Origin of the sequence: Aeromonas sp. QDB25 (assembly GCF_027707725.1) — a bacterium.
Lineage (GTDB): Bacteria > Pseudomonadota > Gammaproteobacteria > Enterobacterales > Aeromonadaceae > Aeromonas > Aeromonas caviae.
On record NZ_JAPCIZ010000028.1, the window covers coordinates 1 to 54,783 of the forward strand.

At 62.2% G+C, this 54,783-nt stretch carries 46 protein-coding genes, 3 tRNA genes and 1 other RNA gene; 30 read left to right on the forward strand and 20 right to left on the reverse strand.

The features are described 5' to 3' along the window. Positions 1-108, forward strand: a 108-nt coding sequence (locus PG883_RS11580; protein WP_160838777.1) for a transposase, incomplete at its 5' end; no start/stop codon positions are given. Between the two features lie 47 nt (positions 109-155). On the opposite strand, the gene htpG is transcribed toward PG883_RS11580, so the two are convergent. Next, positions 156-2,069 (reverse strand): molecular chaperone HtpG, encoded by a 1,914-nt coding sequence (htpG, locus tag PG883_RS11585; protein ID WP_052815088.1) that lies wholly within the window; start codon positions 2,067-2,069, stop codon positions 156-158. Positions 2,070-2,777: 708 nt separating this feature from the next. Next, a complete protein-coding gene (recR, locus tag PG883_RS11590) occupies positions 2,778-3,380 on the reverse strand; it encodes a recombination mediator RecR (protein WP_202007128.1) in 603 nt (200 codons plus the stop codon). Positions 3,381-4,125: 745 nt separating this feature from the next. Between recR and hypF the strand changes: the two genes are divergently transcribed. The 5 genes from hypF (at position 4,126) to hypA (ending at position 9,318) form a co-directional block, all read left to right on the forward strand. Continuing rightward, entirely contained in the window at positions 4,126-6,537 is a 2,412-nt protein-coding gene (hypF, locus tag PG883_RS11595; RefSeq protein ID WP_202007130.1) for a carbamoyltransferase HypF, read from the forward strand. Between the two features lie 5 nt (positions 6,538-6,542). Next, entirely contained in the window at positions 6,543-6,794 is a 252-nt protein-coding gene (locus PG883_RS11600) for a HypC/HybG/HupF family hydrogenase formation chaperone (RefSeq protein ID WP_202007132.1), read from the forward strand. After that, a complete protein-coding gene (gene hypD, locus PG883_RS11605; protein WP_236758334.1) occupies positions 6,788-7,906 on the forward strand; it encodes a hydrogenase formation protein HypD in 1,119 nt (372 codons plus the stop codon). The genes PG883_RS11600 and hypD overlap by 7 nt, the downstream gene beginning before the upstream one ends. Beyond that, a complete protein-coding gene (gene hypE / locus PG883_RS11610; protein WP_202007136.1) occupies positions 7,903-8,907 on the forward strand; it encodes a hydrogenase expression/formation protein HypE in 1,005 nt (334 codons plus the stop codon). Before hypD ends, hypE begins: the two co-directional genes overlap by 4 nt. Positions 8,908-8,976: 69 nt before the next feature. Continuing rightward, complete coding sequence (hypA, locus tag PG883_RS11615; RefSeq protein WP_202007138.1) at positions 8,977-9,318, forward strand: hydrogenase maturation nickel metallochaperone HypA; 342 nt, start codon at positions 8,977-8,979, stop codon at positions 9,316-9,318. Here the strand turns inward: hypA and PG883_RS11620 are convergent. Continuing rightward, positions 9,296-9,640 (reverse strand): hypothetical protein, encoded by a 345-nt coding sequence (locus tag PG883_RS11620; protein WP_257707169.1) that lies wholly within the window; start codon positions 9,638-9,640, stop codon positions 9,296-9,298. The genes hypA and PG883_RS11620 overlap by 23 nt on opposite strands. Here PG883_RS11620 and hypB point away from each other — a divergent pair. After that, positions 9,533-10,327 carry a hydrogenase nickel incorporation protein HypB gene (gene hypB / locus PG883_RS11625; RefSeq protein WP_257707170.1) on the forward strand — a complete coding sequence of 265 codons (795 nt, stop codon included), beginning with the start codon at positions 9,533-9,535 and terminating at the stop codon, positions 10,325-10,327. The two genes, PG883_RS11620 and hypB, sit on opposite strands and share 108 nt — an antisense overlap. A 391-nt stretch (positions 10,328-10,718) precedes the next feature. Here hypB and PG883_RS11630 read toward each other — a convergent pair whose 3' ends face one another. The 11 genes from PG883_RS11630 to hybO form a co-directional block, all read right to left on the reverse strand. After that, positions 10,719-11,360: an ATP-binding cassette domain-containing protein gene (locus tag PG883_RS11630; RefSeq protein WP_202007140.1), complete on the reverse strand. Its 642-nt coding sequence runs from the start codon at positions 11,358-11,360 to the stop codon at positions 10,719-10,721. Further along, complete coding sequence (locus PG883_RS11635) at positions 11,360-12,148, reverse strand: ATP-binding cassette domain-containing protein (RefSeq protein ID WP_202007143.1); 789 nt, start codon at positions 12,146-12,148, stop codon at positions 11,360-11,362. The genes PG883_RS11630 and PG883_RS11635 overlap by 1 nt, the downstream gene beginning before the upstream one ends. 103 nt (positions 12,149-12,251) lie before the next feature. Beyond that, entirely contained in the window at positions 12,252-13,070 is an 819-nt protein-coding gene (locus PG883_RS11640; RefSeq protein ID WP_202007144.1) for an ABC transporter permease, read from the reverse strand. Continuing rightward, positions 13,060-14,064: an ABC transporter permease gene (locus tag PG883_RS11645; protein ID WP_202007146.1), complete on the reverse strand. Its 1,005-nt coding sequence runs from the start codon at positions 14,062-14,064 to the stop codon at positions 13,060-13,062. The genes PG883_RS11640 and PG883_RS11645 overlap by 11 nt, the downstream gene beginning before the upstream one ends. Continuing rightward, positions 14,049-15,647, reverse strand: coding sequence for an ABC transporter substrate-binding protein (locus PG883_RS11650; RefSeq protein WP_202007148.1), 1,599 nt, complete (start codon positions 15,645-15,647; stop codon positions 14,049-14,051). Before PG883_RS11650 ends, PG883_RS11645 begins: the two co-directional genes overlap by 16 nt. Before the next feature lie 21 nt (positions 15,648-15,668). Then, complete coding sequence (gene hybE, locus PG883_RS11655) at positions 15,669-16,199, reverse strand: hydrogenase-2 assembly chaperone (RefSeq protein ID WP_202007150.1); 531 nt, start codon at positions 16,197-16,199, stop codon at positions 15,669-15,671. After that, positions 16,181-16,711: a HyaD/HybD family hydrogenase maturation endopeptidase gene (locus tag PG883_RS11660; RefSeq protein ID WP_202007152.1), complete on the reverse strand. Its 531-nt coding sequence runs from the start codon at positions 16,709-16,711 to the stop codon at positions 16,181-16,183. The genes hybE and PG883_RS11660 overlap by 19 nt, the downstream gene beginning before the upstream one ends. Next, a complete protein-coding gene (gene hybC / locus PG883_RS11665; RefSeq protein ID WP_202007154.1) occupies positions 16,711-18,414 on the reverse strand; it encodes a hydrogenase 2 large subunit in 1,704 nt (567 codons plus the stop codon). The genes PG883_RS11660 and hybC overlap by 1 nt, the downstream gene beginning before the upstream one ends. Beyond that, positions 18,411-19,598 carry a Ni/Fe-hydrogenase cytochrome b subunit gene (hybB, locus tag PG883_RS11670; protein WP_202007156.1) on the reverse strand — a complete coding sequence of 396 codons (1,188 nt, stop codon included), beginning with the start codon at positions 19,596-19,598 and terminating at the stop codon, positions 18,411-18,413. Before hybB ends, hybC begins: the two co-directional genes overlap by 4 nt. Further along, positions 19,591-20,628, reverse strand: coding sequence for a hydrogenase 2 operon protein HybA (hybA, locus tag PG883_RS11675; RefSeq protein WP_236758370.1), 1,038 nt, complete (start codon positions 20,626-20,628; stop codon positions 19,591-19,593). The genes hybB and hybA overlap by 8 nt, the downstream gene beginning before the upstream one ends. A gap of 2 nt (positions 20,629-20,630) precedes the next feature. After that, entirely contained in the window at positions 20,631-21,764 is a 1,134-nt protein-coding gene (gene hybO, locus PG883_RS11680) for a hydrogenase 2 small subunit (RefSeq protein WP_041212906.1), read from the reverse strand. 1,061 nt (positions 21,765-22,825) lie between these two features. Between hybO and alr the strand changes: the two genes are divergently transcribed. Further along, on the forward strand, positions 22,826-23,938 hold the full coding sequence (gene alr / locus PG883_RS11685) for an alanine racemase (protein WP_270807225.1): 1,113 nt from the start codon (positions 22,826-22,828) through the stop codon (positions 23,936-23,938). A gap of 91 nt (positions 23,939-24,029) precedes the next feature. On the opposite strand, the gene PG883_RS11690 is transcribed toward alr, so the two are convergent. The 3 genes from PG883_RS11690 to dauA all read right to left on the reverse strand — a co-directional run bounded on the left by PG883_RS11690 (position 24,030) and on the right by dauA (position 26,476). Further along, a non-coding RNA gene (locus tag PG883_RS11690) (RtT sRNA) lies at positions 24,030-24,158 on the reverse strand. Between the two features lie 223 nt (positions 24,159-24,381). Beyond that, positions 24,382-24,469, reverse strand: a tRNA-Ser gene (locus PG883_RS11695). 270 nt (positions 24,470-24,739) lie between these two features. Beyond that, the gene (dauA, locus tag PG883_RS11700) at positions 24,740-26,476 is read right to left on the reverse strand and encodes a C4-dicarboxylic acid transporter DauA (RefSeq protein WP_202007160.1); all 1,737 of its coding nucleotides are present in this window, start codon (positions 26,474-26,476) and stop codon (positions 24,740-24,742) included. A 551-nt stretch (positions 26,477-27,027) separates the two neighbouring features. Here dauA and PG883_RS11705 point away from each other — a divergent pair. The 18 genes from PG883_RS11705 to PG883_RS11790 all read left to right on the forward strand — a co-directional run bounded on the left by PG883_RS11705 (position 27,028) and on the right by PG883_RS11790 (position 45,269). Then, positions 27,028-27,103: transfer RNA gene (locus PG883_RS11705), tRNA-Asn, on the forward strand. A 2-nt stretch (positions 27,104-27,105) separates the two neighbouring features. After that, positions 27,106-27,181: transfer RNA gene (locus PG883_RS11710), tRNA-Asn, on the forward strand. 173 nt (positions 27,182-27,354) lie between these two features. Continuing rightward, complete coding sequence (locus PG883_RS11715; RefSeq protein WP_202007181.1) at positions 27,355-28,365, forward strand: AraC family transcriptional regulator; 1,011 nt, start codon at positions 27,355-27,357, stop codon at positions 28,363-28,365. Between the two features lie 178 nt (positions 28,366-28,543). After that, entirely contained in the window at positions 28,544-28,678 is a 135-nt protein-coding gene (locus PG883_RS11720) for a hypothetical protein (protein WP_257707510.1), read from the forward strand. Beyond that, a complete protein-coding gene (locus PG883_RS11725) occupies positions 28,675-29,514 on the forward strand; it encodes an oxidoreductase (RefSeq protein ID WP_202007183.1) in 840 nt (279 codons plus the stop codon). The genes PG883_RS11720 and PG883_RS11725 overlap by 4 nt, the downstream gene beginning before the upstream one ends. A gap of 349 nt (positions 29,515-29,863) precedes the next feature. After that, entirely contained in the window at positions 29,864-31,300 is a 1,437-nt protein-coding gene (locus PG883_RS11730; RefSeq protein ID WP_041212881.1) for a circularly permuted type 2 ATP-grasp protein, read from the forward strand. Beyond that, positions 31,294-32,220, forward strand: coding sequence for an alpha-E domain-containing protein (locus PG883_RS11735; RefSeq protein ID WP_041212880.1), 927 nt, complete (start codon positions 31,294-31,296; stop codon positions 32,218-32,220). Before PG883_RS11730 ends, PG883_RS11735 begins: the two co-directional genes overlap by 7 nt. Beyond that, positions 32,217-33,017 carry a transglutaminase family protein gene (locus PG883_RS11740; RefSeq protein ID WP_010674395.1) on the forward strand — a complete coding sequence of 267 codons (801 nt, stop codon included), beginning with the start codon at positions 32,217-32,219 and terminating at the stop codon, positions 33,015-33,017. Before PG883_RS11735 ends, PG883_RS11740 begins: the two co-directional genes overlap by 4 nt. A 31-nt stretch (positions 33,018-33,048) precedes the next feature. Next, positions 33,049-33,750 carry a peptidase gene (locus PG883_RS11745; RefSeq protein WP_010674394.1) on the forward strand — a complete coding sequence of 234 codons (702 nt, stop codon included), beginning with the start codon at positions 33,049-33,051 and terminating at the stop codon, positions 33,748-33,750. An 82-nt stretch (positions 33,751-33,832) separates the two neighbouring features. Continuing rightward, the gene (locus tag PG883_RS11750; RefSeq protein WP_010674393.1) at positions 33,833-34,318 is read left to right on the forward strand and encodes a YqhA family protein; all 486 of its coding nucleotides are present in this window, start codon (positions 33,833-33,835) and stop codon (positions 34,316-34,318) included. Positions 34,319-34,436: 118 nt separating this feature from the next. After that, positions 34,437-34,886 carry a hypothetical protein gene (locus tag PG883_RS11755; protein WP_041212878.1) on the forward strand — a complete coding sequence of 150 codons (450 nt, stop codon included), beginning with the start codon at positions 34,437-34,439 and terminating at the stop codon, positions 34,884-34,886. Between the two features lie 4 nt (positions 34,887-34,890). Continuing rightward, positions 34,891-37,851, forward strand: coding sequence for a YncE family protein (locus PG883_RS11760; RefSeq protein WP_202007186.1), 2,961 nt, complete (start codon positions 34,891-34,893; stop codon positions 37,849-37,851). Then, the gene (locus tag PG883_RS11765; protein ID WP_139737696.1) at positions 37,851-38,690 is read left to right on the forward strand and encodes an FTR1 family iron permease; all 840 of its coding nucleotides are present in this window, start codon (positions 37,851-37,853) and stop codon (positions 38,688-38,690) included. The genes PG883_RS11760 and PG883_RS11765 overlap by 1 nt, the downstream gene beginning before the upstream one ends. A gap of 75 nt (positions 38,691-38,765) precedes the next feature. Further along, the gene (locus tag PG883_RS11770; RefSeq protein WP_270807226.1) at positions 38,766-40,190 is read left to right on the forward strand and encodes an FAD-dependent oxidoreductase; all 1,425 of its coding nucleotides are present in this window, start codon (positions 38,766-38,768) and stop codon (positions 40,188-40,190) included. A 142-nt stretch (positions 40,191-40,332) separates the two neighbouring features. Then, complete coding sequence (locus PG883_RS11775) at positions 40,333-40,893, forward strand: hypothetical protein (RefSeq protein WP_270807227.1); 561 nt, start codon at positions 40,333-40,335, stop codon at positions 40,891-40,893. A 106-nt stretch (positions 40,894-40,999) separates the two neighbouring features. After that, on the forward strand, positions 41,000-42,262 hold the full coding sequence (locus PG883_RS11780) for a hypothetical protein (protein ID WP_270807232.1): 1,263 nt from the start codon (positions 41,000-41,002) through the stop codon (positions 42,260-42,262). Positions 42,263-42,331: 69 nt separating this feature from the next. Further along, complete coding sequence (locus PG883_RS11785) at positions 42,332-44,020, forward strand: 6-pyruvoyl-tetrahydropterin synthase-related protein (RefSeq protein WP_270807228.1); 1,689 nt, start codon at positions 42,332-42,334, stop codon at positions 44,018-44,020. Between the two features lie 52 nt (positions 44,021-44,072). Then, positions 44,073-45,269, forward strand: coding sequence for a Bcr/CflA family multidrug efflux MFS transporter (locus PG883_RS11790; RefSeq protein WP_010674385.1), 1,197 nt, complete (start codon positions 44,073-44,075; stop codon positions 45,267-45,269). Between the two features lie 59 nt (positions 45,270-45,328). Here the strand turns inward: PG883_RS11790 and PG883_RS11795 are convergent, their stop codons facing one another. From PG883_RS11795 to PG883_RS11805, 3 genes are all read right to left on the reverse strand, one after another. Next, positions 45,329-45,895 (reverse strand): pyridoxamine 5'-phosphate oxidase family protein, encoded by a 567-nt coding sequence (locus PG883_RS11795; protein WP_010674384.1) that lies wholly within the window; start codon positions 45,893-45,895, stop codon positions 45,329-45,331. Positions 45,896-45,928: 33 nt separating this feature from the next. Continuing rightward, on the reverse strand, positions 45,929-47,353 hold the full coding sequence (gene nhaD, locus PG883_RS11800; RefSeq protein WP_270807229.1) for a sodium:proton antiporter NhaD: 1,425 nt from the start codon (positions 47,351-47,353) through the stop codon (positions 45,929-45,931). Between the two features lie 134 nt (positions 47,354-47,487). Next, on the reverse strand, positions 47,488-47,961 hold the full coding sequence (locus PG883_RS11805) for a DUF4357 domain-containing protein (RefSeq protein WP_048207442.1): 474 nt from the start codon (positions 47,959-47,961) through the stop codon (positions 47,488-47,490). A gap of 152 nt (positions 47,962-48,113) precedes the next feature. On the opposite strand from PG883_RS11805, the gene PG883_RS11810 reads away from it, so the two are divergent. The 4 genes from PG883_RS11810 (at position 48,114) to PG883_RS11825 (ending at position 54,646) form a co-directional block, all read left to right on the forward strand. Next, positions 48,114-48,794 (forward strand): ABC transporter ATP-binding protein, encoded by a 681-nt coding sequence (locus tag PG883_RS11810; RefSeq protein WP_010674380.1) that lies wholly within the window; start codon positions 48,114-48,116, stop codon positions 48,792-48,794. A 21-nt stretch (positions 48,795-48,815) separates the two neighbouring features. After that, the gene (locus PG883_RS11815; protein WP_270807230.1) at positions 48,816-51,251 is read left to right on the forward strand and encodes an FtsX-like permease family protein; all 2,436 of its coding nucleotides are present in this window, start codon (positions 48,816-48,818) and stop codon (positions 51,249-51,251) included. A 173-nt stretch (positions 51,252-51,424) separates the two neighbouring features. Then, positions 51,425-52,465, forward strand: coding sequence for a lipocalin-like domain-containing protein (locus PG883_RS11820; protein WP_270807233.1), 1,041 nt, complete (start codon positions 51,425-51,427; stop codon positions 52,463-52,465). Positions 52,466-52,792: 327 nt separating this feature from the next. After that, positions 52,793-54,646 carry a retron Ec67 family RNA-directed DNA polymerase/endonuclease gene (locus PG883_RS11825; RefSeq protein WP_270807231.1) on the forward strand — a complete coding sequence of 618 codons (1,854 nt, stop codon included), beginning with the start codon at positions 52,793-52,795 and terminating at the stop codon, positions 54,644-54,646. The last annotated feature ends 137 nt before the right edge of the window (positions 54,647-54,783 follow it).

Here is a 54,783-nt window from a genome sequence, read left to right on the forward strand (position 1 = left end):
GGGGTGAACAACAAGATCAAAGTGATAAAGCGCATGGCATATGGATTTAGGGACTCAGAATACTTTTTTCTGAAAATCAAGGCGGCCTTCCCCGGAAAGCCGCGATGAACCAAAAAAAAAGCCCACTGTCATGCAGTGGGCCAATCACAATCACATCACGCCTGGAGTAGCAGACGGTTGATACGGGAGACGAAGCTCGCCGGATCATTGAGGCCACCCTGCTCCGCCAGCTGGGCCTGCTCGTGCAGGAGGGAGACCCACTCGCCAAACAGGCTCTCATCCTCGATGGTGCCGAGCTTCTTCACCAGGGCATGGTCGGGGTTGAGCTCCAGGATGTACTTCTGCTCCGGCACCGGCTGACCGGCGGCGCGCATCAGCTTGATCATCTGGGTGCTCATACCGTGGGCGTCGGTGACGATGCAGGACGGCGAGTCGGTCAGACGGTGGGTGACGCGCACCTCTTTCACCGCCTCCCCGAGGCTCTTCTTGACCCGCTCCACCAGACCGGCGTTGGCTTTTTCGGCCTCTTCCTGCGCCTGCTTGGAGGCTTCGTCTTCCAGATCCCCGAGATCCAGTTCGCCACGGGTGACGGAGACCAGCTGCTTGCCGTCGAACTCGGTCAGGTGGCTCATCAGCCACTCGTCCACCCGCTCCCACATCAGCAGCACTTCGACGCCCTTCTTGCGGAAGATCTCGAGGTGCGGGCTGTTCTTGGCAGCGGCATAAGAGTCGGCGGTGATGTAGTAAATCTTCTGCTGACCTTCCTTCATGCGGCCAACGTAATCCTCGAGCGACACGGTCTGGGCTTCGCCCTCACCGGCGGTGCTGGCAAAGCGCAAGAGCTTCGCGATCTCTTCCCGGTTGGCGTAATCCTCGGCCGGGCCCTCTTTGAGCACATTGCCGAACTCGCTCCAGAACTTGGCGTACTTCTCGCCATCCTCTTTCGCCAGCTTGTTGAGCATGGTGAGCACGCGCTTGGAGCAGGCCTTGCGCAGGGAGGCGGTCACCTTGTTGTCCTGCAGGATTTCACGGCTGACGTTGAGCGGCAGATCGTTGGAGTCCAGCACCCCTTTCACGAAGCGCAGGTAGGTCGGCATGAACTGCTCGGCGTCGTCCATGATGAAGACGCGCTGCACATAGAGTTTCAGGCCGTGCTTCTGTTCGCGGTTGTAGAGATCGAACGGCGCGCGGGCCGGGATGTAGAGCAGGCTGGTGTACTCCTGGGCCCCTTCCACCCGGTTGTGACCCCACAGGAGCGGATCTTCGAAGTCGTGGGCGACGTGCTTGTAGAACTCTTGGTACTCCTCGTCCTTGATGTCCTTCGGGTTGCGGGTCCAGAGCGCGGTGGCGCGGTTGACCTGCTCCCACTCCCCCGGGGTGCCGACGATGGTTTCACCATCCTCTTCGCGATCCGGCGTGCCCTCTTTGTACATTTCCACCGGCACACTGATGTGGTCGGAGTATTTGCTCACCACGGAGCGCAGACGCCAGTCGTCCAGGAACTCCTCTTCATCGCTGCGCAGGTGCAGGATGACGTCGGTGCCGCGACCGGCTTTGGTCACGTCAGCCACGGTGAAGGAGCCTTCCCCTTGTGATTCCCACTGCACGCCCTGCTCCGGCGCGGTGCCGGCGGCGCGGGAGACCACGGTCACCTTGTCGGCCACGATGAAGGCGGAGTAGAAGCCCACCCCGAACTGGCCGATCAGCTGGGAATCCTTGCCCTGGTCACCGGAGAGGTGCTTGAAGAACTCGGCGGTGCCGGACTTGGCGATGGTGCCCAGGTGCTCGATCACCTGGTCACGGGTCATGCCGATGCCGTTGTCCGAAATGGTCAGGGTCTTGTTCTCTTTGTCCACCACCAGGCGCACGCGCAACTGGCCGTCGTTTTCGAACAAAGAGGCATCGGAAAGCGCCTTGAAGCGCAGCTTGTCCGCCGCATCGGAGGCGTTGGAAATCAGCTCGCGCAGGAATACTTCTTTGTTGGAGTAGAGGCTGTGAGCCATCAGGCTCAGCAGTTGTTTGACTTCAGTCTGAAAGCCGTGGGTTTCGGCGTGAACACTTTGGGTCATCGACCAGTCCTCAAAACGTCGGGTTGAACAGATTCCCAAGCTAGATGGGGTTGGCCTTTCAAATATCAAGGGGCTTGCGTGCAAACTTGAGAGCAAAATTGCACACAAGCCCCTCGCTTGGCCCACACAGGCAACCCCCTCCCGGCCTCCCCCTTCACAAGGGGGAGGTGCACCGTCGTCCCCTGTCTGGCGAGGAGGGTCAGATTGGGATCAAGCGTGGAGCCAATAGCGGGGTCAGCCTTGCTCTCCCCTGCCTAGGGGAGGGTCGGGGTGGGGTGCGTTGCTCCCTCCCCTACCAAGGGGAGGCATGAGGTGGGATCCGTTGCCCCCTCCTCTGCCAAAGGGAGGCATGGGGCGGGCTCCGCTGCTTTCTTCCCTGCCAAAGGGAGGCATCGGGCGGGCTCCGTTGCTCCCTCCCCTGCCAAGGGGAGGGCCGGGGTGGGGTCCGTTGCTTTCTCCCTTGCCAAAGGGAGGAGTGGGGCAAGATCCATTGCTTCCTCCCCTATCAAGGGGAGGGCCGGGGTGGGGTTCGTTGCTTTCTCCCCTGCCAAAGAGAGGAGTGGGGCAGGATCCATTGCTCCCTCCCCTGCCAAGGGGAGGGCCGGGGTGGGGTTCGTTGCTTTCTCCCCTGCCAAAGGGAGGAGTGAGGCAAGATCCATTGCGCCCTCCCCTGCCAAGGGGAGGGCCGGGGTGGGGTCCGTGGCGTCTTTAGCTCAGACGCTGGCGCCCCATCAGGGAGTGGGAGAGCGTGGTGCCATCCACCAGCTCCAGCTCCCCGCCCACCGGCACGCCGTGGGCGATGCGGCTCACCTCCACCCCGGCGGTGCGGGCCATGTCGGCGATGTACCAGGCGGTGGCATCCCCCTCGATGGTGGGGTTGGTGGCGAGGATCAGCTCCTTGATCTGCTCCTCTTGCAGGCGGCGCTCCAGGATCTCGAGCCCCAGCTCCTCGGGGCCGATGCCGTCAAGGGGCGACAGGTGGCCCATCAGCACGAAGTAACGGCCGGAGAACTGGCCGGTCTGCTCGATGGCGGCCACGTCCGCCGGGCTCTCCACCACGCAGAGCAGGCCGTTCTCCTCGCGCTTGGGATTGGCGCAGATCTCGCAGCGATCGTTCTCGGTGAAGGTGCGGCAGTGGCTGCAATGACCTATTTCGGTGAGCGCCCGGTTGAGCAGGGAGGCCAGACGCAGACCGCCGCTGCGCTCGCGCTCCAGCAGGGTGAACGCCATGCGCTGGGCGGACTTGGGGCCCACGCCCGGCAAGACCTGCAGCGCCTTCATCATCTCATCGAGCAGGGGACTGAATTTCATGGGGATATCCTTTGATGCCGCGAAGAGAGGCGCCGCCCCAGGGGCATCGGCAAGCCGTCTCTCCAACCTCTTTTGTTGGCGCAGGACTATACCAGCCCAGGGCCGCCAATGGCAGATCCCGCCCGCTGGCGTCTCGCCGCCGAGACGCTCCGGGAAACCGGGCTGGCCCCGTTTTTCAGGGCCGGCAGACCCCGCTAGCCCCCGCAAGGGGTAAAACAGCCCCCAAGGTGTTCAATTTCTCTACTCAATTGACCGCAATCGTTAAATAAAACCAAACAAAAAAACTTGCGTGTTGGCCCCGCCATCCTCGATTTGCCCCCTTCAGGGGCCGGTTCAGCGCCCCGGGGGCGCGGCGCCGCCTGCCCTCACACGCCGATCGCTGGCGGAGCAGGCTCACAGGATCGCAAAGAAGCGCCGCATCTGGCACTCAAACAGGGGCGAGATCAAGGTATTGGGGACCAGGGCCCCGGTAAACTTGGCCCCCGTGACAGGGCGAGGGCCTCCTCTGCCTGTCAAGGCTACGCCCCTTCTATCGCGACGCAGCCCGTTGCCCCCGTTCGTTGCACCCGATGGCCCATGCCGTGGCGGCAGGCCAGCAGATGGGAGTTCGATATCGCATGACATCCCCCTGGATGATCGCCGGATGGCCGCCCCTGTCGGCCCTCCCCAACCCCCCTGTCATGAGGGAGGGTTCCCTGCCCCCCGGTTATCAGGGAGGGGCGCTGGCCCCTCTTTGGATGACGCCATGATCACGTCGACACGCCTTCGACTGCGCCGGGAATTTCATATAGACGGTATCGTGCAGGGGGTCGGTTTTCGCCCCTTCGTCTATGGGCTGGCGTTGCGCCACGGCCTCATCGGCTATGTGTTGAACGATGCCAACGGCGTCACCATTGGCGCCGAAGGATCGCCCGAGCAGCTCGCCAGCTTTGCCCGCGAACTGCGGGAACTGGCGCCGCCGCTTAGCCGCATCGATCATTTCAGCGAGCGGGAACTGCCCCTTGCTCATGATCCCGACTTCGATGGCCAATTTCATGGCCAGTTTCGAATTAAAGCGAGCCAGCAGCAGAGCACGGCCACGGTCGCCATCTCGCCGGATCAGGGAATGTGCGAGGCATGTGCCACGGACGTGGCCAATCCCAACGATCGCCATCACCACTACCCCTTTACCAACTGCACCCACTGCGGCCCGCGCTACACCATTATCCGCCGCCTCCCCTACGACAGACCCCATACCGCCATGGCAGACTTTGCCATGTGCCCGCGCTGTGCGGCGGCCTATGAAAACCCGCTGGACAGACGTTACCACGCCCAGCCGGTGAGCTGCCCCGAGTGCGGGCCCCATCTCAGCTGGCGAAATGGCCGTGGCGATGCCTTGTCCGAGCGCGAGGATGCCCTGCAGGCCACCGCTCGTGCCCTGCAAGCAGGCAAGCTTATCGCGGTCAAGGGCATGGGGGGTTATCACCTGATATGTGATGCCCGCAATGAACAGAGTGTTGCCAGATTACGAATGCTCAAGCGGCGCGCGCGCAAGCCGCTGGCGGTGATGATGGGCTCCCTTGCCAAGGCCAAGCTCCATGTCACCGGCTGCGAAGACGAGTGGCAGCTGCTCGCCTCTCAGGCCAGACCCATCACCTTGCTGCGCAAGCGAGAAAGCGATGATCGGCCGTCAGAATCCCAACTGACAACGGCGCCGCTGGCCGAGGGGATCGCCCCCGGCATCCCCTACCTTGGGGTCATGCTCCCCTATACCCCGCTCCATCAGCTGCTGCTGGACGCCTGCGCCATCCCGCTGGTGGCCACCAGCGCCAATGGTCGCGGCAGCCCGATCCTGATCGACTGTGAGGCAGTAGTCAGGAAACTCGGCAGCGAGATCGACGGCATCCTAGATCACAACCGCCCCATCCTGCACCCCTGCGACGACAGTCTGGTGCAGTGGGCCGGTGGGCGACGCCAGACGTTGCGCCTCGCCCGGGGCTATGCCCCCTGCACCCCCAGCCTGCAACAGGCGGTCGAGGTGCCGCTGCTGGCGGTCGGCGCGCAGCAGAAGAACCAGCTGGCGCTCGCCTTCGGCCGCCAACGCATCTACAGCCCCTATATCGGCGATCTGCACAGTTTGCCGATGCAGGGTCACTTCGAGCAGACCCTGGCGACCTTTCGCGAACTTTACGATCTCAAGCCAGAACTGCTGGTCTCGGATCGCCACCCCGGCTACCTCAGCCATCAGTGGGCCAAACGCTATTGCCATGATCAGGGTGCGACCCACCTCGAGGTGCAGCACCATCACGCCCACCTGCTGGCAGTGATGGCCGAGCACAACATCACGGGCCCTGTGCTGGGGGTTGCCTTCGATGGCACCGGCCTTGGTGATGACGGCACCCTCTGGGGCGGCGAGCTGCTGCTGGCCGATGTGAAGGGCTTTACGCGCGTAGCCCACCTCCAACCTTTCAAGCTGATCGGCGGCGAGGCGGCGATTCGCGAGCCGGTGCGCCAGCTGCTGGGGCTACTGTTTGAATCGCACAGCCCTGAGGAGATCAGCGCCCTCGATATTCCGGCGATCAAGCAACTGCCCGCTGGGCAGATCAACAACCTGCACCAGCTCTGGCAGCTGGGTCGAAACGCCCCCTACACCAGCTCCATCGGTCGACTGTTCGATGCGGTGGCGGCGCTCTTGGGGGTGATCAACACCCCGGATTACGAGGGCGAAGCGGGACTCTTGCTGGAGGCAGCCGCCTTGCAGCTGGCACCCGATGAACAGCCCTTACCCCTCGCCTTTGATCTCAGCCAATCAGCGGAGGGGCCACTGCATATCCAGTGGGCAGAGCTCATACATACCCTTGTCAGCGAGCGGCGCCAAGGCACCGCCACCGCCAGCCTGGCCGCCGGTTTTATCCGCGCCATCAGCAATCTGGCCGTTGCCCTTGCCGAGCGCTTCCCCGGCTATCCGGTGGCGCTCGGGGGCGGCGTCTTTCAAAACCGGGTGCTGATGGACCAGCTGGTGCCCGCGCTCGAAGCCGCCGGCCGGCAGGTATTGACCAGCGAAACCCTGCCGCTCAATGACGGTGGCATCGCCGCCGGTCAGCTCTGGTTTGCCATCCACCATATTGCGGCGCACCAGCTTGCCACAGCCGGTTGTGCCACCTTGTCGGAGTCCTGAAATCCATGTGTCTATCCATCCCCTCTCAGGTGGTGCAGCTGCACCCCGAAGATAACTGCGTCACCGTCGACACCCTGGGGGTGCAGCGGCGCGTCAGCTGCATGCTGCTCGAAGAGTCCCTCCAGGTGGGCGATTATGTGCTGCTCCATATCGGCTTTGTGATGAGCAAGATTGACCAGGAGGAGGCGCAGGCCAGCCTCGAGAGCTTCCGCCAGATGGTGGCCCTGATGCCCAAACAAGAGACGCTGCCATGCTGACCTTGAATGACCTCTTTCAGGGCTTTCGTGAGCCCGAGGTGATCCGCGCCCTCGCCGCCCAGATCACCGAACTGGCCAAATTACTCCCCGAACCGCTGCGGGTGATGGAGGTGTGCGGTGGCCATACCCACACCATCATGAAATACGGCCTGCACCAACTGCTGCCGGCCAGCATCGAGTTTGTCCACGGTCCCGGCTGCCCGGTCTGCATCATGCCCAAAGAGCGCATCGATCAGGCCATCGAACTGGCGAGTCAACCGAATGTCATTCTGGTCACCCTGGGGGACATGATCCGGGTGCCGGGCTCCAAAGGCACGCTGGCCCAGCAGCGGGCCAAGGGGAGCGATATCCGCCCGGTCTATGACCCCCTCGACGCCCTGCGCATCGCCAAAGAGAACCCGGAGAAAACTGTGGTCTTCTTCGCCATCGGTTTCGAGACATCCACCCCGATGACGGCCGCCTTGCTGGCTGCAACTGAAGAGCAAGGGGCCCTGAACCTCCTGTTTCATATCAACCATGTGCTGGTGCCCCCCGCCATTCATGCGGTGATGGCCGACGGCGTTGCCAAGGTGAACGCCTTTATCGGCCCCTCTCACGTCAGCGTCATCACCGGCGCCGATATCTACCTGCCTATCGTCGATCGTTATCAGGTGCCTGTGGTGGTGAGTGGCTTCGAACCAGTGGATGTGATGGAGGCGCTTTTGATGATGGTGCGCCAGAAGGTCGAGGGTCGCTACGCGCTGGAGGTGCAGTACAGCCGAGCCGTCACCGCCAGCGGCAATAAAGCCGCCCAGCGGCTGGTCGAGCGCTTTTTCGAAACCCGCGAGCACTTTCGCTGGCGAGGTCTGGGGGATATCAACGCCTCCGCCCTGCGCCTGCGCGATGCGTTTGCTAAGCGCGATGCAGAGCGTCACTTTGCGCTCAATCAGACTCCCATCGATGACCACAAGGCGTGCCAGTGCGCCGATATCCTGCGCGGCTTGGCCAAACCGAACCAGTGCAACGTCTTTGGCCGGGGCTGCACCCCGACCCAGCCCATGGGCAGCTGCATGGTCAGCTCCGAGGGGGCCTGCAATGCTTACTACCGATATATGGGGATCCAGGAACGATGAGAGAAATCCAACTTAGCCACGGTGGCGGCGGAGTGGAGATGAATCAGCTGATCAATCAGCTCTTCTTTCGCCACTTTGGCAACGAGATCCTGCTGCGCGGTGAAGATGCCGCCCTGCTGCCGGTAGAGGGCCCCGTTGCCTTCACCACCGACAGCTTTACCGTCTCGCCGCTCTTCTTCGAGGGGGGCGATATCGGCAAGCTGGCCATCGCCGGTACGGTCAACGATCTCGCCATGATGGGGGCCAAACCCGAGTATCTGAGCTGCAGCTTTATCATCGAGGAGGGCTTCCCCTACGCCGATCTCGCCCGCATCGTCGAGTCGATGGCCGCAGAGCTTGCCAAGAGCGGCGCCCGCATCGTCTGCGGCGACACCAAGGTGGTGCCCAAAGGAGCAGCCGACAAGATCTTTATCAACACCAGCGGGGTCGGTACCTTCCCCCTGCCCGAACAGAGCCGGGGCATCTCGGTTCGCAATCTCAAGGCCGGTGACGCCATTCTGGTGTCGCGGGATATCGGCAGCCACGGCGCCTGCATTCTGATGGCCCGCGACGCCCTGCAACTGGGCTCTGATCTGAAAAGCGACTGCACCACCCTCTGGCCGCAGGTCGAAGCGCTGCTTAAAGCTGGTATTACCCCTCACGCCCTGCGCGACGCCACCCGCGGTGGCCTTGCCGCCGTGCTCAACGAGTGGAGCAGCGCCTCCGGTGTTGCCATCGAGCTGGAGGAGTCCGCCATTCCGGTGTGCGATCCGGTGCGTGGCCTGTGCGAGCTCTACGGTTTCGAGCCCCATGATCTCGCCAACGAGGGGACCATGGTGCTGGCCCTGCCTGCCGAACAGGCGCAGGACGCGCTGGGCATCTTGCGGCAATTCAACTCCGCCGCCAGCCAGATCGGCGTGGTGCAGGCGAGCGATCGCCACAAGGTGATCCTGAGCAACCCCTGGGGCAGCCGCCGCTATCTGGAGCTGCCGCAGGGGGAGCTGCTGCCGCGGATCTGTTGAGCGGCCATGCCGTTCAGCCAATTACAGGGAGGAGTCACTGCTCCTCCCCCTATCGGTTAAGGAGCCACCATGCACGAAATGTCTCTGGCCATGGCTGCCATCGATTTGGCAGCTGAACAGGCCACCCAGCGGGGGTTTACCAAGGTGACCGCCCTCTGGCTCGAAGTCGGCAGCTTCTCCTGCGTCGACCCCGACACCATTGCCTTCTGTTTCGAGGCTGCCGCAAAGGGCACCGTGGCCCAAGGCGCCCAGCTTCACTTTCAGCACCAGGCGGCAGAGGCCTGGTGTTACGACTGCAACCAGACGGTCACCCTCACCGCGCGCGGGCAGGCCTGCCCCGCGTGTGGCGGATACAAATTACGAGTCGCGCAGGGTGATAGCCTGCGCATCACCGACATCGAGGTAAGTTGATATGTGTAGCGTATGCGGATGCGGCCAGGCGCGGATCGCCGGCCATGTGCACGATCATGAGCATCATCACGAACATGAACATCACCATGAACATGGTCATGACGCCCATCACCACCATGACCACGAGCAGAGTGCGCCGCGCACCCTGATCATTCACCACCACTATCACCATCAGGGAGATGTCCATCACCACTACCACGGGGTACGGGCTCCCATAAGCCATGAGGGGCATGATCACCCCCACGACCCTCATCATGAACATGCCCACTCTCATGACCATGACCATGACCATGACCATGACCATCAGCAGGGTGATCTGCACTACGGCAAAGGGGAAGCGGGATTGTCGGTTCCGGGCATGGGGCAGCGCCAGCTGATCGCCATCGAGATGGATGTGCTGGCCAAGAACAACGCGCTGGCGGCCCACAACCGCGAACACTTCGAGGCCGCCAACCAGCTTGTGCTGAATCTGGTGTCGAGCCCGGGATCGGGCAAGACCACCTTGCTGTGCGAAACCCTGTGCCGACTCGAAGGGCAGCGTCCTTGCGCGGTGATCGAGGGGGATCAGCAGACCAGTGCCGATGCGGATCGCATCCGTGCCACCGGCGTGCCTGCCGTGCAGATCAACACCGGCAAGGGCTGCCATCTGGACGCCAAAATGGTTCACGACGCCTGCCACCAGCTGCCCGCCAATCAAGGTGGCATCCTCTTTATCGAGAACGTTGGCAATCTGGTCTGCCCCGCCAGCTTCGATCTCGGCGAGAAGTACAAGGTGGCGATCCTCTCCGTCACCGAGGGGGAAGAGAAGCCGCTGAAATACCCGGACATGTTTGCCGCCGCCCAGCTGATGGTGATCAACAAGATCGATCTGCTGCCCCATGTCAGCTTTGACGTGGCCCGCTGCATCGAGAACGCCAAACGGGTCAACCCCTATATTCAGGTAATCCAGGTCAGCGCCACCACGGGTGAAGGGATGGATGCCTGGCTTAACTGGCTGGCCACGGCCTGAACCAGAACCAGAACCAGAACCAGAACCAGAACCAGAACCAGAACCGGTTAAATACCGTTACCAGTGGCGGATAACAAGAGAGGGAGGCTGATGCCTCCCTCTCTTTATCTACAAACCTTATCAGGCGTTCTCTCTCTATACCGAATGGCCCACGCCTCATACTCGCGTCCCCTCACCCTGACCCTCTCCCCAGGGAGAGGGAACCGGTTTGTGGATGCCGCGACTATACGACGCCCTCAAACCCCTCAGGGGAGCTTCGAGCATAACAACCAGCCATATTTTCAAACCCAGAGGTTCTCCAAACCCTAAACCCCGAGTCTGGCGAAATGGCACCTTCTGCTCCCTTCCCCCCTTGCGGGAGAAGGGCTGGGGATGAGGGGGAAGCCAATCCTCAGGCCACGCTACGGGCCATCGCCTCCTGCTCAGCCGTCCCCTCACCAAAGCGCAGCACCCGATGGCAGATCTGGCGCAGCAGTGCCTGCTGGTGACTGAAGACAAGCATGGCGAGCCCGCGCTGCCCGCATTCAACCATCAACTCCCGCCAGAGCTGGCGCTGAATCTGCGGATCCAGCTGGGCGGTCACCTCGTCGGCAATCAGCAACCGGGTGCGAGGATCGAGGGCGCGCAGCAGCGCGATGCGGGCCAGCTCACCACCGGAGAGCTGGCCGGGTTTACGACCGAGCCATTCAGGCTTGACCATAAAGCGGGCCAGCATGGCCTCATCGGGGCGCCATACATCCCACAGCGCCTGCCCGGTGGTGCGATAGGGATTGAAGGTGGGCTCCGGGTGCTGGGGCACCAGCTGGATGGGGTGATAGCCTTTTACCCGTTCAGGCACAGACTGCCCATCCAGCAGGATCTGCCCGCCTGCCCCAACCGGTTGCCAACCTGCCAATACCCGCCCCAGCGTGGTCTTGCCATAACCGCTCGGGGCGGAGATGCCGAGCCGCTCGCCCGCTTTCACCGTCAGCGATAGCCCCTGCCAGAGGGGGCGTTCCCCCTGGGCAATGGTGAGACTTCGTAGTTCCAACATTATGAAACCTCCGGCACAGAGAAAAGCGCATTGAACTCCGGCAGCGCCTGCCAATGGGCTCTGAGCATCTCGCTCCCCTGCCCCTGGCGCAGATGGCGGCAGCTCAGGGTGTCGCTCACCTGCCCCTGATGGAGCGCGACGATGCGATCGGCAAAACGGGCCGCCAGCGCCAGATCATGGGTGACCCAGAGGATACCGCTGCCCTGATTGGCCAATTCACGCAACTGGCCGAGCAGCAGACAGGCCAGCCCCTCGTCGAGCCAGGCGGTGATCTCGTCTGCCAGAATGTAGCGGGCGCCGCCAAGGGCCGCGGTGCAGGCCAGAATGCGCTTGGCCATGCCGCCGGAGAGCTGGCGCGGGTATCTGTCCAGGGTGGCCGCGGGCAGCTGGTAGCGCTGCAGTTGCTGGCCGAGCCGCTCGCGGGAAGCGTTCTGACCGCAGAGCCGCGCCGCGCGGCCCAGCTGGCGCTCCACCGTCAGCAGCGGATTGAGGGCGCTCACCCCCTGCGGCACATAGCAGAGGGTGTGGCCGCGCAGTCCGGCCCGGCTGGCGTCGCACAGAGGAGTATCATCAAGGGAGATGGTGCCGCGCATGCGCAGATTGTCAGGCAGCAGGGTTAGGGCGCTTTGCAGCAACAGGCTCTTGCCCTCGCCGCTCCCCCCCACCAGCGCCACTATCTCCCCCGGCGCCAGTTGCAGGCTGATATCGGTCAGCAAAGGCTGCCAGCTGCGCCGCCCCAGCCAGGAGTAGTGGGCCGCCTCTATGGTTACCTGGTCAAAACTCAGCATGGTTCACCCCTGTGCCACTGCAGCTGTTGCAGGGCCCGCGAGTCATCTGAGCGAACAGCAGCACCAGCCAGACTGTGCTGACGCCAGATGGCGCTTTCAAAACTCAGCATGTATCTCCCCCAAACCCAAACCAGAGTTGTTGCAGGGCGCGGGTAGCCTGATCAAACAGCAGGACCAACGTCAGCAGCATCAGACCGGGGAAAAGGGCCAACCACCAGCCGCCGCCGGCCAGATAGCGCAGAGCATCGGCCAGCAGCAGGCCAAGGGAAGCCTCGTGGGCCGCCAGGCCAAAGCCGAGGAAGCTCAGCGCCGCGCTGTGCAGCACCGCGTGGGGGAACATCAGCAGGGTGCCGATAAACCACTGGGGCAAGAGCCCCGGCAGCAGGTGGGTACGCCAGCGCCGCAGCGCTCCCATCCCCTGACAGCGCGCCAGCACCACGTAGTCGCTGCAGGCGATGCGCCGCGCCTCGGCGCGGAGAATGAGCGCCAGTTTGGGCCAGTGGGTGAGCGCCACCGCCAGGATCACCCCGCGCATGCCGCCACCCACGGTAAAGCAGATCAGGATCAACAGCAGCATATGGGGCAGCGCCAGCATGGCATCGATCACCAGGCGCACCGCCGCATCGCACCTGGGATGAATAAGCGAGATGCTCGCCGCCACCATGGCCAGCAGGCCGCTGCAAAGGGCCGTGCTGATCCCCAGCTCCAGACTGGTGAGGGTGCCCTGAAAGGCCCGCAGCCAGAGATCCCGCCCCATCTGATCGGTACCGAACCAGTGAGCCGGCGAGGGTGGCTGCTGGCGGGCCAGAAGATCCATCGGCACATCCTGATGAGAGAGGCTCCAGCCATAGCTGGCCAGCAGCAGCAGGCAGATCAGCGCAACGCCCAGACGCAGCAAGGAGGGGAGCGGATTAAACAGCATGCACACCCTCCCAGCCCCGGTTGATGCGGGCCAGCAGCAAACTGGCAACCGTGTTGCCAAAAAAGACCAGCAGGGTGCAGAAGAGCACTATGCCCATCAGCAGGGGGATATCGCCCCTGAGCCCCGCATCGACTGTGGCCTGGCCCAGCCCCGGGTAGGAGAAGACCTTCTCTGCCAAGAGCGATCCGCCAATCAGTTCCCCCAGAGAGGCAAACTGCAGGCAGAGCGCCGGGGTCAGGGCGTGGCGCAGCACGTGAAAGCGCAGCATGGGCCAGCCGCCATCTCCCTGGGCGCGGGCGTAGCGAATAAAATCGCTCGCCAGCACCTCGGCCACCCGCTCCCGGGTATGCAGTGCGATATTGCCAAGCCCCAGCAGGGCCAGGGTTGTGACCGGCAGCAGCAGATGGCGCAAGCGCATCGACCAGTGCGCCTCATCGGCAGCGAGGCCCGGCGTCCAGGCGCAGCAGACCGGCAACAAGGGCCAGTGCACCGCAAACAGCGCCAGCAGCAAGAGGCCGACCCAGAAGGTGGGCAAAGAGGCGAGCAGGTAGGCAAAGCGGCAGATCAGGCGATCGGGCCAGCGGTTGAGATAGCGACCGGCGCAGAGCCCAAGCAGAATGCCGAAAAAACCGGAGAGCAGCCAGGCCCCCGCCAGCAGCAGGAAGGAGGCGGCAAAGCGCTGACCTATCACCTCGCTCACCGGCGCGTTGTAGAGCATGGAGTAACCGAGATCTCCCCGCAGCACCTGGCTAAACCAGTGCCAGTAACGCAACCAGAGCGGCTGATCCAGCCCCCAGCGAGCGGCGATGCGAGCGTACTGCTCGGGCGGCACATGGAGCAGATCGTTGCCGATATAGGCCTTGATGGGATCGATGGGGGAGTAGCTCAGCAGCACAAAGGTGGCAACAGAGACCAGACAGAGCAGCCCTGCCAAACGCAGCAGGGCTTTCAGAGTGGCAGTCATCGTGGTGGACGAACTTAGCGGCACGTCCACCGCCAATCCTGCAGGTTGCCCAGCAAAGACCAGCTACCGTGAATTTCCGGCGCCCCCTTGCCAAGGTCGATGCAACGGTTGGCGAGATAGGTGTGCTGCACGTTGAGCAGCCAGGCCCAGGCCGCATCTCCCTGCACCCCGGCTCCGGTCTTGCCGTCCCACTCCACCTGCTGCCAGAACGGCACGGCCGCCTGCCAATCGGGGGCATCCAGCGCCTGCTTGAGGTGGCCATCCACCACCGGATTCTGGTAATAACCCGGGTTGTAGAACTCCACCCCGGCGGAGCCGCTCTGGTAGTGGTGATAGAGCTCCATGGGATCCAGACTCCCCCACCCCATCAGCACCGGATTGGCGTGCATCTCGCGCTCCACCTGCTCCCAGCTGCCGGACTTGAGGCTCACCTCGAGGCCGATGGGCCCCAGCATGGCCCGCACCGCTTCCGCCAGATCCCGGCGGGTGCTGTCGCCGCTGGTGTACCAGAGGGTAAAGGCGGCGCGCAAGGAGCCCTTGTGACGAACGCCGTCGCTCCCCATCTTCCAGCCTGCCTCGTCGAGCAGGGCGTTGGCGTGGACGACATCCCCATCCTTGAAGGCGGTGGCTTTATTCAGCCAGGGCAAGCCTTCTACCGCGCTGTAAGCCGGGATGGCATGCCCTTCCAGCAGTTGATCGGCCAGCAGCTTGCGGTCGATGGCGTAGTTGATGGCGCGGCGCACCGCCACGTCCGAGGTCACGTCGTTGCCGATGGGATAACCCTTGGCATCCTTGCCGCCCGCAGGCGGAATGGGGAAGACGATGCCGCGGTTCTCCACGCTCGGCCGCACCCACAGCTTGAGGGTGTCGGGTACGGTGGGCGCCAGCGACGGGGCGATGCGCACCAGGTCGAGCTGGCTGCTCCGGGCGGCGGCATAGGCGCTCTCTTCATCGATAAAGACAAACACCAGTCGCTTGAAGTCATTGCTGCCGCCGGCGTAATGGGGGTTGGCCTCCACCACCAGCTGCTGGCCGGGCAGGAAGCTCACCAGCCGGTAAGGGCCGGCACCGACCGGCTCGCGGGCATAGCGCTTGGGATCGTAATCCTGCTTCGACACTATCCCGAGCGACCCCAGCACATTGACGAAGGTGCTCTGGGGGGCGCTCAAGCTGATGGCAACGTCGGTAGGCGAGAGCACCTTGGCAGAGACAAAGTTGCCCATGTCGATCTTGCCGCCACCCCGGGCTGCGCTGTTGTAGGTAAAGGCCACGTCTTCGGCGGTGAGCGGCGCGCCGTTGGAGAATGTCAGATCCGGCTTGAGGCGGATAAGCCACCCCTTGCCATCCTGGTTCGGGGTCACAGATTGGGTCAGCACATTCTGCCAGCCGAGGTCGGCGTTTTGTTTGAGCAGCGGGCTGTGCAGCAGCAGATGGCTGCCGTGGCTCCAGCCGAGCAGGGGATCGAACCCTTCGGTAGGTTCATCGCCGATGGCGAGCGTGAGTTCGGCGGGGACGGGCTGGGCAGCCAGCACGGCGAGAGAGAGGCCGCCCGAGAGCAGGGCCAGCACAGCGGCCGCGAGCCCACTGCGACGGCCAAAGAATGGGATGGTCATGAAACTCCTTGTTCGCCTCGTTCATTCACCTCGGCGCAGGGCACCGAACAGTCGTCGGCGCCCCAGATCCACGCCGCCAGCCCCCTGCTGCACCGGCAAGGAGAGCAACATCTTGAGGGTGCTGCTCACCAGCGTGCGCCCCTCGTCGGCGCCGAGATGCGGGTCGATGGGGGACATGAGCGAACAGGCCAGCAACTGCCCCGTCTCTGGCAATGCCCCCACCATAAAGGTCAGGTTGCCGCAGGGGAGCTGCAGGGCGAGCCGATCGCTGCTGCCGCGTACCGGCCAGAGTTGCTCCGGCCCCGGCAGCACCACCACGCTCAGCATCCAGGGGGTGAGCACGCAGCCAAGCCACTGCCCTTCAAACAGGGTGCACTCTGCCACTATGGGCATGGCCGGGTGATAGAACGGCAGGGCCTGCATCTCTTGCTGCGCGATCCGCTCGTACTGGGCAACCAACAAGGGAGCGGGATTGGTGGCAAAACCGGCAAACTCCTGCGCCGGCTCTTTCGCGGCCTCGTTCACTGCCTCATTCACAATGGATTGCGCCATATGCCCTCCCGCGCTCGCTCGGCCTTCTCCTGCTCAGAGAGCGGGATGGCTGGTGCTCCCAGGCTGGCCAGCAGGGTCAAAATCCGATCCGTCGCCTCCCCCAGCGCCGCCGCCACCACGGGAGTAAGGCCGATGCGGGGCTCGAGGGATTCAGGCTCGACCCCGATCAGGGTGAGCCGCCTGGGGGATTCCCCCGTCATGTGCAGCGCCGAGAGCACATCCGCCAGCCCCAGTTGGTGCGGGGAGATCTTACGGCCAAACAGGGTCGGGATCTCCTCATCCTTCAGGGTCACCACGGTACCCGGCGGATTGCCGCTGCGCACCGCGTCCGCCAGTATGATGTGGTCGCGACTGGCCATCGCTTCGAGCAGCTCCATGCCGGCGGTGCCGCCATCGAGCAGCTCGATGCCGGGGGCGAAGCGGTAGTCGCGCTCCAACACCTCGACGATGCGAACCCCCACCGCCTCATCGCTCAACAGCAGATTGCCCACGCCCAGGATCAGGGTGTTCATCACAGCACCTTCACCTGAGTTGTTTCACCACTCTGGGTATCCACCACGTGCACCGCACAGGACATGCAAGGGTCGAACGAGTGGATGGTGCGCACCACCTCCAGCGGCTTGGCAGGATCCGCCACCGGGGTGCCTACCAGGGATTGCTCGTAGGGGCCGGGCTCGTCGTTGAAGTTGCGCGGACCCGAGTTCCAGGTCGATGGCACCACCGCCTGATAGTTCTCGATCTTGCCACCCTTGATGACTACCCAGTGGGAGAGCATACCGCGCGGCGCCTCTTCAAAGCCCACCCCGCGAAACTCCTTGTCCGCCGGGATCTCGGTCTTGATGTAGGCGCTGACATCCCCCTTGCCGATGTTGTCCACCAGCGCCTTCCACTGATGGGACAAGGTGTCTTTGAGCACGCAGCAGCGCACCGCACGACCGATGATGCGACCCAGGGTGGAGTGCAGCTGTTCAGTCTTGATGGCAGAGCCGGTGAGTGTCTTGTAGAGACCGTTCAGCTGATCGAAGTGCGCCACCGTCTCCGGGTGCTTGGCGGCGAGCTTCACCAACAAGTCTGCGAGCGGCCCCACCTCCACCACCTTGCCGTAGAAGGTGGGGGATTTGACCCAGGAGTACTTGCCGTCATCCTGCCAGCCGGTGTAGTTGGGCTCGGTCTTGCCCTCCCATGGCTTGAGGGGGGCGTCATCCTTGTACCAGGCGTGCTTGTTGCTCTCGGCAATGCCATCCATCAGCCACGCATCCTGATGGCTCTCGATGGGGCGATAGCCGGCCAGATCGCCGTTCTCGATGTAGCCACCGGGCATCAGGAAGCTGCCGCCGTCACCGTCGGTGGGCAGCTCAGGCACGCTCAGGTAGTGCTTGGCCCCCTGCCCCAGGTTCAGCCACTCGGGGTAGTGCGCGGCTATGATGGCGGCATCCACCTTGTAGACCTGCTCGATAAACTCGCCGAGCCGGTCGATAAAGCTCTTCACGTAGAGCAGCCGCTCCAGGTTGAGCACGCTCGGCGCATCCAGGTTGATGGGGTTGGCCACCCCGCCCACCGCCAGGTTCTGGATGTGGGGAGTCTTGCCGCCGAGGATGGCGACGATGCGGTTGGCATCGCGCTGGCACTCCAGTGCTTGCAGATAGTGGGCCACGGCGATGAGGTTCACCTCCGGGCTCAGTTTCATCGCCTTGTGGCCCCAGTAGCCGTTGGCAAAGATGCCGAGCTGGCCGCTCGCCACCAGGGCGCGGATCTTCTCCTGCACCTTGGCGAGCTCCTCGGCGCTGTTGAGGGACCAGGTCGATACCCCCTTGAGCATGTCCGCCGCTTTTTGCGGTTCGGCCTGCAGTGCGGCGGTGATGTCCACCCAGTCCAGCGCGGAGAGCTGATAGAAGTGGACGATGTGATCGTGGATGTTATGGGCCGCGATGATGAGGTTGCGGATGTACTGGGCATTGACCGGCACCTTGGCGCCGATCGCATTCTCCACCGCCCGCACCGAGGCGATGGCGTGAATGGAGGTGCACACCCCGCAGATGCGCTGCACTATCATCCAGGCATCGCGCGGGTCGTTGCCCTTGACGATCTCCTCCATCCCGCGCCACATGGTGCCGGACGACCAGGCCTTGGTGACGACGCCGCCTTCGATTTCACAGTCGATACGCAGGTGACCCTCGATGCGGGTGATGGGGTCTATGGTGATACGTTGGCTCATACGTTGGCTTTCCCTCGGGCCTGATAATCTTGGTGAACACGTTCAAGTGATGGCAGTACCGGCAGCAGCCGGATCAGCAGCAAATAGGCACACACCTCGATGGCGACGAAGCCCAGGGAGATCAGCACTTCCGCCGCGGAGGGGAAGTAGTGGTAGCCATTGCCGGGGTTGAAGGCGAGCAGGGAGTAGTCCAGTCGCCAGAGGGCGGCGCCCAGCAGCATGCTGAGAGCCCCCAGGAACAACATGCGCGAATCCCGGCGGCTCTTGTCCCAGTGGAACACCAGCAGCGGGAAGATCATCAGCGCGATCTCGCTCCAGAACATCAAGGCGTAGCGATTCCACTGGGAGAGGTACTCCGACTTGTCGTTGATGACGATCTCGGCAAAGCGCAGCGCCACGAACAGGATCAGGAAGATGTCGATCACCTGGGTCAGCTTGTAGAAGAGCGACTTCTCGTTGGGCCCCCGCCCCGCCAGTCCGGCCTGCACCAGGGAACCTTCAAACACGACTATGGAGAAGCCCATGATGAAGGCGGTCAGAAGCGAAAAGACCGGCAGCAGCTCGTAGCTTTGCCAGAGCGGATGGATCTTCTCCCCCGCCACTATCATCAGTGACCCCATGGAGGATTGGTGCATGGTGGGCAACAGGGCCCCCAGCGCCAGGATGAAGAACATGATCTTGTTGAGCCGTGCCATGGAGGTCTTCCAGCCGAACTTCTCCAGGAGCACGGGGGCAAACTCCAGCGCCATCACCCCGATGTAGATGGTCATGCAGACCGCCGTCTCGAACAGCACCGAAGAGGTGTTGAAGTGACCGGGCAGGTAGAAATAGGGCAGGTTCCAGTAACGGCCAACATCGATGGTGATGGAGAGACCGCCCAGCGAGTAGCCGAACAGGCTCGCCAGCAGGGCCGGCCTTACCAGGGGGTGATACTCGCCCCGGTTGAAGACGTAGACCGCCCAGGCCAGCGCCCAGCCACCACAGGCGAAACCGGTGCCGATCAGCAGATCGAACGAGATCCAGAGCCCCCAGGGGTAACCCCCGTTGAGATCGGTGACCGAACCCAGTCCGAAGACGAGGCGTTTCAAGATCAACATGCCGCACAGCACGGCGAAGGGGGCCAGCACCAGTACCGGCCAGCTGACCAGCTTGCCGCCGAGCGGATGCGCCTTGTGATTACTCATGGTCCTTGCCTCCCGTATTCTGGCCATGACCCTTGCTCTGGCCATGGCTGGCATCATCCCCCTCTCCCCCGCCATGCTGCTTGGCATTGCGGCGAATGAGTACCGAGAGCCCGGTCAGCACCACCAGCGGCAGCACCATCCCCTTGTAGAGGGTGTGCTGGATATGCTCGGAGCGCGCCCCGGAGGAGAGCTCCGGCAGATCGGGCATGTCGAGCTTGGTATAGGGCACCCCGGCCAGCACCAGCACCTGGGTGCCGCCCCCCTCCTTCTCGCCATAGACGTAAGGCTGGTAGTTGGGCACCTCGTGCAGGTAGGGATCGTTGGCGCTGAAGGTCTGGCGCGGGTAGGCGTATTCGCTGCCCGGGGTCGCCAGCAGCCGGCGCTTGGCCTCGGCCATCAGCGCCTCGCGGGTGCCGAAGATGACGGCGCCGGTGGGGCACACCTCGACGCAGCCGGGCAATTTGCCCTGCTCGATGCGCTCAAGCCCCTTCTGGTTGCAGAGCTCGCACTTGTGGATCGCCCCGAACGGGTTGTCGTAGTCATATTTGGGCACGTCGAACGGGCAGCCCACCATGCAGTAGCGGCAGCCGGTGCAGACGTCCGGGTCGTAGTGGACGATGCCGGTCCTGGGATCCTTGGTCAGCGCCTGCACCGGGCAGACGGAGACGCAGTTGGGATCGACGCAGTGCATGCACTGCTTCTTGATGTAGGCATAGCCATTCACCAGCTGATCCTTGTGCTCACCCGTGCCGCTCTTCCACACCTGAATGATGTTGTTGGTGTAGGGGCTCAGCTTGTCGTTGTTGGACCAGGTCGCTTCCCCGGCCGGATTGGCCGGGTTGCCGTTGAGGCGCTGACACTCAGCCACACAGGCCTGGCAGCCGATGCAGAGGGTGGAGTCGTAGAGCATGCCGAGCGCACCGGGAATGGGCGGCTTGTTCTCGGCCGCCGCCAGCGCGGTGCCGGAAACGGTGGTGCCCGCCGCCAGCGCACCGACGGAGGCGAATTTGAGGAAGTTGCGTCTGTTCACGGTCACTCCTCCCGTGAGGTGTGCTGCCCGGCTTCATGGCGCTTCTGCTGGCGACCGAGCTCGCGCACCGTCATCAGACTCACCCCGACCAGCACCCCGAGCGCCCCACCGATAAGGCCGGTGGCGGTGGGCGACATGTGTCCTCCCTCCTGGATGGCCACGTCGGGCTTGTTCACCCGCGGGGTGGGATTCTCCACCTTGGCGAGCTGGAAGATCCCCTTGCTGAACCCCACCCCCTGCTCGTTGCAGCCGTAGCAGGGGTGGCCTATGCCCACCGGCCAGATGCCGCCGCCCACGTCGCAGAACTCCAGGGTCGAGCAGTTGCCGTAGGTCTCCGGCCCCTTGCAGCCCAGGTGATAGAGGCACCAGCCCTGACGGTGACCCTCGTCGCCAAACTCCTTGGCGAAGCGGCCGGCATCGAAGTGCGGACGGCGCTCGCAGTTTTCGTGGATGAGCCGCTCATAGGCAAACAGCGGGCGCTTCTTGGCATCGAGCGCCGGCAGCTTGCCGTAGGTGATGTAGTAGGCGACCGTGGTGAGGAAATTGTGGGGGTTGGGCGGGCAGCCCGGGATATTGATAATCGGCGTGCCGAGGTTGCCGAGGGCCTCTTCCAGGCTGACGGCGCCGGTCGGGTTGCCACCGCTGGCGGGCACCCCGCCCCAGGCGGCGCAGGAGCCGATGGCGATGACGGCGGCCGCGCCACTGGCGGCACGGCGAATATGGTCGACGATGGGCTCGCCAGCCACCATGCAGTAGATGCCGCCATCTTTAAGCGGGATGGAGCCATCCACCACCAGCACATACTTGCCCTTGTAACGTTCCATGGCGTTGTGCTTGTTCTCTTCGGCCTGATGACCGAAGGCCGCCGAGAGCACCTCGTGGTACTCCAGCGAAATGGTGTTGAGGATCAAGTTCTCGATGGTGGGGTGGGTGGCGCGCAGCAGCGATTCAGTGCAACCGGTACACTCCTGCGCCCCTATCCAGATCACCGGCGGCCGCTCGGGGCTGGTGAGCGCGGTGGCCATCTTGGCCACGGCATGCTGGCTTAATCCAAGGGTTGCGGCCATCCCGGCGCACAATTTCATAAAGTCACGGCGATTAATTCCATGAGCCGATAAAAAAGTATCCTCGACCATTCTTCTTATTCCCGTCAGTGAGCATTGTTTGACAAATGCTTAATTGCGGGAATGCTATGCCTCCCCTTCCCCCTTTATGTTGATCTCCATCAAGTGACGGAACATTATTCAAATAGAAAACTCATCATCATGGATTTAAAAAATCCATATATAGCATAGACTTAGAAAGCATGGTGTGGGCTGCCAAAATACCCACTAGGGGGTATTTTTGCGTGTTATTGAATTTAATTCATTTAAATTACCCGTTAGTTCGTGATGTTAAATAATCAGAATGAAAGCGTTGTCACACTATTTGATCCAATATTTATGCTACCAGTTACAGGCTTTTTTCCGCGTCAAAAGTAGCTAAAAACATATACCTTTAAATTTCATTTAATTATATGTCACCAACCAAAATGAACGCGCAAACGATATTTATTATCAGCTTTTAAGAAATAACCGCCCTGCTGTTCAAGGCTGATCTTCGCCGCTTGATTAATTAACCGGCCCACATCCATGCTTCACCATCCCTGGCCACGGATGACCTGTCTCTCCGGCCGCGTGCGCCACCAAGCCGGCCACAAGCTTTCTTGGTGGCGTACACCACTCGCCGGTTCGACGAGATGCCCTCTTTAATCCGGCAGTTCCACCTTCACCCCCCATGGAGCTGGTAGCCTGCTTTTCTCCTCTGCCATGCACCTGCCCCTCCCCGCACCTTGGCCAGGGGTCGGCAACCCCACCTGCACGCAGCCGGTGCGAAAAACCGCCAACAATGTGCGAAAACGGCTCGATCCCCCTCCCGTTTTAAGGGGAAAAACCAGTGATAAATATTGCCCGATAGGGAGCCAGAGAAAGCGTTGGCAGGGAAATTTATACCGAGGAATATTCCGTATTTTGCGCATTTACGCATTCCTATTCGCCACATAATTTACCAACAAAAAAACAACTGATAACATCTTTTTACATTTTAAAGCATATAAAAACATGATTCAGTGACCCCCGTTTGCTCGTCCCGGCAGCCAGGATCACCGGATCGGGATTGAAACCATCAGCCAACTACTCATCGAGCAGACACCCGACCCATGATGAACACAGTTACGGCCAGCATCTATATCGATGCACTCCAGCACAATTTCACCGTGGTGCGCCGCCATGCCCCCCACAGCAAGATCATCGCGGTACTCAAGGCCAATGCCTATGGCCATGGGCTGCTGCAGGTGGCCCACGCCCTCGCCCAGGCCGATGCCTATGCGGTGGCAAGGGTCGAGGAGGCGCTGGTGCTGCGTGCCAACGCCATCACCAAGCCCATTCTGGTGCTGGGAGGCTTCTTCAGTGCCGAGGCGCTGCCGCTGCTGGCGAAACACGAACTGCAAACCACCTTGCATACCTGGGAGCAGCTGGCACTGCTCGAGCAGGCCAGTCTGCCCGCCCCCATCAAGGTGTGGCTCAAGCTCGATACCGGAATGAACCGGCTCGGGCTGCGCACCCTGGAGCTGCCCGCCTTCATCGAGCGGCTGAGCCATTGTCGCAACGTGGTGCAGCCGTTCCATCTGATGACGCACTTCAGCCAGTCCGATGAGCAGGATACCCAGGCCACCCGGCTGCAGATCGAGGAATTCAACCGCCTCTCTGCTCATCTGCCGGGCGAGCGGGCCATGGCCAACTCCGCCGGCATCCTCGCCTGGCCGGCATCGCGCAGCGACTGGATCCGACCCGGCCTCATGCTCTACGGCGCCTCCCCGTTTACCGGTCAGCTTGCCGCCGACCATGACCTGCGCCCGGTCATGAATCTCAAGAGCCAGCTCATCGCCACCCGCGCCTGCCAGCAGGGCGAGGCGGTCGGCTATGGAGGACACTGGGTGGCGGATCGAAATACTACCCTCGGCGTGGTGGCCGCGGGATATGGCGATGGTTACCCCCGCATGGCGCCCGAAGGTACCCCCATGCTGATCAATGGCCGCCGGGTGCCCATCGTGGGTCGGGTTTCCATGGACATGATCACCGTCGATCTGGGGCCGGCGGCCAGCGACAAGGTGGGAGACGAGGTGACGCTGTGGGGGGAAGGGTTGCCGGTGGAACAGGTGGCCGAAAAGATAGGCACCATCCCCTACGAGCTGCTGACCCGCCTGACCAGCCGGGTCCATCTGACGCACTGTGACAAACGCGAACAGATGCCGATGTTGAAGCTGGCCTGAGCAAGCGGTCTGAGACCGGCCACAGAGAAGTGTCAAACCAGCCCTTGATAAACAAAAGGCCCCGTCTTTCGACGGGGCCTTTTGTTTTATTTGGCGGTGAGGGAGGGATGATTCACCGCTGCGTGGCTCACCCCTTCGGGGCGGCCTGCGGCCGTTCATCCCGGCAAGCTGCTCTGCTCGAACCCGACGAGGATTCTCACCCTCCCTCTTCGAGATGAGCTGATGACGCTTCCCCAAAGCAAAAAACCGACCATCTGGCCGGTTCTGACATCTGAGGATGGGTCAGGAGCGACTCGCGCCGTCTCTGGCGCTCGCCCTGCGGACGGCCTCTGGCCGTCCATGCGGGCTATCCTGCCCGCCTCTCGAACCAGGGCCCGAACCGAGCCGCCCATCACCGGATAAAACAAAAGGCCCCGTCTTTCGACGGGGCCTTTTGTTTTATTTGGCGGTGAGGGAGGGATTCGAACCCTCGATACGTTGCCGTATACACACTTTCCAGGCGTGCTCCTTCAGCCACTCGGACACCTCACCAAATTTTCACTGCTTGAAGTGGCTTTCTGAGCACGCTGCGCGTGCATCTTGCCGACTTCGTCGGTGGGCAGCCACTCGGACACCGCACCCAATTTTGGTCTGTGCTTTAACGTGTTCAGCCAACACGAATTCGCTGCGCCGTTGCGCTGGAACGGGGCGTAATGTAAGGGATAGGCGCGAGGCGGTCAATGCAATTTTTTATCTTTTGCCACTGTTTGCTCAATAAGCGAACCAAGTGACTAAAAATATGCCATTTCCTATCCCTTTCCATCAATTTTCAACCGCTTCGTGCAAATGTTCTCCTCGAATCGCCTCTTCCAGCGAGCCGTAGAACTCCAGCTCTCCCGCCACCGGACGCACCTTGGCCCGCGCCAGGGTCTTGAGGGGCTGGAATTGCAATTCAGCCACCTTGAGACGGACCCCCGCCTTGGCCATGCGTTTTGCGAACTGCTGGAAGGCGGTGAGACCGCCAGCATCCAGGATGGAGACCGCCTCCATTTGCAGGATCAACTCCTTGTGGTCCTTCACCTGGGCAAGCAACTCGTCAAAGACCCGCTCGGCGGCGGCAAAGAACAGTGGCCCGTTGATCTTGTAGACAAGGGTCGAGGGGGACACCTCGCTGGCATAGCGCTTGTGATCCGCCAGGTTGTGCAGCCTGGTCATCTTGGCTATCTCGCGCATGAACAGCAAAGAGGCCAGGATCACCCCGAAGGTGATGGCGATGACCATGTCGAAGATGACGGTCAGCGACAGGCAGACCAGCAGCACCAGTACATCGGATTTGGGCGCCCGGCGCACCAGATCCACCACCTTGTGGGCCTCGCTCATGTTCCAGGCCACCAGCAGCAACAGGGCGGCCATGGCAGAGAGCGGCAACCAGGAGAGCCAGGGCGCCAGCACCAGGATGGCGGCCAGCACCACCAGCGCATGGACGATACCGGAGATGGGAGAAGTGGCCCCGGCCCGCACGTTGGCGGCGGAGCGGGCGATGGCGGCCGTCGCCGTGATGCCGCCGAAGAAGGGCGCCAGTATGTTGCCGAGCCCCTGCCCCAGCAGCTCGCCATTGGAGCTGTGCTTGCGACCCGTCATGCCGTCCAGCACCACGGCGCAGAGCAGGGATTCGATGGCCCCCAGCATGGCCATGGAGAAGGCGGCGGGCAGCAGCCGCTCGATGGCGGCGAGATTCCACTCCACCGGCGCCCCGTCCGGCCCCGGCAGCGCCCAGGGCATCACCAGGGTCGGCGCGATGGGGGGAATACCCATGCCCTGACTGCCGTCGGCCAAGGTATAGCTGAACTTGCTGCCGATGGTGGCGACGTCCACCCCGAACTGGTGCAGACCAAACCCGAGCCCCACCCCCACCAGCACGGCGGGCAGATGGCCGGGGACCGGCAGGCGCAATCTCGGCCAGAACAGCAGCACCGCCAGGGTCGCCACCCCGACGAGGGTGTCCCCCCACTGCCAGCTTGGCAGGGCATGGGCCAGCGCCTGCACCTTGCCCAGATAGGTTTCCGGCATCTCCACGACCTGCAGGCCGAAGAAATCCTTGATCTGCAGGGTGGCGATGACGATGGCGATACCACCGGTGAACCCCAGGGTCACCGAGGGGGGAATGTACTCGATGAGGCGCCCGAGACGCGCCATGCCCATGGCCACCAGGAAACAGCCCGAGATGAGAGTGGCCATCAACAAGCCGCCCACGCCGAATTGCTGGGCCACCGGGTAGAGGATCACCACGAAGGCGGCGGTGGGGCCAGAAATGGAGAAGCGGGATCCCCCGGTCACGGCGATGACGGTGCCGGCGATGATGGCGGTATAGAGCCCGTGCTGGGGCGGCACCCCACTGGCGATGGCCAGTGCCATGGCAAGGGGAATGGCGATGATGCCGACCGTGATGCCGGCGATGAGGTCGCGGCCAAAGCGCGCCACGCTGTAGGGTTCGTCGATGCAGGATTGGCGCAATGCGATGGCCAGCTTCACGCCTTGTAAGGAAGCTTGATTGTGCATGTCTAGGGTAATACCAGAAGAGGGAGACAAAGGCCGGGGTGAACCGGCACCCGATCATCATCAAGGGCCGGCAGAGCTGTCGACGCGGCGATGGTATCGAAGGCAACCATACCCAACCCGGCCAGATAATTCGATGGGCAGGATCAAGAAATGGCCATTACCCCGCATTATTGTCATCGATAGCTCGCATATCGCCGATTTTCCCTGCCATTCCTTTAATAGATCCCTGGTCATCGCGAACCGGCACCTCCCTCGCATCCCCCACACCTCAGAGGCAAGCCCATCGACAGGGGCGACATCGCCGATTTTCATCGGTTCCCGCCATGATCGGCTTATCCATTGCCTCGCCCCCTCCAGGCCGATGGCACCTTCATCGCCAGCCCGACCGTGGCCGCAGGCAGGGCATCTCAAGCTGCTGATTGTGCTGAAAATAGTCCACAGCGCCCAAGTTTTGGGCAAACGGGCCGAAAAGCCCTTTTTCCGTGGAGTGGCGGGTTGACACCCGTCCGGGGGATCATTAATATCCGCTGCGTCTCGACGAGACAGGCAATTCCTCCTTAGTTCAGTCGGTAGAACGGCGGACTGTTAATCCGTATGTCACTGGTTCAAGTCCAGTAGGAGGAGCCAATTCCCTCGTAGTTCAGTCGGTAGAACGGCGGACTGTTAATCCGTATGTCACAGGTTCAAGTCCTGTCGAGGGAGCCATATTCCATGCCTCAAAGGCCCGATCGCAAGATCGGGCCTTTTTGTTTTGCCTGTCTCTGGCATCCAATGCCACCACATTGGCGCCTTTTGCATGTCAATGCTCTCGCCCTGCCCCCTATACTGGTCCTCATTCCGCTAGCACTGACTTCACCTCGCACGGCAAAGGCGCACGCATGGCACACAAATCTCACTTTTCCCTGGACGTCGGATGGCAGCTACTGCTCAAAGACCTTGGCCTGCCATCCAGGCATGTCTTGCGCAGGGCACTGCTGCCGGAAGACACGTTGTCGCGCGAGAATCATGGGTTGACCACCGATGAGTATTTCCGTTTCTGGCGGGCGCTGGAGCAGGAAGCCAATGACGTCCTGTTTCCCTTGCGGCTCATCGAGACCGTTTCCAGCGAAGTCTTCAGTCCCCCCTTGTTTGCCGCCCTGTGCAGCCCGGATCTGATGCGGGCTGTCCAGCGGCTGGCCAAATACAAGGCGCTCGTTGCCCCCATGAGCCTCGAGATCTCGGTAGGCTCCTGGGGAGAGATGACGCTCTCCCCTCGCTGGCAAGGAGGGCACACCGAGGTCCCGGTCTCCCTGCAGGTGGTGGAACTCGCCTTCTTTGTCCGACTGGCACAGATCGCCACACGTGAGGCGATCTGTGCCGTGCGAGTGACACTGCCTGCGCTCCCTGCTGGAAAGGCACTGCAGCGCTACGAGCGCTTCTTCGGCACCGCCATCACACTTGGAACCCATGCCAGCATTACGTTTTCTGCCGTGGACGTGCTGCGCCCCTTTCTCACGAGCAACGAGGGGATGTGGCGAGCCTTCGAGCCCGAGCTGCGTCGCCAGTTGTGCGAAATGGACTCTGCCGCCACCACGGCGGAGCGGGTGCATGCCGTTCTGCTCGAGCTCTTGCCAAGCAACTCGGCCACCATTGAGGTGGCGGCAAGTCGCCTGGGCATGAGCAAGAGAACCCTGCAACGCCGGCTGGAAGAGGAAGGGGAAAACTTTCGAGCCATGGTCAGCGAGACGCGAAGAAGGCTCGCCTGCCACTACCTTGAGCACACCACCCTGTCTGGAGGGGAGATAGCCTTTCTGCTTGGCTTCGAAGATCCCAACTCCTTCTACCGCGCATTCCAGGATTGGACCGGGCGGACGCTGGAAAGCACTCGCCAGTCATATCGATTCAACTGAGGTCAGCCTCATGACCACCCATATCAATCCCGTCGCGTGCTGCTCGCCGGGGCCACCTTCGCCGTCGCTGGCAGCCGGGAGGCATTTAGCGCCGTCGACTTCACGGCCAATCTGGCCGCCGCCAGGGCCGCGGTCAAGGACGGTGATCGCCGCACAGGCTGACTCGAAAGCAATAGGGATGGCGCAGTTCGATGGCGTCATGGCGCCGTTTGCCAGAACCATGGCATCACGGGTCGGATATGGTATCGATACCGCAGGCAAGCCGATTCTGGACTCGCATGCGATTCATTTTGCTCAAGGATCTTCCATATGAACTCAAACGTTGTGCTCGTCACCGGCGCCTCCTCCGGTATCGGAGCGGCCACCGCCATGAAACTGAAGGCTCTAGGATTCACCGTGTATGCCGCAGCGCGGCGCATCGAACGCATGCAATACCTGACAGACGCGGGGATCCGCGTCATCGCCATGGATGTGACCCAGGATGCATCTATGCAGGCAGGAGTTGAGAGAATCATCACCGAAACCGGCAAGATCGACGTACTGGTCAACAATGCCGGGTATGGCTCCTACGGCTCGGTTGAAGAAGTCTCTCTCGAGGAGGGGCGCACCCAGTTTGACGTCAATGTGTTTGCCGCCGTTCGCCTCATCCAGCTGGTGCTGCCCCACATGCGCGCCCGACAGACTGGCACCATAGTCAACATCACCTCCATGGGCGGCAAGATCCACACCCCGCTAGGAGCCTGGTACCACGGAACCAAGTTCGCACTGGAGGCCATCAGCGATTGCCTTCGCATGGAGGTGGAACCCTTTGGCATCAATGTAGTAGTGGTAGAACCGGGTGGCATCAAGACCGAGTGGGCCGACATTGCCGCGCAAAAACTGCGCGAGGTCTCCGGCGAGGGGCCTTATGGTCACCAGGCCCTCCCCATGGGGGAGTCCATGATCGGACGCGCCAGCCGCCAGCGCCAGTCCCCGCCGGAACTCATCGCGGATACCATCGCCAAGGCGGTCCAGACCCGTCGCCCCAAGACCCGCTATGCCGTTGGTTTTGGGGCCAGGCCGATGATCTTCCTGCGCCGCTTGTTGCCGGATCGTGCATTTGACCGCTTCATGCGCCTTGCTACAGGGATCCCGCACCAACGCGGCTGACCCAGTCCACCGACACCTCACCCAGGATAGGCTTGCGCCTGAAAGCCCGGCCATCGGCCGGGTTCTTTCTTACCCCCTGCCCCACCTCGGGGCAAGGGCGCTCGCCTTCCACCCCCGCATCCCGCTGCGCCCGTCCCTTGCCCTCATGGCCTGTTGCCACAAGATAGCGCAGGCTTACCCTCTATGGGGTACCACTCTGGTGCGCCCTGCCTTGCCCCGTGATGACATAAAAGTCATCCATATGATTTTTGAATGAAAAATTACTGACACTGGCCTCGATAGCGACTCAATTGGCTGGCACAGCCCTTGCACTTTGTGATGTACGCAGGGACGTCACAAGGAGTTGCCTATGCTGCCCATCAAGCCCCCCGGACCCGGTTGTTACGACGAGATGCTGCTCACCGACAACCAGTTTCGCGATCATTACCACGCCTACCTCTCGTGGCTGCACCAGACCGACGAGAAGAGCATAGAGCGCAAGCGCGAGGAGGCCGACCTGCTGTTTCGCCGGGTCGGCATCACCTTCAACGTCTACGGAGACGGGGACGGCGCCGAGCGCCTCATCCCGTTCGACAGCATTCCCCGCATCATTCCCGCCCGGGAGTGGCAACACCTGGATCTGGGGATCCGCCAGCGGGTCACCGCCCTCAACGCCTTTCTGCACGACATCTATCACGATCAGCGCATCCTGAAGGCGGGGGTGATCCCGGCCGCCCAGATCCTCACCAATGCCCAGTACCAGCCCTGCATGCAGGGGGTCGACCTGCACCGGGACACCTATGTCCACATCACCGGGGTCGACATCATCCGCAACCACGACGGTGAGTACTATGTGCTGGAGGACAACCTGCGCACCCCCTCCGGGGTCTCCTACATGCTGGAGAACCGCAAGATGATGATGCGCCTCTTCCCGGAGCTGTTTCACAACCAGCCCATCGCCCCGGTGGAGCGCTACCCGGCCCTGTTGCTGCAGACCCTGCGCGAGAGCAGCCCTGTGGACAACCCCTGCGTGGTGGTGATGACCCCGGGACGCTTCAACAGCGCCTACTTCGAGCACAGCTTCCTCGCCCAGCAGATGGGGGTGGAGCTGGTGGAGAGCGCGGATCTGGTGGTCAAGGATGGCCAGGTGCTGATGCGCACCACCACGGGGCTGAAAAGGGTGGATGTCATCTATCGCCGCATCGACGACGACTTCCTCGATCCCCTCGCCTTCAACCCGGACTCCCTCATCGGCGTGCCCGGGCTGCTCTCGGTCTACCGCGCCGGCGGCGTGGTACTGGCCAATGCCATCGGCACCGGGGTGGCGGATGACAAGTCCATCTACCCCTATGTGCCGGAGATGATCCGCTTCTATCTGGGGGAAGATCCCATTCTCAACAACGTGCCCACCTGGCAGTGCCGCGAGCCGGCTGCCCTCTCCCACGTGCTGGCCAATCTGGAGGAGCTGGTGGTCAAGGAGGTCCATGGCGCCGGCGGCTACGGCATGCTTATCGGCCCCTGCGCCAGTCGCGAGGAGCTGGCCCGTTTTCGCGAGCTGCTCAAGGCGCGGCCGGACAACTACATCGCCCAGCCGACCCTCTCCCTCTCCACCTGCCCGACCTTCGTCGACGCCGGTATCGCCCCCCGCCACATCGATCTGCGCCCCTTCGTTCTCACGGGGCAGGAGCTGCGCCTGGTACCGGGCGGCCTGACTCGGGTCGCCCTCACCGAAGGCTCCCTGGTGGTCAACTCCTCCCAGGGTGGTGGCACCAAGGACACCTGGGTCATGGAGGGCAGCCCATGCTGAGCCGCACCGCAAGCGAACTTTACTGGATGTCCCGCCACCTGGAGCGGGCGGAGAACACGGCGCGCATGCTGGACGTCACCCAGACCATGTCGCTGATGCCCTCCATCGACGCCGATCACAGCGAGCTGGTGGCGCCTCTCACCATCAGCGGCACCCATGAGCCCTTCCTGGCCCGCTACGGCCAGGTGAACATGGAGAACCTGCTGCAATTTTTCTGCTTCGACGAGGAGAACCCGAGCAGCATCTTCAGTTGTCTGCGCATGGCCAGGGACAACGCCCACGCCGTGCGGGGCAAGATCCCCGGTGAGGTGTGGGAGAGCATCAACGCCGCCTGGATAGAGATCCGCCGACGCCGCCAGGCGGGGCTGTCCAGCGGCCAGGCCCAGGAGTTCTTCGACTGGATCAAGGAGCGCTCCCACCAGTTTCGCGGCGCCACCTATGGCACCATCATGCGCGGTGACGTGCTCTGGTTCCTGCGCCTTGGCACCTTCATCGAGCGGGCCGACAACACGGCACGCATCCTGACCGTGAAGTATCAGGTGATCCGGGAGGACGAGGACAGCGTGCGCGAGTTCTACCGCTGGAACGCCCTGTTGCGGTCAGTGGGCGCTTACGAGGCCCACCAGACCCTCTACAAGACGCTCTCCCATGCCTCCATCGCCGAGCTGCTGATCCTGCGCAATGACGTGCCGCGCTCCCTGCGGGCCTGTCTCGACGAGATGGAGCTGATCCTTGCCCAGATCGAGGGCAACGCCGGTCAGACGCCCCGGCGCCTGACCACCATACTCAACGCCCATCTGACCTATGGCGCCATCGACGATGTCTTTGCCCTCGGCATGCAGGAGTACCTGAGTGATTTCCTCAGCGACATCGGCGCCATCGGCCAGAGCATCCACGCCGCCTACCTGGAGGTATTATGAGACTCATCATCGATCACCAGACCCGCTACCACTATGCCGACGTGGTGCGCCGCAGCACCCAGTACCTGCGCCTGACCCCCCACAGCACGGCCCGCCAGCAGATCCTCTCCTGGGAGCTGGAGCTGCCGGGGGAGGCCACCTGCACCACGGACGGTTACGGCAACATACTGCATGTGCTAAGCCTGGAGTCCCCCCACGAGGGGATCCTGATCCGCGCCCACGGGGAGGTGGAGATCTGCGACGACGCCCCGGAAGATGAGGAGTCCTCCCTCATCTCTCCCCTGAGCTACCTGAGGCCCACCCCCCTCACCCGACCGACCCCGGCCCTGCAGGATCTCGCGAAGGCCTGCCTGCCAGAGGAGCCGACCCTGGCCGACTTGCAGAGCCTGATGGCACGCATCCTGGTGCTGATGCCCTATCAGCCCGGCAGCACGGATGCCACCTTCAGCGCCGACGAGGCACTTGCTTCGGGCAGCGGCGTCTGTCAGGACCACACCCATGTCTTCCTGACCTGCTGCCGCCACGCCGGCCTGCCGGCCCGGTACGTGAGCGGTTACCTCTACAGCCAGGACAACAGCCACGTGGCGATGCACGCCTGGGCCGAGGTGTGGATCGAGGAGCGCTGGCACACGTTCGACGTCACCAACCTCACCAGCTCCACCAGCGAGCACCTCAAGCTCGCAGTCGGCATGGATTATCTGGATGCCTGTCCGGTGCGCGGCGTGCGCTATGGCGGCGGGTGCGAGCAGCTGCAGAGCCAGGCGCAGGTGACCCGCCTGGATGGACAGCAGCAATGAAGACCGGGAGAGTCCTGGCGGGAGCGCGGTCATGACCTATTGCGTCGCCATGTGCCTGCAAGACGGCATGGTGTTTGCGTCCGACTCGCGCACCAATGCGGGGGTGGATCACATCGCCACCTTCCGCAAATTGCACCTCTTCACCCGGGAGGACAGGGTGATAGTGCTGCAAAGCGCGGGCAATCTGGCCACCACCCAGAGCGTCATCAGCCTGCTGACGGAGGGGCAGGAGCTCCTTGCCCTCCCCAGCCTCTACGAGGCTGCCGCCCTCATCGGCCAGACCATACGCACCGTCATCAGCCGGGATGGGGGTCAGCAGCAGGGCCATATCAACTTCGGCTGCAACATCCTGCTGGGGGGGCAGATCCGGGGGGAGCGCCACCGCCTGTTCCACATCTATCCGGAGGGCAACTTCATCGAGGCGAGCGCCGACACCCCCTACTTCCAGATTGGTGAGAGCAAGTACGGCAAACCCATCATCGATCGCATCATCCACCATGAGACGCCGCTTCAGACCGCATTGCAGTGCGCCCTCATCTCCATCGACTCGACCCTGCGCAGCAATCTGTCGGTGGGCTTGCCCCTGGATGCCCTGGTCTATCACGAGGGCAGCTTCTCGGCGACGAACCAGCACCGCATCACCGAACAGAACCCCCATTTCGTGGCGCTGCGAAAGGCCTGGGGCGAGGGGTTGCAGCAGTTGTTCCAGGGCCTGCCCACTTTCCCCCTCTAGGCCGGGCGGGAGGCGCCAAGGCGCTTTCCCGCTCCTTTCTTTCCGGATATTCTGGCTGCCTTCCTTTTCGATGGAGTTTCCCATGCGCCGCTTCAACGTCATGCTCAACGGCAGCCGGTTGATGATGTTCCCCTTCTATGTCTGCATCCTTATCTGTGTCGCCCTCCTGATGGTGAAGTTCGCCATGCAGCTCTATGTGCTGTGCCGCGACATCATCGACATCCACTATCTGGATCTCATCACGGGGGTACTCACCCTGGTGGACTTCGTGCTGGTGGCCCAGATGCTGATCCTGGTGGCCATCTGCGGCTACGTGCAGTTCATCAAGACCCCGGAGCAGCGAGCGGCCCTCGGCGACAACTGGCTCAGCAAGATCAACTTCGCGTCCCTCAAGCTCATCGTCATCAACTCTCTGGTGACCATCGCCGGCATCGAGGTGCTCAAAGCCTTCCTTGACGACGGCACCGGCAACGAGATCGAGATGAAGTGGTCGGTCATCGTCTTCCTCGCCTTCTCCACCGCGGCACTTATCTATGCGGTGACCGAGCGGCTGGCGGAGCACAAATAGGGCCCGGCGCCATTCAGGGTCTATTCATCAAGAGCCGAATTGATAACTCTTTTCATTACCCTTACTGCATTGTAAACTTGCTCGCCCCGGGCTGAACCGCCCGGGAGCTGGAGCACCCATGACGAGTCTTTCCCTCTCACCACGACACTGCTGGCAGTGGCTGGCCTATCACCATCAGGCGGCCGAGGGTGCTCTTTATCTGATGTTTTTCTCCGGCCTGCTGCTGTGGGAACCCCTGACGCCGACCTGGTCCCTGGCACGCTGGAACCTGTTTTTGCACGTCGCCCTCTCGCTCACCCTGTTCCCCTTGCTGTTTGGCGCCTTCTGGCTCTCCCATCGCAGCCTGCTGCGCAAAAGCCGCAAGCCTTTTCTGCGCACCACGGGGCGCATCATCGAAGCCTTGCTGCTGGTCTGTCTGGCAAGCGGACTGGTGCTGGTGCTGCACGGCACCCCGGGGGATAGCCTCGGCAACCTTGCCAGCTGGGCCCACTGGCTGAGCGCCCTCGCGTTGACGCCCCTGGTGCTGCGCCACGCCTGGCGCTGGACCATCTTGAAATGGCGCACCTGATCTTATGTTGAAGTTGTTGTTATCCCTGATGTTGGCCGCCCTGCTGCTGGGGACCGCCTCGGCCCGGGAGATGGGCACCGCCATGATTGCCTATGACGAGGGGAGCGCCCCGCACCTCGTCACCGCCAACCAGAGTGCTGGCTCCGTCACCCTGCTCGAACGGGGCACTGGCAAGCGACTCAACGAGGTGCAGCTGGGGGGCGATCTGCGCCAGCTGGCCCGCGCCGATGACGGCACCCTGCTGGTCACCGATTACAGCGGCGATCGCCTGCTGCTCTTGGATGATGAACTCGAGCTGGAAAAGGCGATCCCCACCGGCCATAGGCCCTATGGCGTAATCTTCGATGCCAAGCGGCAGTGGTTCTGGGTCACGCTGTTCGAGGGAGGGCGCCTTCAGGCTTATGACAGGGCGGGCAACCTCCAGCTGGATGCAAAAACCGCCGAGACTCCCCGCGGGCTGGCATTGACCGACGACGATCGCCTGCTGCTCACCCACGCCATGACAGGCCAGCTCGCCATCTATGATCTCGCCAAGCTTGAGAAGGGCGCTACCCTCCCCAAGCCCAAGCTCATCACCCTGGCGGAAACCCACAGCGATACCCCGAGCGACTCCCAGGGCTTGCCGCGCCTACTGGACGGCATCGCCCTCTCCCCCGATGGCAGCGAAGCCTGGCTGCCCCACGTGCTCTGGAGTTTCGATCACCCCTTCCAGTTTCAGAGCACCGTCTTCCCGGCCGTCTCCATCATCGATCTCGATGAAGAGAAGGAGCGGGTCGATGAAAGAAAACAGCTCTTTTTGCAGATCAACCTGCCCAGCGTCGGCAACCGCAGCCAGATCGTCTCCAACCCGTTCGCGGCGCGCTTCGCCGCCGATGGCAAGCGGGTCTACCTGACCCTGGCGGGTTCCGAAGACTTGCTGGTGTTCGACCTGTCGCGCAGCGGCAAGCAGAACAGCAACCGCCACCGCCGCAAGAAGTTTCAGGGGGGCGCCAAGGCGACCCAGCTCTTGCGTCACCTGACGGGCCAGAATCCGCGCGATCTGCTGATCGATGGCGACCACATCCTGGTGCACAACGTCATGGGGCAGGATCTCACCCGCCTCAATAGCGGCGGCAGCGGCCCGTTTGCCCGGGTCACCGTCGATGTGCCCCACTTCGCCAAGCTGGTAGAGACCGATCCCCGCCCCGCAGCCCTCAAGCGCGGTGAGCGGTTGTTCAACCTGGGTAATACTGCCGCCAACAGCCGCTTCCCCATGGCGGGGGACAACTGGATGAGCTGCAACTCCTGCCATCTGGACGGGTTCAACTTCACCAACCGCTATCTGATGGCGGCCCATCGCCAGCAGAGCGGCGACAACGCCATCAACGGCCACGCCAACCTCGCCAACATGGTGGCGGGGGACTTTATCGGCGAATACCTGCGCATGACCCAGCAGACCCAGGGCGGCATGGGCCATGACACCCGCGATGGGGCCGAGCCGGTCGACCCCGCGAGGCCCCATCCCGAGGTGCAGGCGATGATGGAGGATCTGCACGCTTTCGTGACCAGTGATGGCAACCTCCCCTATCTGGCCAACTGGCTTAGGCTCGATGCCTCGCGCAGGGATCCTGCCAAGGCGCCGACCACCCACCCGAAAGAGTGGCTCAACTCCGCCTCCTGCCAGAACTGCCACCAACAGGCGTTCCAGGACTGGAGCGAGAGCAACCACCGGCTGATGGGCAACTCCCACCCCTACTACAAGGTGGTGCAGGCATTGGCCCGCGAAACCGAGGGCGAAGCCTTCGGCCAGTGGTGCCAGGGCTGTCACATGCCCCAGCAGGTGATGAACGGCCAGACTGATCTGCCCAAGGGCTCCCACATGTTCGAGCAGGGTGGGGCTTCGCTCATTGCGGCCCACCAGAAAGGCGAGCCCGTGGTGGAAGAAGGCACAGGCTGCGTGCTCTGTCATCGCATCACCAAGCTCGAGGATGCAGGCGGCAACAGCGCCTTTACGGTCAATTTGAAAGACCGCGAGAGCTATGTGTTCGAGGATGCCGCCGGCGGCAGCCTCCAGCACTGGCTGGCGGAGCGGCAGATCAACGCCCGCCCCGCCATGCACAAGGCCTCCTACCAGAAGGATTTCTACCGGGACGCGGCCCTGTGCAAGTCGTGCCACAACGAGTTTGCCCCGGGCACCGGCGCCAATATCGTCAACACCTGGGACGAGTGGGAAAAATCCAGCTTCGCCAAGGCCGAAGATCCCGCCAAACGGCGCACCTGCATCGACTGCCATATGAACCCCGAGCCGGGCAATGGCGGCGCGCCTGTGGCGGGCCAGTCCACCGAAAACGGCACCGTGAAAGAGCGGCTCTATCGCCACAACTTTACCGGTGCCCAGCATCAGCTGGTGGGGCTGAGAAGTGCAACCCTCGAGCAGGAGAGCCTGGCGCTCTTGCGCTCCAGCGCCACCCTCTCGGCCCGCATTGAAAACCAGAGTGGCCAGCCCGCGCTGGTAGTGAGAGTCGCCAATACCGGCGCCGGCCACGCCCTGCCCACCGGTGTCGCCGATTTCCGTGAACTCTGGCTGGAGCTGACCGTCACCGACGCCAGCGGCAAGCTGGTGCTTGAAAGCGGCCAGCCGGTGAACGGCGCCGTCCCTGAGGATGCACGGCTATTTAGAAAGGTGTTTGGCGATGCCGAGGGCAAGCCGGTGGGGCTCAAGTTCTGGCGCTACGCCAAGCTCATTGAAGACACCCGCATCCCGGCCGATGGCTGGCGCGATGAAGCCTGGCCGCTGCCGGCGGATGCTCAGGGGCCCTTCAAGGCCGATATCAAACTCAATTTCCGCACCTACCCCAAGTGGGTCAATGATGCGGTGCGCGCCGCCGAGCCGAGCTTGCCGGAGCCACCCATAGTGCAACTCAATCGGCTGCAACTGACCCTGCAGCCCCTCCCCCTCACGCCCGATACGGAGCCTCAATACTGATGTTCGCAAGTTTTCTCATTACCCTGCGCGAGGGGCTGGAAGCCTTCCTGCTGGTCGGCATCTGCCTCTCCTACCTCGCCAAGCTGGGGGCGAGCCGCTACAACAAGTTCATCTATCTGGGGGTGGGCCTCGGTCTTGTCGCCTCCCTTGTCATCGCCTTCCTGTTCCAGGTGGTGGTGAGCCAGTTCGAGAGCGAGCGCTACAACCATTTGCTGATGGCGGGGATCCTGATCTTCGCCACCTTGGTGCTCACTTATATGGCTATCTGGATGCAAAAACAGGCCAAATCCCAGGTGGGGGCCATGACGGCGCGCATCGATGCCGCCATCGACGGTGGCAACCTGTTTGGTCTGGTGCTGCTCGCCTTTCTGGCGGTGATGCGCGAAGGCTTTGAAACCGTGCTCTTCTTCTCGGCCCTGGTCTACTCCGGGCAAGGGGTGGATCTGCACCAGGGGCTGATGGGGGCGCTGGCGGGGCTGCTGGTCTCTGTGGTGCTGGTGTGGGGGCTGCTGCGCTCCACCCGCAAGGTGGCGCTGGCCCCCTTCTTCCGCTGGACCGGCCTGCTCATCATCATCATCGCCGCAGGCTTGCTCTCGTCCGCCGTCAACATGTTGCAGGCAGCGGACGTCATCACCTTCTGGACCACGCCGGTCTTCAACATCAGCCACATCCTCGACGATCAGGGGGTATTCGGCACCTTCCTGCGCGCCCTGTTTGGCTACAACGCCTCACCGGCCGGCCTGCAGTTGCTGACCTGGGCCTGCTACCTCATGATCTTTGTCACCCTCTGGCATCGCAGCTATCGCCCCCAGGGGAGCGCCGCCCCGACCAGGGGCTGAGCCCGGGGATCACACTCTGTTCGGGAGCCGCGCACAGGCGGGCTCCCCCAGCTATCACGCCGTTTCGGAACACTCATGAACGACAACAACAAGAAGCATATTGCGGTGCTGGGTGCCGGCCCTGCCGGTTTGATGGCCGCCTGGCGCCTGCGCCAGGCCGGTTTTGCGGTCACCCTGTTCGAGCAGGAGAGCGTGGTGGGCGGCATGTGCGCCACCCAGACCTTCAAGGGGCGCGACGGGGAGTATCGCTTCGACTACGGCGGCCACCGCTTCATCACCAAGAACCCCGAGCTGCTCGCCTTTATCGATGAGCTGATGGGGGACGACCTGCTCCACGCCGAGCGAAAGAGCGTCATCCGCTTTGGCGGGTGCACCTATGACTACCCTTTGAACCTGCCCAATTTGCTCAAGACGGCGCCGCTGGCCCTGATGGCCGGTGCGGTGAAGGATCTGCTGCTGTTGCCCTTTGCCAAGAAGCCTACCGATTTTGCCAAGGCGAGCTTTGCCGAGTGGATCCAGAGCCACTTCGGTCGCACCCTCTACCGCCAGTTCTTCGAGGGCTACACCGGCAAGCTGTGGGGCATCAACCCGGACAAGCTCTCCGCCGACTGGGCCGGCCAGCGCATCAGCCTGATCGATCTCAAAGACGTGGCACGCCGCCTGCTGCCAAGGCGCAACGGCAGCATGTCGGTGCGCACCTATGCCCGCAAATATCGTTATCCAAAGTATGGCTTTGGCCAGATCTTCACCACCCTGGGGGAGCGGCTGGTTGCCGAAGGGGCCCTGCTCAAAACCGGCGCCACCATCACCCGTCTCGAGCAGGCTGATGGCCGCATCGAACGGGTTTATTGGAAACAAGATGACGTGGAGCAGAGCGAGCGCTTTGATCAGGTGATCTCCACCCTGCCGCTGCCGCTCACCTGCCAGCATCTGGGCTTGCCGTGTGATCTGCACTACCGGTCGCTTCGCTTCGTCAATATGCCCCTCAAACAGGAGAACCTGTCGGACAACACCTGGCAGTACCTCTCCGACCCCCATATTCTGGCGACCCGTCTGCAGGAGCCGCGCCGGCGCAGCCCCTTTATGGCGCCCCAAGGCCAGACCTCGGTGATGCTGGAGATCCCCTGCAATCCGGGGGATGCCACCTGGCAGGCACCGCTCTCTGATCTGCGCGACCGGGTCACCGCCGATCTCGCCAGCCTCGGCGTCGATACCCAGAAGCTCGGCGATGAGACATTCGAAGCGCGCAGTGAATACGCCTATCCGCTGATGGATCTGGGTTATCAGGCCCGCCGCAACGAAGCCATCAAGGCGCTGATGCCGATAGGCAACCTCATCATGACCGGCCGTCAGGGGACATTCCGCTACATCTTCACCGACACCGCCATGGAGATGGGGATGATGGCCGCAGACATGGTGATCGACGGGGTGGACAGACGTCACGCCATCTTCAATCATCGCAACGAAAATACCGTCATTGAAACCCAGAGCGTGGCGTGAACACGATGATTGGTGTTCAACAGGCAGACAGACGCCGCAACACCTTCAATCATCGCAACGAAAACACCGTGATCGAAACCCAGAGCGTGGCCTGAGTGCCGCGCCATGGGCATAACCTCTTGGCATAAGTAAGGAGAACAGGATGACCATCCGCCCGGGTTTACTTGCCCTCACCCTGCTGCTGACCCTGAGCGGTCAGGCGCAGGCTTACTCCTACGCCGCCGCCGGCAAGGAGCCGCTGATCGACGCCCGCGAAGCGCTGCTGGGCGCCGCCACTGACGGCAAGGATGCCAGCGCCACCTTGAGCGAAATTGCCGAGGAGCTGGCCTATCTGGAACAGCACCACAAGGTGGAATTGCAAGCGCCACTGGCCGCAGCCATCAAGGCCAAAGACGCCGCAGCAACCGCCGCCCTGCTCAATCGCGCCTACAAGGCGGAGATCGAGCGCCGCCTCGAAGGGGCCAGCCAGAATCTTGGCGACTACCAGACCGCCAAGGTGTTGGTGGTCAAGAGCAAGCGCTTCCTCGACTTGATCCTCCCATCACTCAGCGAAGGGGATCGCAAGGCGGCCGAACAGGCGCTGGCCAGGGTGCTGGATGCCATCGGCAACCCTGGGGTGTTCGGGGTGGGCGCCAAGCCCGCCGACGCCGTTGCCTTTAGCGATGCAGAAAAAGCTCTGATGGCCGTGCTGGCACCGCTTTGATGGCCTCTCATCGATGACGACAGCCCCCCTCATCCCCAGCCCTTCTCCCGCACGGGGAGAAGGGGGGCGTCGCCACGCTCGATTATGCTTCGCCAATCGACTCGACTTGCTTGCCCTGCTGCAACTGGCCTGGCTTGGCTGGCTGCTGACCTTCCCGGTAGCACTCGATTCCGACGATGCCCTCAACTTTGCCCACGGGGTGGTGCGCTTCAGCGTGCTGGAGTTCTCCCCCCACTTTCCGGGCTACCCCGCCTTTATCTGGCTGGCGCGGCTGATCAATCTGGCGGTGGACGAGCCGGCCCGCGCGGTGCAGTGGGCCAGCCTCTTGGGGAGCAGCTTGCTGGCGCCGCTCGCCGCCTTCCTCGCGGCCAGATTGTGGCAGCGGCCCAGCCTGCTGGCGCCTGTCTGGCTGCTGGTATTGGCCCTGCCGCTCACCCCGACCCTGGCGCTCTCCGGCCTGTCCGACGGGCCTGCGCTGGCCGCCTGGCTGGGCGCGCTCCTGGCTTTGCAACAGCGCAAGATAGCGCTGGCGGGTCTGCTGTTGGGCCTCATGCTGGCGCTGCGCCCCTCCTACTTCGTGCTGGCCCTGCTGCCCCTTTGGCTGGGGATGGCGCAGCAGGGCACGCGCGTCAGGTTTGTGCTCCCCATCGCGCTGGTGGGGCTAGCCTGCCTGCTGTTTGTCTGGCAGGCCGATGGCTGGGCCTATTTTGGCGAGGGGCGGCGCTTTACCGACGGCCACTTTACCCTGTGGGGCAACACGGCGGCGGCCCACGGGGATCGACTGCTGAGCTGGGCGAATACCTTCAACGAGCAGCTCACCCCGCTCTGGCCCCTCTTGATGGGGGCCTTGCTGGTACTGCCACTCTGGCTACGGTCAAAGGATCACAATCCAGCCCCCTCCGTGCTCTGGACGCTCTACTGGCTCGCCCTGCTGCTCTGGACCCTGCTTGGCCAGAATCCGGACAATCCCCGCCATCTCGCGCCCATCACCCTGCTCGGTATCGTGCTGCTGGCAGGCTGGCTGCCACGCCGGGGCGAGCTGACAGCCATGCTGGGAGCCCTGTTGTTGCTGCTCTGCACCCTCACCCCACCGGTGGCACCAGCCATGACCCGGGCCGCCAGACTGGCCGAACAAACGTGCCCGGCGCTGGTGACCCAGTGGGGAGTGAGGCTGCTTAGGGAAACCACAACCCTGCCCGTCACCGACGGCTGGTACCGGGGGGATGCCGCCCTTGCGCTCACCCAGGGGGCCTGCCGTCTCAGCCGCCGCCCCCTGGGGGCAGAGGCGCTACCAGGCCCTTATGACACCCTCTGGTTTGCCCCCCGCTTTCGCGCCGAACCCGGCCTCTGGCTCGCCCTGCCTCGCTAAACCGGGCACTTGCGAGGGCATCGCACGACTCGTCTACACTCACAGCCGGGTCTGTCAGGAACCAGTGCAATGGAAAGAAACACGAGCGGAACCGGGGAGGGGATCCGGGTCGCGCTGGCCCTGTTGCTGGCCTGCGCCCTGCTGATGCTGCCGCTCTGGTGGCAGGGGGGCAGCCAGGGACACGATCTGTTTCATCACCAGCTCTCCGGCCACTACTTTGCCCGCCAGCTCTGGCAGGGGGAACTCTATCCCCGCTGGCTGATGGCCATGAACGGCGGCTTCGGCAGCCCCACCTTCTTCTTCTATCCCCCGCTCCCCTACTACGTCAGCGCCCTCTTTGCCGGGCCCGGTGCCCACCCCCAGCAAGCCATCTACCCTTTGCTTGGCAGCGCCACCCTGGCCCTGCTGCTCTCCGGGGTGTTTGCCTATCTGTGGCTGCGTGCCACCACGCCCCCTGGCCGGGCCCTGGCCGCCAGCCTGCTCTATCTGGCGCTGCCCTATCATGTCGCCATGGATCTCTATGCCCGCTTCGCCCTGGCGGAGTTCTGGGCCTTCGCCTGGGCTCCCCTTATCCTGCTGGGGCAGGATCTCGCCCACCGCGGACGACCTAAGGGGTTGCCCCTGCTGATCCTGGGGCTGGCGCTGCTGGCCTTCTCCCACCTCCCCAGCCTCTTGCTCATGATGGGGCTGGTCACCTTGCGCGCCTTCTGGTTCGCCAGACGCACCCGCACTCTGACACCCTGCTGGCAAGCCCTCGGCGCCCAGGGTGTGGGGCTTTGCATGGCAGCCGCCCTGCTGCTGCCCGCCCTGGCGGATCAGGGGGCCATCTCCATGGAGCTGATGCGCGGCGGCATGTTCGACTACAGGCGCAACTTTCTCGACCGCCTGCCCAGCGCCTGGAAGGACTGGCGTTTTCGCGGTCACCTGGCGTGGCAGAGCATGCTGACCCTGGTCCTGCTGCTCATCGCCTGGGCCGCCGCCCGGGAGCCGCGCCACCCCGAGCTGCTGTGCTGGGGGGCGATCGGCGTCGTCGCCTTCCTGATGATGCTGCCCCCGAGCCAGCCTCTCTGGAGCCTGCTTCCCCCCTTGCAGCGGGTGCAGTTTCCCTGGCGGCTCAACCTGGTGCTCGCCCTTGCCACGGTCGCCGTGGTGGCGCTCGGCACCCAGCCCCATCGTCTCTGGCAGGGGCTCTGGTGGGGAGTATTTCTGCTGACCCTCCTCTCCACCCTGGCCTATGTGCGTCATGCCCCCCTGACCCAGGCCCCCGAACGGGAGGCCATGGCATTCGAGTTCGACAGCAAGCGCAGTGCCCGGGAATACAGGCCAAGGCAGGTGCCGGGGGGCATGTTCGCCCCGACCCTGCTCGCCTGGAAGGAAGAGTTCCAGCCGCCCGTCAGCGCCGAACCGCCAGGCGCGAGCTGGACCCTGACCCGCTGGCAACCCCGCGCCCTGGCGCTGGAGATCAAGGCCCGGGTGCCGACCCGGCTGGTCCTGCACCAATACCATTACCCCGGCTGGGAGGCCCGCCTCGACGGGCACCTGGCGCTGACGGTGAGCGCCAATCGCCAGGGGTTGATGCAACTCTGGGTTCCGGCGGGCCACCACAGCCTCACCCTGACCCTGGCGGCACGCTGGCCGGAGCGCACCGGCAATGCCCTCTCCCTGCTCGGATGGCTTGCCTGGCTCTGGCTGCTCTGGCGCCACACCAGACAAAAGGGCATCGGGCAGGATGCACCTGATCGCGCCCGCCAAAACTGATAGACTCAACACCTGCCTCTTAACCCGGCCCAGCCCACGACTCGGATACCCTATGCCCCAAGCCAGCTCCCTCTCCCCCCGTTTCCTCTTCATCCTGCTCGGTGCCCTGGCGGGCCTGACTCCCCTCGCGGTGGACATGTATCTGCCCGCCATTCCCGCCATCGCCCGGGATCTGGCTACCAGCATCGACGGCGCCCAGCTCACCATCAGCGCCTTCCTGGGGGGCTTTGCCATCGGCCAGCTCTTTTACGGGCCGCTCGCCGACAGCTTCGGCAGAAAGCCGGTGATCCTGGCGGGCCTGACGATGTTTGCCGTGGCCTCCGTGGGCTGCGCCATGGCGGACTCCCTGCCTGAGCTCCTCGCCTGGCGCATGTTGCAGGCCGCAGGGGGCGCCGCGGGTTCCGTGGTGGTCAACGCCCTGCTGCGCGACCTGTTCGAGAAGGATGCGTTTTCCCGCGCCATGTCCTTCGTCATCCTGGTGATGACCCTCGCCCCCCTGGTGGCCCCCGTGGTGGGGGGGTATATCAGCGCTCACAGCGACTGGCGGGTCATCTTCTGGCTGCTGGTGGCCATCAGTCTGCTCATCTGCCTGGTGATGCAGTGGAAGATTGAGGAAACCCTCAAACCCGAGCACAAGCAGCCCCTGCGACTCGGGCAGGTGCTTCGCAACTACTGGGGGGTGCTCTCCCACCGTGGTGCCATGGGCTATGTGCTGTGCGGCGCCCTGTCGAGCTCCGGCATGTTCGCCTTCCTGAGCGCCTCCCCCTATGTCTACATCGAGTATTTCAAGGTGCCGACCGAGCACTATGGCTGGCTCTTTGGTCTCAACATCCTGCTGATGATGGTGGTAACCTTCGCCAACAGCCGGCTGGTGAAAGGGGTGGGTGCCGAGCGCATGCTGCGATACGGCCTGACCGTGCTGCCGCTCGCCGGGGCCCTGCTCATCTACAACGCCTGGAGCCAGACCGGGGGCCTGTGGGGCATCGTCATCCCGGTGGTGCTCTTCGTCGGCCACATCAGCCTGGTGGGGGCCAACGCCATGACCGGCCTGATGGGCCACTTCCCCCAGTCCGCAGGCACCGCCTCGGCGCTGGCGGGCACCCTGCGCTTTGGCCTTGGGGCCCTGGTGGGGGTCCTGGTCAACCTCAATCCCCCCGAGTCGCCGCTCCCCATGGCCATCGCCATCGCCGGTTGCGGCCTGGGGTCGGCCCTCAGTTACTGGCTGCTGAGCGGCAAGCGCGTCCCCTGATGCCCTGCAATGAAAAAGCCCTGTCCATGGACAGGGCTTTTTGCATCGGGGCGCAGGCCTCAGTCATCGGCCTGCAACCCGCTGCGCGCCAGGATCTCGCTCTCCAGCCCATCCAGGCTTAGCTGGTTCTTCTTGCGCCAGTAGGCCTCAATCCCCTCCCGGCCCTGCCGCTCGGACCAGTTGGCAAGATCCTCCCTGTCCCCCTGGTACTCATACAGAGGCACCGACATGCCGCACGACGTCTGGACCCGTTCAATGTCCAGCAGGAAGATCTGGCGAGCCGCGACGCTTGGGGGGAACAGCGCCAGCAACGACGGCCACTGCGGATCAGTGCGGTGCAGCACCCGTGCCTGGCCATAGGCCCGCAGAATAAGCGGCGCCCCCTCGAAGGCGCAGAACATCACCGTCATGCGCGGCTGTTGCAGCACCTGGGCTGCGGACTCGTTGCCGCTGCCGGTCAGGTTGAGCCAGGCCAGGGTGTGGGCATCGAGGACGCGCAGCGAATCCCCGCCCTTGGGGGAGAGATTGACCGATCCCTTCGCGGCTGCCGTACCGACAAAGAAGATCTTCTGCCCCTCGATAAAGGTGACATGGCGCGGCAAAAGCGCCTCGAACAGTTGTCCCATCCTGCCTCTCCATGGTGCCTGGAACCGGGTTGCCTAAAACAGGGCGCTGTTGAGCCACTGGTGCGCCCCTATGCCGACCATATAGCCAAGCAAAATGGCAGGCAACCACTTGAGGTGCCCGACGAAGGTATACATGCCCCTGGCCTGTCCCATCAGGGCCACCCCGGCGGCAGAGCCGACCGAGAGCAGACTGCCCCCCACCCCGGTGGTCAATGTCACCAGCAGCCACTGCCCCGTGCTCATCTGCGGCTCCATGGAGAGCACGGCGAACATCACCGGAATGTTGTCGATCAGGGCGGAGAGCAGGCCGATGGCGACGTTGGCCAGGGTCGGATCGCCGCCGTCGTAGAGGAAATGGGAGGCAAGCGCCAGATACCCCATAAACCCGAGGCCGCCGACGCACATCACCACCCCGTAGAAGAACAGCAGGGTGTCCCACTCCGCCTTGGCAATCTTGTTGAACACATCGAACGGCACCACCGAGCCCAGACGCAGCAGCCTGGCCTCGTCCCCGGTGCGCTCATACAGCGCCCGTGCCCGGGCCAGGGTGACGGGCTGGGTCTTTCGCAGATAGAAACTGAAAAATTGCAGGTAGCCCAGCCCCATCATCATGCCGAGCACGGGGGGCAACCCCAGGAAGTGATGGCAGGCGACGGCGGTCACTATGGTGAGCACAAAGAGCAGCACGATGACAACGGCGCCGCGCCTTGGCACCACCATCTCGCCCGGCATGGCGGGCACCAGACGGGGCACCATCAGGCTCATCAGGGTGGCTGGCACCAGGAAGTTGAGCAGGGCGGGGATGAAGAGCAGCAAGAACTGCTGGAACGGCACCTTGCCCGCCTGCCACACCATCAAGGTGGTGATGTCGCCAAAGGGGCTGAAGGCGCCGCCCGCATTGGCCGCCACGACGATGTTGATGCAGGCCAGGTTGATGAAACGGCGCTCTCCATTGGCCACGTTGAGCACCACTGAACACATCAGCAGCGCCGTGGTGAGGTTGTCCACCACGGGGGAGATGAAAAAGGCGAGAAAACCGGTGAGCCAGAAGAGCGTGCGCAGGCTGAAGCCCGCCTGCACCAGTCGTACCCGCAGCACGGCGAACAGCAGCCTGTCCTCCATGGCGTTTACATAGGTCATGGCCACCAGCAAGAAGAGCATCAGCTCGGCATACTCCAGCAGGTTGTGGCGAAAACCGGCCTGAACCAGCTCGCTGTGCCCCTGCCCCGTATAGACCAGGCCGATGGCTATCCAGATGATGCCGGCGGCCACCAGCACCGGCTTGGATTTTCGCAGCTTCAGGTACTCTTCGGCCATCACCAGGGCATAAGCCAGGGCGAAGATGGCGAGGGCAAAGAGCCCGACCCCGCTGTGGGTCAGATCGAGGGGGCCGTTGCCCGCAGCGGCGGGGGCACTGAGCAGGGCCGCCCCGGGCACGAGGCGAAGGAGTCCAGACATGGCGGCATCTCCTGGCAGGCGTCTGGCATTGAGGCTAGCAGCGCAAAAGGAAGCCGCCTCTTTGTCATCCTGATGAGCGGCCCGCCGCAGGCACTCAGGCAAACATGAGCGAGGCCCGTTGCCGGGCCCCGTCATCATGAGGTCTTCTTGCCAAAACCCGATTGCTTGAGGGTGTAGCCTGCGCTGTTTTGCCAGGCATCCAGCCCGCTTCGGTTGTTGCCCGCCACCAGGCTCGCGGCCAGGCTCGGGCTGTTGAAGAGCTGATCGGCGGTAAAGATGAAGCCCCCTTCGGGGTGGGGAGTGAGCACCCCCTTGCCCAGCAGCTCCTGGCGCAGCTCGATCACCGCCTCGCGCAGGGAGGCCGCATCCTCGCCGTTGGCGGTGGAGCCCGCCTGGACCATGAAACCGGGGTTTTGCCGCTTGCCCACCGGATAACCATGGGCCTCTGCCCCCTTGCCGTTGAAGTGGTAGAGCTCGCGCTCCCCCGGCTTGTTGTCGGAGAGGGCCTTTTGCAGGGTCATCAGCTCGTTGTAGATATCGATGGGGACCACGGCAGCCTGCTTGACGCCCTTGCTGTCGACGATAAAACTGACTTGCTTGTGTAACATCCTTGCTCATCCTGTGACCCATGGAAGGCCCTATTCTAACCACCTCAGGCGAGCGGGATCCAGCGAGGATCCCCATCCCTTTTGCAGGCGCGATCACTAACTGGCATAGTGACGGACATTGTGAAAGCCATTGACCATCAAACGGTTATCCCATGCTTAGCCTGCGCAACCTCAGTAAACGCTTCGCCAACGGCGGCGAGACGCTCCCCCTGTTTGAGGGGCTGGATCTCGCCCTCACCCCGGGGGAAACCTGCCTGCTGCTGGGGCAAAGCGGCTGTGGCAAGTCCACCCTGCTCAACCTCATCGCCGGTCTCATCGCCCCGGACGAGGGGGAGATCTGGCTGGAAGAGACCCGTCTCGACACCCTGCCGACAGACGAGCGGGCCCGCCTGCGTGGCCGCCATTTCGGCATCGTCTATCAGGATTTCAACCTGCTGCCGACCCTGACCGTGGCCGAGAACCTCGCCCTGCCCCTTCAGATAAACAACCTGCCCCAGGACGATGGGCGCCTCGATGCCCTACTCGCGCGCCTTGGCATGAGCCACAAGCGCCACGCATGGCCGGAGCAGCTCTCCGGCGGCCAGCGCCAGCGGGTGGCGCTGGCCCGTGCCCTCATTCATCAGCCCCGTTGGCTGCTCGCCGACGAACCCACCGGGAGCCTTGATGAACACAACGCCGAGCAGGTGATGGCCCTGATGATGAGCGCGGTGCGCGATACCGGCGCCGGTCTCTTGCTGGTGAGCCACAACCCGGGCTATGGCGACCTGGCGGATCGGGTGCTGCGCCTTGAAGGGGGGCAGCTGGTCGAGCTCAAGGGGCGCCGCCATGGCTGACGTCTGCCGGGGGGCCTGCTGATGTTGCCCCTCAAGGCACTGCTGCGCCTTTATCGCGCTCACCCCTGGCTGCTCTTGATGAGCCTGGCCGGGCTCACCCTCGGGGTCACCCTGGTGGTGGCCATCGAGCTCTTGAACCACAGCGCCCGCACCAACTTCGTCGCTGCCCGCAGCCAGCTCGCCGGGGAGGCCAACTACCGCCTGGCCCCCCAGGGTGGCCTGGATGAGCAAGTCTACGTGAGGCTGGTGCGAAGCCAGCCGAACCTTGACGCCATGCCAGAGCTTCACGCCTGGCTCAAGGACGCCCAGGGGCGCAGCTTCCAGTTGCTGGGGATGGATCTCTTCAACCCCGGCCCCCTGCGCCGCCTCTTTGGCGATGCGCCAGACAGCCAACCCGATGTCTCGTTGAATCGCGCCGACAGCGTCTGGCTGGCCGCCCCCGAGGCCAAGCGCCTTGGCTGGCAAACGGGCCAGAGCCGGCGCTTCGTGCTGGGGGACGGTGAAGGGGCGCCGCCCCGCCCGCTGACCCTCACCCTGGCCGGTACCTTCGAGCCCGGCGCCGTGCCCATGGAGCGGCTGCTGGTGACCGACATCGGCCTCGCCCAGCCCCTGCTTGGCAAGGAAGGACGGCTCGATCGCATCGTCTTCAAGCTCAGCGAGCAAGAGGCCAATACCTTGCAAAGAGCCTTGCAGGCGGCCCTGCAATCCTATGCCCCCCATCAGCCCCTCTGGCTTGAGCCCATCAGCCCGGCGCTCGATGCCAGCCAGCTCGGGGATGCGCTGGCGCTGAACCTCACCGCCCTCTCCCTGCTCGCCATGGCGGTGGGATTGTTTTTGGTGTTCAACGCCCAGCGCTTCGTGCAGAGCGTGCGCCGCCCCCTGCTCGCCCAGCTCATCATCCTCGGGATGCCGCCGCGCCGGGTGCTGCGCTGGCTGACCCTGGAGATCCTGATCCTCGCCACCCTCGGCACTCTGCTCGGGCTGCTGCTGGGGAGCCTGCTGGCCCTCGCCCTGATGGGGCAGCTCACCCAGGCGCTGGCCGACCTTTATGGCCCCAACCCCATCGACCTGCTGCGCCTCTCCCCCACCAGCCTTGGCAAGGCGCTGGTGATTGGCCTTTTGGGGATGCTTGCCGCCAACCTGCCTGGCTGGTGGCAACTGCTGCGCCAATCCCCCCTTGCGCTGCGAGAGGGCAACAGCCGCCCGCCGGCTCATCCCTGGCAACGTCGGGGGCTCGCCATCGCCATTCTGCTGCTGTGCGCCCTGTGTCTGTGGCAGCCCTACACTGGCCTTGGCGGCGCCCTCTTCGTGGCCGGGGGCTGGCTGCTCGCCATGGCCCTCCTGCTGCCCGATGCCCTTCGCTCCTTGCTGGGGCGACTGCGTGCACGCGGCCCCCTCACTGCCCGGCTCGGGGTGGCAGAAACCCTCTATCACCTGGATCGCACCGCCATCGCGGTGATGGCGCTGCAACTGGCCATCGCCGCGGCCATTGGCATCGGGGTCATGGTGTCGAGCTTTCGCTCGAGCGTGGAGATCTGGCTCGGCCAGCGCCTGGCCGCCGATCTCTACGTCACCGCTCCCAAGGGGGTGGCGGGTAGCAGGGGCGCCCTCGGCGAGCAGACCCTCAACACCATCCTCGCCTCGCCGGATGTGCGCGCCGCCTCCCGCCGCGCCGTGCTCCCCGCCCGCTGGCAGGGGCAGCCCATCGAGTGGGCGCAGATGGACTTTATTCCCGAGCTCAAAGCCGCCTACCCCTTGCTCGCCGGGCGCTGGCCCGCCGCTCCCGACGAGGTGCTGGCGAGCGAACCGCTGACGGTGCGCCTCGGGGTCAGGGTGGGCCAGCGCCTCGAGGTAACCAGCGAAGGGGGGCCGAGGGCTTTCACCGTCACCGGCGTCTATCAGGATTACGGCAGCGACAAGGGGCAGATACTGCACGCCTTCGAAGGGAGCAAGGTGCAATCCCTTGCCCTCTTCAGCCCGGATCCCGAGCACCTTGGCGACAGGCTCAGGAGCCAGTTTGGCGAGCAGGTGAACCTGTTGCCCGCCCCCGCCATCCACGCCGCCGCCCTCAGGGTGTTCGACCAGACCTTCGTGGTGACCGAACTATTGAAGTTGCTGATCCTGGGGATCGCGTTCGTCGGCATCGGCTCGGCCTTTATGGTGCTGGGGCTGGCCCGGCGCGGCGAGTTGCAGACCCTGCAAAGCCTTGGCCTGAGCCCGCGCCACTGCCGCCGGCTGCTGGTGTGGCAAGGGGCAGGCCTCGGGCTGCTCACGGCGATCCTGGCATTGCCGGTGGGCTATGGCCTTGCCTGGGTGCTGATTGAGGTGGTCAACCCCCGCGCCTTTGGCTGGCGGCTGGCCTTCGAGGCCGCCCCCCTGCACGCCGTCACGGCGCTCCTGCTCGCCCCCGTCTGTGGCGCGCTCGCCTCCTGGTATGCCGCAAGGAGAGTGGTATGAAAGATTGGTTGGCGCACTGGCTCAGCCATGGCTTGACGTTCCCATTGACCAGATCTCTGTCACCGCCCCTGATTCAGCGCAGAGAAGCGCACAGAGCTGCCGCGAACCATCCCCTCTCCCTTCGGGAGAGGACCAGGGTGAGGGGAATCTTGTCCTCTTGGCTTGCAGCCCTCTTGATCCCGCTTGTTGCCATAAGCGGCCATGCGCAGGCCAGCGATCTGGGGAGCATCCTGGGTGGCGGTAGCGATCACTTCAAAAAGGCCCTGCCGGGTCAGTCCATCAACCTGCCCGCCGATCACGGTGCCCACCCCGACTACCGCTCCGAGTGGTGGTATCTCACTGGCAACCTCAAAGACGAGCAAGGGCGCGGCTACGGCATGCAGTGGACCCTGTTTCGCCAAGGCATTGAGCAGAGGATCACCTCGGAGAACCCCTGGCTCACCCCCCAGATCTGGCTTGCCCAGTTCGCCATCACGGATGTGAGCAAAGGCAGCCACCAGCAGGACGAGCGCACCAGCCGCCAGGGGCCTGGGCTCGCCGGTGCCAACGGTGGTCAGTATTGGCTGAAAGAGTGGCGGCTTGCCTCTCAAGGGGAAGCGCTTTTTCCCGCCACCCTCAAGGTGCAGAGCAAGGCGGGGGATCTTGATGTGAAGGTGAGTGCCGCCAAGCCAGCGGTGCTGCAAGGCAAACAGGGCTACAGCGAGAAGAGCCCGGGCAACGCCTCCTTCTACTACTCCTACCCCCGCCTGACCATCAGCGGCACCCTGACCCTGGATGGCGAGACCCGTAACGTCAGCGGTGAGGGCTGGTTTGATCACGAGTGGAGCAGCTCGGTATTGGCCCAGTGGCAATCGGGCTGGGACTGGTTTTCGCTGCAATTTGACGATGGCCGCGAGCTGATGCTGTTTCGCCTGCGCACCAAATCAGGACGTACTGAGCCAGAAAACCGCTACGGCATCCTGATTGAACGGGACGGCAGCAGCCGGGTGCTGAACCCTGCGCAGATCCGCCTCACCCCCGGCAAGACCTGGCGCGGCCCCAAGGGGCAAGCCTACCCCATCGAGTGGCAGCTGGAAGCCGCCGAGTTGAACCTGACGATCCGTGCCCGCCAAGCCAATCAGGCCATGACGGGACGCTTTGACTACTGGGAGGGGGCGGTATCCGTCTCGGGGGATGCCAAGGGCGTCGGTTATCTGGAGATGACGGGGTATTGAGTGTAATTTGCCTATTCATGATTTTTACTATCGCGGATAGTAAACCCTATTCTGTATAACAAGAAAATCACCTGAGGCTGCGAGCTTTCCCATCTTTTTGGAAGGTCAACATTGAAGGTACTGTTATGACCATCACATTATTGTTGTTGAACTCTCTTTTTATTTAATTTAACCTAAGCATCGGCTTATGGGCAGATTATTAGCTCGCGCTTCGCGAGCAGTGAAAAAATTGTCCACTTGGATTGCCCTATTGTAGTGTGTCGATGTGCACACTGAGCGTATAGTGCGTAAGAGTGCCCATAAGCCTCCTCATACACGGGTATATATATGTCAAAACTCCAGTCATTGAAGTCTATATCCTCCAAGCCAGAATTAGCTAAATTGTTAGGTGTTGATGCTGCATTCTTAACTAGAACCTTATACATTATAAGGCCTGAAAACCAATATCATCAATTTAGCATAGATAAAAAATCTGGCGGTAAGAGAGTGATTAACGCTCCATCTGAAGAATTGAAAAGCCTACAAAGGAACTTGTCCAATTTACTCTTGGATTGCATCGATGAAATTAACAAAATAAAATATCCAACATCCCAGCTAGCCGCACCAAAAGTCAGAGAGAATGGTGATATTGACTACGCAGCAGAAGTTTTGAAAATTAAAATCCCCTCTTCAAAATCTAAACAACCTTCTTTATCACATGGCTTTTCAAGAAATCGCTCTATTATTACCAATGCAATGATGCACATAGGAAAGAAAAACATTCTAAACATTGATATAGAGAACTTTTTTGATAGCTTTAATTTTGGTAGGATTCGAGGCTTCTTTATAAAAAACAATGATTTCAAACTGGACCAGCATATTGCAACAGTAATAGCACAAATAGCTTGCCATGATAATAAGCTTCCCCAAGGAAGCCCCTGTTCACCTGTTATATCAAACCTAATATGCCACAGTTTAGATATTAATTTAGCTTCTTTAGCAAAAAAATATAAATGCACCTACACAAGATATGCCGATGATATAACTTTTTCCACTAGAAAATCTGAATTCCCCAAGAAAATAGCAGAGCAAGATGAGAATGGCTACATTTTAGGCAAAGAGCTATTGTATGAAATAAAGCGCTCTGGATTTTCTATTAATAATGGTAAAACCAGGATCCAATATAAGAATTCTCGACAAGATGTAACAGGGCTTGTCGTTAACAAAAAACCTAATACAAAAAATGAATATTGGCGGTTAGCAAGAGCTAAATGCAACACTCTATTTAAAACTGGCACATTCACTTCCATTGAAGATGGTGTATCCGTTATAGGTAATCTAGATGAATTAGAGGGTCAACTAAATTTCATTGACCACGTAGACCATTATAATCGCTTAAGACAAAAAGCACCATTATCACCAGAATATAGTTTGAAGACCATAGGTAAAAGCACAAGCATTTTACTTTCCGGAAGAGAAAAAACATTCAGCCAATTTCTATACTATAGATTATTTTACGGCAATGAGAAACCAACTGTTTTATGTGAGGGTAAAACTGACAACATTTATTTAAAGTCAGCTATAAGTGAACTCATGGTACATTATCCATCTTTAGCTATAAGGACTGACGGTAAATATGAATTATTGATACGTTTTGTCGAATATACTAAAAGAACTAGATTTTTATTGGAGCTTTTTGGTGGCACAGACTATCTAAAAGGATTCATTGAAAACTTCCATAAAAATACGGCTCCGTATAAAAATTTAAAGCCCAAAAACCCTGTAATTATTTTCCTAGATAATGATACTGGACCAGGTAATATAGTCAAATTATTGCAGGAGAATAAATTTCAAAAAATGATCACATTAATCCCTTCACATTTGGATAAGAAGAATGACATACGAAAGTCAGAATTTATACATGTTATGGATAATCTATATGTAATATTTACACCTTTAGGAACTTCTGGTGAGGAAACAGATATAGAGTACTTCTTCGATGATAAAACAAGGCTGATGAAACATTCAAATGGAAAATTTTTTAATACTGTTGAAAAAAGAGATACAAAAAATGACCTTAGCAAAGATGCTTTTGCCACTCACATTGTAAAGGAGAAAAAGAAAAGCATTGATTTCACTGGATTAAAAGTGCTTCTAGACCCTATTGTAAAAGTAATTGAACACTATAAAAGCATTAAGTGATAAGGAACGCCAGCGTGCTGGCTGAGCCGCGAATTCAACTCCGAAGTGCAACACCCGCCAAATCAAGCAACCTGTCGTAGTTCATCAAACACGATCTGCGGTTGCCTGAAATCCAAACATTTGCGCGGTCTAAGGTT

What these genes read in the sequence shown, in the direction of transcription:
- PG883_RS11660 (WP_202007152.1), bottom strand. Translation starts at nt 16,711, where the DNA reads ATGAACACCCTGATCCTGGGCGTGGGCAATCTGCTGTTGAGCGATGAG.
- PG883_RS11770 (WP_270807226.1), top strand. Translation starts at nt 38,766, where the DNA reads ATGAACGACAACAACAAGAAGCATATTGCGGTGCTGGGTGCCGGCCCT.
- PG883_RS11600 (WP_202007132.1), top strand. Translation starts at nt 6,543, where the DNA reads ATGTGTCTATCCATCCCCTCTCAGGTGGTGCAGCTGCACCCCGAAGAT.
- nhaD (WP_270807229.1), bottom strand. Translation starts at nt 47,353, where the DNA reads ATGTCTGGACTCCTTCGCCTCGTGCCCGGGGCGGCCCTGCTCAGTGCC.
- PG883_RS11750 (WP_010674393.1), top strand. Translation starts at nt 33,833, where the DNA reads ATGCGCCGCTTCAACGTCATGCTCAACGGCAGCCGGTTGATGATGTTC.
- PG883_RS11795 (WP_010674384.1), bottom strand. Translation starts at nt 45,895, where the DNA reads ATGGGACAACTGTTCGAGGCGCTTTTGCCGCGCCATGTCACCTTTATC.
- PG883_RS11785 (WP_270807228.1), top strand. Translation starts at nt 42,332, where the DNA reads ATGGAAAGAAACACGAGCGGAACCGGGGAGGGGATCCGGGTCGCGCTG.
- PG883_RS11730 (WP_041212881.1), top strand. Translation starts at nt 29,864, where the DNA reads ATGCTGCCCATCAAGCCCCCCGGACCCGGTTGTTACGACGAGATGCTG.
- PG883_RS11735 (WP_041212880.1), top strand. Translation starts at nt 31,294, where the DNA reads ATGCTGAGCCGCACCGCAAGCGAACTTTACTGGATGTCCCGCCACCTG.
- hybE (WP_202007150.1), bottom strand. Translation starts at nt 16,199, where the DNA reads ATGGCGCAATCCATTGTGAATGAGGCAGTGAACGAGGCCGCGAAAGAG.
- PG883_RS11805 (WP_048207442.1), bottom strand. Translation starts at nt 47,961, where the DNA reads ATGTTACACAAGCAAGTCAGTTTTATCGTCGACAGCAAGGGCGTCAAG.
- PG883_RS11650 (WP_202007148.1), bottom strand. Translation starts at nt 15,647, where the DNA reads ATGACCATCCCATTCTTTGGCCGTCGCAGTGGGCTCGCGGCCGCTGTG.
- PG883_RS11635 (WP_202007143.1), bottom strand. Translation starts at nt 12,148, where the DNA reads ATGCTGAGTTTTGACCAGGTAACCATAGAGGCGGCCCACTACTCCTGG.
- PG883_RS11810 (WP_010674380.1), top strand. Translation starts at nt 48,114, where the DNA reads ATGCTTAGCCTGCGCAACCTCAGTAAACGCTTCGCCAACGGCGGCGAG.
- PG883_RS11715 (WP_202007181.1), top strand. Translation starts at nt 27,355, where the DNA reads ATGGCACACAAATCTCACTTTTCCCTGGACGTCGGATGGCAGCTACTG.
- hybB (WP_202007156.1), bottom strand. Translation starts at nt 19,598, where the DNA reads ATGAGTAATCACAAGGCGCATCCGCTCGGCGGCAAGCTGGTCAGCTGG.
- PG883_RS11825 (WP_270807231.1), top strand. Translation starts at nt 52,793, where the DNA reads ATGTCAAAACTCCAGTCATTGAAGTCTATATCCTCCAAGCCAGAATTA.
- PG883_RS11720 (WP_257707510.1), top strand. Translation starts at nt 28,544, where the DNA reads ATGGCGCAGTTCGATGGCGTCATGGCGCCGTTTGCCAGAACCATGGCA.
- PG883_RS11725 (WP_202007183.1), top strand. Translation starts at nt 28,675, where the DNA reads ATGAACTCAAACGTTGTGCTCGTCACCGGCGCCTCCTCCGGTATCGGA.
- PG883_RS11745 (WP_010674394.1), top strand. Translation starts at nt 33,049, where the DNA reads ATGACCTATTGCGTCGCCATGTGCCTGCAAGACGGCATGGTGTTTGCG.
- hybO (WP_041212906.1), bottom strand. Translation starts at nt 21,764, where the DNA reads ATGGTCGAGGATACTTTTTTATCGGCTCATGGAATTAATCGCCGTGAC.
- PG883_RS11740 (WP_010674395.1), top strand. Translation starts at nt 32,217, where the DNA reads ATGAGACTCATCATCGATCACCAGACCCGCTACCACTATGCCGACGTG.
- PG883_RS11755 (WP_041212878.1), top strand. Translation starts at nt 34,437, where the DNA reads ATGACGAGTCTTTCCCTCTCACCACGACACTGCTGGCAGTGGCTGGCC.
- hypD (WP_236758334.1), top strand. Translation starts at nt 6,788, where the DNA reads ATGCTGACCTTGAATGACCTCTTTCAGGGCTTTCGTGAGCCCGAGGTG.
- hypA (WP_202007138.1), top strand. Translation starts at nt 8,977, where the DNA reads ATGCACGAAATGTCTCTGGCCATGGCTGCCATCGATTTGGCAGCTGAA.
- dauA (WP_202007160.1), bottom strand. Translation starts at nt 26,476, where the DNA reads ATGCACAATCAAGCTTCCTTACAAGGCGTGAAGCTGGCCATCGCATTG.
- PG883_RS11815 (WP_270807230.1), top strand. Translation starts at nt 48,816, where the DNA reads ATGTTGCCCCTCAAGGCACTGCTGCGCCTTTATCGCGCTCACCCCTGG.
- hypF (WP_202007130.1), top strand. Translation starts at nt 4,126, where the DNA reads ATGATCACGTCGACACGCCTTCGACTGCGCCGGGAATTTCATATAGAC.
- hypE (WP_202007136.1), top strand. Translation starts at nt 7,903, where the DNA reads ATGAGAGAAATCCAACTTAGCCACGGTGGCGGCGGAGTGGAGATGAAT.
- PG883_RS11630 (WP_202007140.1), bottom strand. Translation starts at nt 11,360, where the DNA reads ATGTTGGAACTACGAAGTCTCACCATTGCCCAGGGGGAACGCCCCCTC.
- PG883_RS11775 (WP_270807227.1), top strand. Translation starts at nt 40,333, where the DNA reads ATGACCATCCGCCCGGGTTTACTTGCCCTCACCCTGCTGCTGACCCTG.
- PG883_RS11640 (WP_202007144.1), bottom strand. Translation starts at nt 13,070, where the DNA reads ATGCTGTTTAATCCGCTCCCCTCCTTGCTGCGTCTGGGCGTTGCGCTG.
- PG883_RS11790 (WP_010674385.1), top strand. Translation starts at nt 44,073, where the DNA reads ATGCCCCAAGCCAGCTCCCTCTCCCCCCGTTTCCTCTTCATCCTGCTC.
- PG883_RS11760 (WP_202007186.1), top strand. Translation starts at nt 34,891, where the DNA reads ATGTTGAAGTTGTTGTTATCCCTGATGTTGGCCGCCCTGCTGCTGGGG.
- htpG (WP_052815088.1), bottom strand. Translation starts at nt 2,069, where the DNA reads ATGACCCAAAGTGTTCACGCCGAAACCCACGGCTTTCAGACTGAAGTC.
- PG883_RS11765 (WP_139737696.1), top strand. Translation starts at nt 37,851, where the DNA reads ATGTTCGCAAGTTTTCTCATTACCCTGCGCGAGGGGCTGGAAGCCTTC.
- recR (WP_202007128.1), bottom strand. Translation starts at nt 3,380, where the DNA reads ATGAAATTCAGTCCCCTGCTCGATGAGATGATGAAGGCGCTGCAGGTC.
- alr (WP_270807225.1), top strand. Translation starts at nt 22,826, where the DNA reads ATGATGAACACAGTTACGGCCAGCATCTATATCGATGCACTCCAGCAC.
- hybC (WP_202007154.1), bottom strand. Translation starts at nt 18,414, where the DNA reads ATGAGCCAACGTATCACCATAGACCCCATCACCCGCATCGAGGGTCAC.